This is a genomic window from Streptomyces sp. NBC_00019 (assembly GCF_045041015.1).
Classification (GTDB): domain Bacteria; phylum Actinomycetota; class Actinomycetes; order Streptomycetales; family Streptomycetaceae; genus Streptomyces.
This window is the reverse complement of the sequence record NZ_CP108302.1, coordinates 7,554,504-7,612,174: the sequence shown is the minus strand read 5'-3', so window position 1 is coordinate 7,612,174 and position 57,671 is coordinate 7,554,504. Positions and strand designations below refer to the sequence as shown.

At 68.9% G+C, this 57,671-nt stretch carries 47 protein-coding genes, 1 tRNA gene and 3 rRNA genes (2 of these 51 cut by a window edge); 19 read left to right on the top strand and 32 right to left on the bottom strand.

From position 1 onward, the window contains the following. Window positions 1–642 carry the 5' portion of a tRNA (adenosine(37)-N6)-dimethylallyltransferase MiaA gene (gene miaA / locus OHU89_RS35940; RefSeq protein WP_405649126.1) on the bottom strand. Its footprint begins 297 nt before the window's first position, so only the first 642 of its 939 coding nucleotides appear in the window; its start codon is at window positions 640–642; its stop codon lies beyond the left edge, outside the window. Window positions 643–824: 182 nt separating this feature from the next. On the opposite strand from miaA, the gene OHU89_RS35935 reads away from it, so the two are divergent. Next, complete coding sequence (locus tag OHU89_RS35935; protein ID WP_405649125.1) at window positions 825–1,112, top strand: hypothetical protein; 288 nt, start codon at window positions 825–827, stop codon at window positions 1,110–1,112. A 24-nt stretch (window positions 1,113–1,136) separates the two neighbouring features. Beyond that, entirely contained in the window at window positions 1,137–1,403 is a 267-nt protein-coding gene (locus OHU89_RS35930; RefSeq protein WP_266887208.1) for an antitoxin, read from the top strand. 74 nt (window positions 1,404–1,477) lie between these two features. Here OHU89_RS35930 and OHU89_RS35925 read toward each other — a convergent pair whose 3' ends face one another. From OHU89_RS35925 to OHU89_RS35905, 5 genes are read right to left on the bottom strand one after another with little or no spacing between them, the layout of a single operon-like run. After that, window positions 1,478–2,203 carry a class III extradiol dioxygenase subunit B-like domain-containing protein gene (locus OHU89_RS35925; protein WP_405649124.1) on the bottom strand — a complete coding sequence of 242 codons (726 nt, stop codon included), beginning with the start codon at window positions 2,201–2,203 and terminating at the stop codon, window positions 1,478–1,480. A gap of 51 nt (window positions 2,204–2,254) precedes the next feature. Further along, window positions 2,255–2,515 (bottom strand): hypothetical protein, encoded by a 261-nt coding sequence (locus OHU89_RS35920; protein ID WP_405649123.1) that lies wholly within the window; start codon window positions 2,513–2,515, stop codon window positions 2,255–2,257. Between the two features lie 21 nt (window positions 2,516–2,536). Beyond that, window positions 2,537–4,060: a tRNA (N6-isopentenyl adenosine(37)-C2)-methylthiotransferase MiaB gene (miaB, locus tag OHU89_RS35915; protein WP_307025073.1), complete on the bottom strand. Its 1,524-nt coding sequence runs from the start codon at window positions 4,058–4,060 to the stop codon at window positions 2,537–2,539. A gap of 58 nt (window positions 4,061–4,118) precedes the next feature. After that, on the bottom strand, window positions 4,119–4,787 hold the full coding sequence (locus OHU89_RS35910) for a response regulator transcription factor (RefSeq protein WP_266821352.1): 669 nt from the start codon (window positions 4,785–4,787) through the stop codon (window positions 4,119–4,121). Further along, the gene (locus tag OHU89_RS35905) at window positions 4,784–5,818 is read right to left on the bottom strand and encodes a sensor histidine kinase (RefSeq protein ID WP_405649122.1); all 1,035 of its coding nucleotides are present in this window, start codon (window positions 5,816–5,818) and stop codon (window positions 4,784–4,786) included. Before OHU89_RS35905 ends, OHU89_RS35910 begins: the two co-directional genes overlap by 4 nt. Before the next feature lie 86 nt (window positions 5,819–5,904). On the opposite strand from OHU89_RS35905, the gene OHU89_RS35900 reads away from it, so the two are divergent. Together OHU89_RS35900 and OHU89_RS35895 are read left to right on the top strand one after the other, a co-directional pair. Continuing rightward, window positions 5,905–6,390: a cation:proton antiporter regulatory subunit gene (locus OHU89_RS35900; RefSeq protein ID WP_405649121.1), complete on the top strand. Its 486-nt coding sequence runs from the start codon at window positions 5,905–5,907 to the stop codon at window positions 6,388–6,390. Window positions 6,391–6,394: 4 nt separating this feature from the next. After that, window positions 6,395–7,612 carry a cation:proton antiporter gene (locus OHU89_RS35895; protein WP_405649120.1) on the top strand — a complete coding sequence of 406 codons (1,218 nt, stop codon included), beginning with the start codon at window positions 6,395–6,397 and terminating at the stop codon, window positions 7,610–7,612. Window positions 7,613–7,710: 98 nt separating this feature from the next. Here OHU89_RS35895 and OHU89_RS35890 read toward each other — a convergent pair whose 3' ends face one another. Continuing rightward, on the bottom strand, window positions 7,711–8,118 hold the full coding sequence (locus OHU89_RS35890) for a MazG nucleotide pyrophosphohydrolase domain-containing protein (RefSeq protein ID WP_266887224.1): 408 nt from the start codon (window positions 8,116–8,118) through the stop codon (window positions 7,711–7,713). 228 nt (window positions 8,119–8,346) lie between these two features. Here OHU89_RS35890 and OHU89_RS35885 point away from each other — a divergent pair, with 228 nt between their 5' ends. Further along, window positions 8,347–9,333: a TAXI family TRAP transporter solute-binding subunit gene (locus OHU89_RS35885; RefSeq protein ID WP_405649119.1), complete on the top strand. Its 987-nt coding sequence runs from the start codon at window positions 8,347–8,349 to the stop codon at window positions 9,331–9,333. Here the strand turns inward: OHU89_RS35885 and OHU89_RS35880 are convergent. Together OHU89_RS35880 and OHU89_RS35875 are read right to left on the bottom strand one after the other, a co-directional pair. Then, a complete protein-coding gene (locus OHU89_RS35880; protein WP_405649118.1) occupies window positions 9,323–10,705 on the bottom strand; it encodes an ATP-binding protein in 1,383 nt (460 codons plus the stop codon). The genes OHU89_RS35885 and OHU89_RS35880 overlap by 11 nt on opposite strands. 9 nt (window positions 10,706–10,714) lie before the next feature. Then, window positions 10,715–11,401, bottom strand: a complete 687-nt coding sequence (locus OHU89_RS35875; RefSeq protein WP_046257015.1) for a response regulator transcription factor — start codon at window positions 11,399–11,401, stop codon at window positions 10,715–10,717. Window positions 11,402–11,713: 312 nt separating this feature from the next. On the opposite strand from OHU89_RS35875, the gene OHU89_RS35870 reads away from it, so the two are divergent. The 8 genes from OHU89_RS35870 to OHU89_RS35835 all read left to right on the top strand — a co-directional run bounded on the left by OHU89_RS35870 (window position 11,714) and on the right by OHU89_RS35835 (window position 18,293). Continuing rightward, window positions 11,714–12,490, top strand: a complete 777-nt coding sequence (locus tag OHU89_RS35870; protein WP_365397837.1) for an amino acid ABC transporter ATP-binding protein — start codon at window positions 11,714–11,716, stop codon at window positions 12,488–12,490. A 67-nt stretch (window positions 12,491–12,557) separates the two neighbouring features. Next, window positions 12,558–13,406 carry a glutamate ABC transporter substrate-binding protein gene (locus OHU89_RS35865; RefSeq protein ID WP_405649117.1) on the top strand — a complete coding sequence of 283 codons (849 nt, stop codon included), beginning with the start codon at window positions 12,558–12,560 and terminating at the stop codon, window positions 13,404–13,406. A gap of 97 nt (window positions 13,407–13,503) precedes the next feature. Further along, window positions 13,504–14,169, top strand: a complete 666-nt coding sequence (locus tag OHU89_RS35860; RefSeq protein ID WP_405649116.1) for an amino acid ABC transporter permease — start codon at window positions 13,504–13,506, stop codon at window positions 14,167–14,169. Beyond that, the gene (locus OHU89_RS35855) at window positions 14,166–15,104 is read left to right on the top strand and encodes an amino acid ABC transporter permease (RefSeq protein WP_405649115.1); all 939 of its coding nucleotides are present in this window, start codon (window positions 14,166–14,168) and stop codon (window positions 15,102–15,104) included. Before OHU89_RS35860 ends, OHU89_RS35855 begins: the two co-directional genes overlap by 4 nt. 229 nt (window positions 15,105–15,333) lie before the next feature. Continuing rightward, a complete protein-coding gene (locus tag OHU89_RS35850) occupies window positions 15,334–16,935 on the top strand; it encodes an FAD-dependent monooxygenase (RefSeq protein ID WP_405649114.1) in 1,602 nt (533 codons plus the stop codon). Window positions 16,936–17,159: 224 nt separating this feature from the next. After that, the gene (locus OHU89_RS35845) at window positions 17,160–17,246 is read left to right on the top strand and encodes a putative leader peptide (protein ID WP_365397949.1); all 87 of its coding nucleotides are present in this window, start codon (window positions 17,160–17,162) and stop codon (window positions 17,244–17,246) included. Between the two features lie 79 nt (window positions 17,247–17,325). Further along, window positions 17,326–17,850, top strand: a complete 525-nt coding sequence (locus tag OHU89_RS35840) for a cysteine dioxygenase (protein ID WP_405649113.1) — start codon at window positions 17,326–17,328, stop codon at window positions 17,848–17,850. 29 nt (window positions 17,851–17,879) lie between these two features. Beyond that, complete coding sequence (locus tag OHU89_RS35835) at window positions 17,880–18,293, top strand: rhodanese-like domain-containing protein (protein ID WP_405649112.1); 414 nt, start codon at window positions 17,880–17,882, stop codon at window positions 18,291–18,293. Between the two features lie 425 nt (window positions 18,294–18,718). Here OHU89_RS35835 and recX read toward each other — a convergent pair whose 3' ends face one another. The 3 genes from recX to OHU89_RS35820 all read right to left on the bottom strand — a co-directional run bounded on the left by recX (window position 18,719) and on the right by OHU89_RS35820 (window position 21,528). After that, on the bottom strand, window positions 18,719–19,639 hold the full coding sequence (recX, locus tag OHU89_RS35830) for a recombination regulator RecX (RefSeq protein WP_405649111.1): 921 nt from the start codon (window positions 19,637–19,639) through the stop codon (window positions 18,719–18,721). A gap of 4 nt (window positions 19,640–19,643) precedes the next feature. Next, a complete protein-coding gene (gene recA / locus OHU89_RS35825; RefSeq protein ID WP_266887244.1) occupies window positions 19,644–20,768 on the bottom strand; it encodes a recombinase RecA in 1,125 nt (374 codons plus the stop codon). Between the two features lie 238 nt (window positions 20,769–21,006). Beyond that, entirely contained in the window at window positions 21,007–21,528 is a 522-nt protein-coding gene (locus OHU89_RS35820; RefSeq protein ID WP_405649110.1) for a hypothetical protein, read from the bottom strand. A gap of 199 nt (window positions 21,529–21,727) precedes the next feature. Here OHU89_RS35820 and OHU89_RS35815 point away from each other — a divergent pair, with 199 nt between their 5' ends. After that, window positions 21,728–22,138 carry a hypothetical protein gene (locus OHU89_RS35815; RefSeq protein ID WP_405649109.1) on the top strand — a complete coding sequence of 137 codons (411 nt, stop codon included), beginning with the start codon at window positions 21,728–21,730 and terminating at the stop codon, window positions 22,136–22,138. Window positions 22,139–22,150: 12 nt separating this feature from the next. On the opposite strand, the gene OHU89_RS35810 is transcribed toward OHU89_RS35815, so the two are convergent. Next, window positions 22,151–23,398: an AI-2E family transporter gene (locus OHU89_RS35810; protein WP_405649108.1), complete on the bottom strand. Its 1,248-nt coding sequence runs from the start codon at window positions 23,396–23,398 to the stop codon at window positions 22,151–22,153. 60 nt (window positions 23,399–23,458) lie between these two features. Next, the gene (locus tag OHU89_RS35805) at window positions 23,459–23,653 is read right to left on the bottom strand and encodes a DUF3046 domain-containing protein (protein WP_266887252.1); all 195 of its coding nucleotides are present in this window, start codon (window positions 23,651–23,653) and stop codon (window positions 23,459–23,461) included. 80 nt (window positions 23,654–23,733) lie between these two features. Between OHU89_RS35805 and OHU89_RS35800 the strand changes: the two genes are divergently transcribed. After that, window positions 23,734–24,678 carry a hypothetical protein gene (locus OHU89_RS35800; protein WP_405649107.1) on the top strand — a complete coding sequence of 315 codons (945 nt, stop codon included), beginning with the start codon at window positions 23,734–23,736 and terminating at the stop codon, window positions 24,676–24,678. Between the two features lie 33 nt (window positions 24,679–24,711). On the opposite strand, the gene OHU89_RS35795 is transcribed toward OHU89_RS35800, so the two are convergent. Genes OHU89_RS35795 through OHU89_RS35785 form a run of 3 tightly spaced genes read right to left on the bottom strand, consistent with a single transcriptional unit; the run spans window position 24,712 to window position 26,596 of the window. Beyond that, a complete protein-coding gene (locus tag OHU89_RS35795) occupies window positions 24,712–25,017 on the bottom strand; it encodes an AzlD domain-containing protein (RefSeq protein ID WP_266887257.1) in 306 nt (101 codons plus the stop codon). Next, window positions 25,014–25,733, bottom strand: a complete 720-nt coding sequence (locus tag OHU89_RS35790) for an AzlC family ABC transporter permease (RefSeq protein ID WP_266887259.1) — start codon at window positions 25,731–25,733, stop codon at window positions 25,014–25,016. The genes OHU89_RS35795 and OHU89_RS35790 overlap by 4 nt, the downstream gene beginning before the upstream one ends. Further along, window positions 25,634–26,596, bottom strand: a complete 963-nt coding sequence (locus OHU89_RS35785) for an AraC family transcriptional regulator (protein WP_405649106.1) — start codon at window positions 26,594–26,596, stop codon at window positions 25,634–25,636. The genes OHU89_RS35790 and OHU89_RS35785 overlap by 100 nt, the downstream gene beginning before the upstream one ends. 307 nt (window positions 26,597–26,903) lie before the next feature. Here OHU89_RS35785 and OHU89_RS35780 point away from each other — a divergent pair, with 307 nt between their 5' ends. The 3 genes from OHU89_RS35780 (at window position 26,904) to OHU89_RS35770 (ending at window position 33,584) form a co-directional block, all read left to right on the top strand. Continuing rightward, window positions 26,904–31,754: an ATP-dependent helicase gene (locus OHU89_RS35780; RefSeq protein WP_405649105.1), complete on the top strand. Its 4,851-nt coding sequence runs from the start codon at window positions 26,904–26,906 to the stop codon at window positions 31,752–31,754. 199 nt (window positions 31,755–31,953) lie between these two features. Further along, on the top strand, window positions 31,954–32,790 hold the full coding sequence (locus OHU89_RS35775) for a DNA-formamidopyrimidine glycosylase family protein (RefSeq protein WP_405649104.1): 837 nt from the start codon (window positions 31,954–31,956) through the stop codon (window positions 32,788–32,790). Between the two features lie 32 nt (window positions 32,791–32,822). Further along, on the top strand, window positions 32,823–33,584 hold the full coding sequence (locus tag OHU89_RS35770) for an SDR family NAD(P)-dependent oxidoreductase (RefSeq protein ID WP_405649103.1): 762 nt from the start codon (window positions 32,823–32,825) through the stop codon (window positions 33,582–33,584). Here OHU89_RS35770 and OHU89_RS35765 read toward each other — a convergent pair. From OHU89_RS35765 to OHU89_RS35725, 9 genes are all read right to left on the bottom strand, one after another. Beyond that, complete coding sequence (locus tag OHU89_RS35765; RefSeq protein WP_405649102.1) at window positions 33,532–33,801, bottom strand: hypothetical protein; 270 nt, start codon at window positions 33,799–33,801, stop codon at window positions 33,532–33,534. The two genes, OHU89_RS35770 and OHU89_RS35765, sit on opposite strands and share 53 nt — an antisense overlap. 301 nt (window positions 33,802–34,102) lie before the next feature. Further along, complete coding sequence (locus OHU89_RS35760) at window positions 34,103–34,483, bottom strand: helix-turn-helix domain-containing protein (RefSeq protein ID WP_046256999.1); 381 nt, start codon at window positions 34,481–34,483, stop codon at window positions 34,103–34,105. Window positions 34,484–34,592: 109 nt separating this feature from the next. Then, window positions 34,593–35,129 carry a CinA family protein gene (locus tag OHU89_RS35755; protein ID WP_361483214.1) on the bottom strand — a complete coding sequence of 179 codons (537 nt, stop codon included), beginning with the start codon at window positions 35,127–35,129 and terminating at the stop codon, window positions 34,593–34,595. After that, a complete protein-coding gene (gene pgsA / locus OHU89_RS35750; protein ID WP_266887278.1) occupies window positions 35,126–35,845 on the bottom strand; it encodes a CDP-diacylglycerol--glycerol-3-phosphate 3-phosphatidyltransferase in 720 nt (239 codons plus the stop codon). The genes OHU89_RS35755 and pgsA overlap by 4 nt, the downstream gene beginning before the upstream one ends. Then, window positions 35,842–37,338 (bottom strand): 30S ribosomal protein S12 methylthiotransferase RimO, encoded by a 1,497-nt coding sequence (gene rimO, locus OHU89_RS35745; RefSeq protein ID WP_405649101.1) that lies wholly within the window; start codon window positions 37,336–37,338, stop codon window positions 35,842–35,844. Before rimO ends, pgsA begins: the two co-directional genes overlap by 4 nt. A 99-nt stretch (window positions 37,339–37,437) precedes the next feature. Then, window positions 37,438–38,277 carry a helix-turn-helix domain-containing protein gene (locus OHU89_RS35740; RefSeq protein WP_405649100.1) on the bottom strand — a complete coding sequence of 280 codons (840 nt, stop codon included), beginning with the start codon at window positions 38,275–38,277 and terminating at the stop codon, window positions 37,438–37,440. A gap of 270 nt (window positions 38,278–38,547) precedes the next feature. Then, a complete protein-coding gene (locus tag OHU89_RS35735; RefSeq protein ID WP_405649099.1) occupies window positions 38,548–41,256 on the bottom strand; it encodes a DNA translocase FtsK in 2,709 nt (902 codons plus the stop codon). Between the two features lie 124 nt (window positions 41,257–41,380). Further along, the gene (locus OHU89_RS35730) at window positions 41,381–42,067 is read right to left on the bottom strand and encodes a two-component system response regulator (protein ID WP_266821383.1); all 687 of its coding nucleotides are present in this window, start codon (window positions 42,065–42,067) and stop codon (window positions 41,381–41,383) included. Window positions 42,068–42,398: 331 nt separating this feature from the next. Continuing rightward, complete coding sequence (locus OHU89_RS35725; RefSeq protein WP_405649098.1) at window positions 42,399–47,864, bottom strand: HAMP domain-containing protein; 5,466 nt, start codon at window positions 47,862–47,864, stop codon at window positions 42,399–42,401. A 378-nt stretch (window positions 47,865–48,242) separates the two neighbouring features. Between OHU89_RS35725 and OHU89_RS35720 the strand changes: the two genes are divergently transcribed. After that, entirely contained in the window at window positions 48,243–50,993 is a 2,751-nt protein-coding gene (locus OHU89_RS35720; RefSeq protein ID WP_266887289.1) for a SpoIIE family protein phosphatase, read from the top strand. A 46-nt stretch (window positions 50,994–51,039) separates the two neighbouring features. Here OHU89_RS35720 and OHU89_RS35715 read toward each other — a convergent pair. The 6 genes from OHU89_RS35715 to OHU89_RS35690 form a co-directional block, all read right to left on the bottom strand. After that, window positions 51,040–51,115, bottom strand: a tRNA-Thr gene (locus OHU89_RS35715). Window positions 51,116–51,208: 93 nt separating this feature from the next. Continuing rightward, a complete protein-coding gene (locus OHU89_RS35710; protein WP_405654795.1) occupies window positions 51,209–51,871 on the bottom strand; it encodes a DegT/DnrJ/EryC1/StrS family aminotransferase in 663 nt (220 codons plus the stop codon). A 114-nt stretch (window positions 51,872–51,985) separates the two neighbouring features. Next, a 5S ribosomal RNA gene (rrf, locus tag OHU89_RS35705) occupies window positions 51,986–52,102 on the bottom strand. Window positions 52,103–52,198: 96 nt separating this feature from the next. Continuing rightward, window positions 52,199–55,321, bottom strand: a 23S ribosomal RNA gene (locus OHU89_RS35700). A gap of 310 nt (window positions 55,322–55,631) precedes the next feature. Continuing rightward, window positions 55,632–57,157, bottom strand: a 16S ribosomal RNA gene (locus OHU89_RS35695). The 16S, 23S and 5S rRNA genes sit together here, the layout of an rRNA operon. Window positions 57,158–57,664: 507 nt before the next feature. Then, window positions 57,665–57,671, bottom strand: partial view of a ribonuclease J gene (locus tag OHU89_RS35690; RefSeq protein WP_365413991.1) — the final stretch only. It continues 1,679 nt past the right edge of the window; only the last 7 of its 1,686 coding nucleotides appear in the window; its start codon lies off the right edge, out of view; its stop codon occupies window positions 57,665–57,667.

Genomic DNA, 57,671 nt, shown 5'->3' with positions numbered 1-57,671 from the left:
CCGGTCGACCCGGCGCGCGATGCGCTCGTCGAGCTCGGGGCGCGCGACGTCGACGCCGATCTGGAGGGTGTCGTAGACCGAGTCGTGGCCGGGGAGGTTGGCGGTGAAGGGCTTGCCGGTGATCTCGATGACCTCCAGGGCCCGGACGATGCGGCGGCCGTTGCTGGGCAGGATCGCCTGGCCGGCCTCGGGGTCGGCGGCGGCCAGGCGGGCGTGCAGCGCGCCGGAGCCGCGGAGCGTGAGCTCCTCCTCGAGCCGGGCCCTGACCTCGGGGTCGGTGCCGGGGAACTCGAGGTTGTCGACGGCGCCACGGACGTACAGACCGGAGCCGCCGACCAGGATCGGCCAGCGCCCCTCGGCGAGCAGCGCGTCGATGCGCTCGCGCGCGAGTCGCTGGTACTCGGCGACGGAGGCCGTGACGGTCACGTCCCAGATGTCCAGAAGATGGTGCGGGACGTCGTCGCGCTCCTCGGGCGTCAGTTTCGCGGTGCCGATGTCCATCCCTCGGTAGAGCTGCATGGAGTCGGCGTTGACGACCTCGCCGCCGAGACGTCGGGCCAGGAAAACGCCCAGATCGGACTTTCCGGCCGCGGTCGGTCCGACGACGGCGATGACGCGGGGGGCGGGGGGTGCGCTGCTCACCGCCCCAGTCTCGCAAACGTCAGGGCATGGACTCGAACGAGTTACGTGACGGCACGCGTGCGGGGTCGTTGCCTGTTGCGAGGTTTTCGCCGCCGGTTTCGGGAGGCGGCGTCCCGGGCGACGCAAACGGACGCACCGGGCAACGCGGGATTCCCCCCGCACGAGTAGCGTATGGAGTGGATATGGGCGTTTTCGCACGACTTCTCCGGAGGTCAACGGCTGCGGAGGAGGCGTCAACCGCCGAGGCAGAGGCCGCCACGCTGACGGCCGAACCCGAGGCGGAGAAGGCGGCAGAGGCGAAGGAGCCGGTCGAGGCGGACGCCACGGCCGGGACCGACGCCGGGGACACGGCAGAGCCGACGGCGACGGAGGCCGTCGAGGCCGGTGCCGCCGAAGGCGTCGACATCCCCAAGCAGCAGTCCGCCGAGGAGGCGGCCGACAGTGAGGCCGGCGAGGGCGCCCGCACGTAACTGCCCCGCGCGGGAAGGTGAACGATGGGTCTCCTGGACAATTTGAAAGCCAAGCTCAGCCCGGCCAAGGACAAGGTCTCCGGCCTCGCACAGCAGCACGGGGACAAGGTCCAGCACGGTCTCGACAAGGCCGCGAAGGTCGTCGACGAAAAAACCAAGGGCAAGTACAGCGACAAGATCCAGACGGGCACGGGCAAGGCCAAGAACGCCATGGACCGACTCGCACACAAGGACGACGGAACGGGCGGCGGCGCGACCACGCCCCCGTCCACACCGCCGCCTGCTTCCTGAACGGCACACCGGCGGACGGCCGCAGGGCATGACGCCTGGCGGCCGTCCGCCGTTTCACACGCCCCGCACCGGCGTCACGACCAGGTCGCGACCACGTACCCCACGCCGTACGGCGCGTCGTCGTACAGCAGTCGGCCATCGAGGCCCGCCCCTTCGGCCGCGCCCGCGAGCACCTGCCAGGGGGCCCGCCCGGACACCTTGAGCTCGTACGCCAGGTCGGCGTCCAGCGCTTCGAGGGCCGCCACATCCGCCGCCCCCAGCGCACGCGCGACCTCCGCGTCGAAGGGCGCCGCGCGCTCGTCGAGGTAGCCGGGTGACTTGAGCGTGCGGCAGGCGCTGGCGTCTCCCATCACCAGCAGCGCCACGCGCTCGGCCCGCGCGGCGATTTCCCTTCCGACTTCAATACACCGCTCGGCGGCCAGAGGTTCCCCCACGCCGAGTCCCTCGATCGGGGCGTCCGCCCGACCGGTGCGTTCCAGCAGCCACGCGGCCACGGCGAGGGAGGGCGGAAGCTCACGCCCGGACACCGCGCCCTGGTCTGCGCTCTGATCCGCGCCCAGCCTGACGTCGAGCTCCACGCCGAAGCCGCGGAAAGACCCCGTCGTGCCCTCCGGATGCGTACCGCGCCCGCTCTGCTCGGCGGGTCCGAGGACCACCAGCAGATCGGGCCGGGCGGCGGCGAGCACCCCGAGCGCGTCCGTGCACGCGGTCCGGGCCGTGTCCAGCTCGGGCGCGGCGCCCGCGGCGACCTCGGGCACGAGGAGCGGCGGACACGGACAGACGGCGGCGGCGACAAGCATGATCGGCAGCCTACTGCGGTCCCTGGGAGAGCCGAGGGCGGCATCGCCGGATCACGGGGACTCCGTACTCCACACCCGCTCCGCGAGGTAGTACCGCAGACGGTATTTCCCCAGGCTGCCCTTGACCTCCACGTAGTACGTGTCGTCGTCCACCCGGAACACCTCGCGGCGGCGCTGTTGCAGTCGTTCGGCGAACTTGTGCGCACATGCCGTCTCGTACAGCCTGCTGCGGGCCTCCTCCCGGGTGCCCTCGAAACGCTCGATCCCCCGGAGCCTGTCCACGTGCTCCTCGACGATCACCCAATGCCCCATGCGTCCCCCCGTCCGATCCGGTCAGTCGACGGCGCAGCCTCCGGTGACCGCGGGCAGCGGTTCCGGAACGCCGATCTTCGGCAGCCCCAGCAGCACGCCCGCCGGCTTCGCCGCCTCGGCGGCGTTCCGCTTCTCCCAGGCGTCGCCCGCGCGCGTGCGGCGGACCTTCAGGACCTCGCCCTCGGCAAGGAGGTGGTGCGGGGCGGCGTAAGTGATCTCGACCGTGACGACGTCGCCGGGGCGGACCTCGTCGTCCGGCTTGGTGAAGTGGACGAGGCGGTTGTCGGGGGCACGGCCGGAGAGGCGGTGGGTGGTGCCGTCCTTGCGGCCCTCGCCCTCGGCGACCATGAGGTCGAGGGTGCGGCCGACCTGCTTCTTGTTCTCCTCCCAGGAGATCTCCTCCTGGAGGGCGACGAGACGCTCGTAGCGCGCCTGCACGACCTCCTTGGGGATCTGCCCGTCCATGGTCGCCGCGGGGGTTCCGGGGCGCTTGGAGTACTGGAAGGTGAAGGCGTTCGTGAAGCGGGCCTCGCGGACCGCGTGCATGGTCTGCTCGAAGTCCTCCTCGGTCTCGCCGGGGAAGCCCACGATGATGTCGGTCGAGATCGCGGCGTCCGGCATGGCGGCACGCACCTTCTCGATGATCCCGAGGAAACGCTCCTGCCGGTACGAGCGGCGCATCGCCTTCAGGATCGTGTCCGAGCCGGACTGCATCGGCATGTGGAGCTGCGGCATCACGTTCGGCGTCTCGGCCATGGCCGCGATCACGTCGTCGGTGAAGTCGCGCGGGTGCGGGGACGTGAAGCGGACGCGCTCCAGGCCCTCGATCTTCCCGCAGGCCCGCAGCAGCTTGCTGAACGCCTCGCGGTCGCCGATGTCGGAGCCGTACGCGTTGACGTTCTGCCCGAGCAGCGTGATCTCGGAGACGCCCTCGCCGACCAGAGCCTCGATCTCGGCGAGGATGTCGCCGGTACGGCGGTCCTTCTCCTTGCCGCGCAGCGCCGGGACGATGCAGAAGGTGCAGGTGTTGTTGCAGCCGACGGAGATCGACACCCACGCCGCGTACGCGCTCTCGCGCCGGGTGGGCAGCGTGGACGGGAACGCCTCGAGGGACTCGGCGATCTCGACCTGCGCCTCCTCCTGGACGCGCGCGCGTTCCAGCAGGACGGGCAGCTTACCGATGTTGTGCGTGCCGAAGACGACGTCCACCCAAGGCGCCTTCTTCACGATGGTGTCGCGGTCCTTCTGCGCCAGGCAGCCGCCGACCGCGATCTGCATGCCGGGGCGCTTGGTCTTCATGGGGGCGAGGCGGCCGAGGTTGCCGTACAGCCTGTTGTCGGCGTTCTCCCGCACCGCGCAGGTGTTGAAGACGACGACGTCCGCGTCGCCGTCGGAACCCTCCGGCGCCTTCACGTAACCGGCGTCTTCGAGCAGCCCGGACAATCGCTCGGAATCGTGGACGTTCATCTGGCACCCGTAGGTGCGCACTTCGTAGGTCTTGGAAGAGGAGACGTCCACTGCCTGGCTCCGGTCGATGCTGCTCATGTGACAAGGGTAGGCGGTGCCGGCAGCGGCTTCGGTCGCCCTGTGGACAACCGGGGTCTCAGGGCTCTATCAGCCCGGCCCGTATCGCGTACCGCGTGAGTTCCAGGCGATCCCTCATGCCCAGCTTCTGCAGCAGGTTCGCACGGTGGCGTTCGACCGTCTTCGCGCTGATGAACAGCATCTCGCCGATCTCCTTGGACGTGTGCCCCTCGGCGACGAGCTTGAGGATCTCCTCCTCGCGTTCGGTGACGGCCCGCTCGGGCAGGGAGTCGCCGCGGTGGAGACGGTCCAGGTAGGAGCGGACGAGGGCGCGTTCGGCGCCCGGGTAGACGAACGGCCGGTCGCGGACGGCCGCCCGGCACGCCTCGACCAGATCGCGGTCGGCGACGGACTTGAGGACGTAGCCGCTGGCCCCGGCTTTGAGGGCCTCGAAGAAGTACTGCTCGTTGTCGTACATGGTCAGGATGAGAATGCGCAGGTCGGGCAGGCGGCGGGAGAGCTCGCGGGCCGCCTGGAGGCCTGTCATCCGGGGCATGGCGATGTCCAGGACGGCCAGATCGACGTCACGCGCGCGTGCCAGCTCGACGGCCTCCGCCCCGTCACCGGCCTCGGCGACGACCGTGAGATCGTCCTCGCCGTCGAGGATGAGGCGGACTCCGCGTCGTACGAGGGTGTGGTCGTCGGCGAGCAGCACGCGGACCGGGGTGCGGGGGGTGTGGGGAGTCATCGGCGCCCTCCGACGCGCAGGCGCACGTCCGTGCCCCCGCCGGGCGCCCCGGCGAGCGTGAGCTCCGCTCCTATCAGCAGCGCCCGCTCGCGCATGCCCCGTATGCCCGCCCCTTCCGTGGCCTCGCCCAGGCCCCTGCCGTTGTCGCGGACGAGCAGCTCGACACCGCCGTCGATCTGCTGGAGGCGGACCTCGGCGTGGGCGGCGGCGGCGTGCCGGGCGGTGTTGGTGAGGCCCTCCTGGGCCACCCGGTAGAGCACGAGTTCCGATTCCTCGGTCAGGGGCGGCAGTCCGCCGGGGACGTGGTGGCGCACGGTCAGACCGTGGGCGCTGAACTCACCGGCGAGCGAGCGCAGCGCGCTGGCCAGGCCGAGTTCCTCCAGGACACCGGGGCGCAGCCGACGGGCGATGAAACGGATCTCGTCGAGCCCCGCGCGCGTGGCCTCCTGGGCCTGGGCCACCTCCTCGCGCAGCCCCTCGGGGGCCCGGTCGGCGACCCTCTTGAGCTGGAGGAGGACCGCGGTCAGTGTCTGGCCGACCTCGTCGTGCAGCTCACGCGCGATCCGGTGGCGCTCCCGCTCCTGCGCGGACAGCGCACGGCCCGCCCCGGCGGCGCGCTCGGCCTCCAGCCGGTCGAGCATCGTGTTGTACGTCGTGATGAGCTCGGCCGCTTCGGCGGGACCGGCGACGTCGGCACGGGCGCCGGGCCGCAGCAGGTCAGCGGTGGACATGGCCCGGCCGAGCCGCTTGAGCGGGGCGAGGCCCACCCTCAGGACCAGGGCGTTGGCGACCAGCAGCAGGGCGAGGCCGACGAGGACGACCAGTGCCTCGGCCTGTCTGATCGGGGTCGACACGGTGACCGGGCCCAGCAGCAGCGCGGCGGCCACGACCAGGCCGGCGGCGTTGAGCGAGAAGATGCGCCAGAACAGTGACACGTGCGTGTTCTCGCCTTCCTCGCCCCTGTCGCATGGCCCTTCCGTGACCAGCTTCGCCGCCCGGCGCCGGTCGCGCATATCCGTGGCAACACCCATGTCGCCACGGTACGGGCCGATGGCAGCATGCGGACTCGGCACCCACGATCACGCTTGGTACATAGGCTCAGCACAAGAGGAGAAACGTGTCTGCACCGCGCCTGAGGGCGACGCCGCTGCCGGGGATCGGGGTCCAGTACGACCTCGTGACGCGCGAACACCGCCATCTGTCCGTGGTGGCGCACCGCGACGGTGCCCGGACGGTGAGCCTGTACCGGACCGACGACCCCGACTCCTGTGCCCAGTCGCTGCGGCTGACCGGTGCGGAGGCGGGCTCGCTGATCGACGCGCTGATGCCGTCCCACCACAGCGCGAGCCTGCTCTACACCACGGATCTGGGGCTGGTCGCCGAGCGGATCGAGGTGGCCGCGACCTCACGCTGGAACGGGCGGGTGCTGGGCGAGACCCGGATGCGCACCGACACGGGCGCGTCCATCGTGGCGGTGCTGCGCCGGGCCGAGGCGATTCCCTCGCCGGCGCCGGACTTCCGGCTGGTGGGCGGGGACACGCTGATCGTCGTCGGTACGCGTGAGGGCGTCGACGCCGCCGCGGCGATACTCGGGCGGGAGTGAACGGGTGCACTCCGCGGTCCTGCTCATCGAGTTCGGTTCCATCATTCTCGGCCTCGGCCTGCTCGGCCGGTTCGCCGCCAGGTTCCGGCTCTCCCCCATCCCGCTCTACCTCCTCGCCGGTCTCGCCTTCGGGGAGGGCGGGCTGCTGCCGCTGGGCGCGAGCGAGGAGTTCGTCTCCATCGGCGCCGAGATCGGCGTCATCCTGCTGCTGTTGATGCTCGGCCTGGAGTACTCGGCGGGCGATCTCGTCACCAACCTCAAGGCGCACTACCCGTCCGGGCTGGTCGACTGTGCGCTGAACGCCGTACCGGGTGCGGCGACCGCGCTGCTGCTGGGCTGGGGCCTGGTGGCCGCCGTGGTCCTCGCGGGCGTCACCTGGATCTCGTCGTCCGGTGTCATAGCGAAGGTGCTCGGCGATCTGGGCCGGGTGGGCAACCGGGAGACGCCGGTGATCCTCAGCGTGCTGGTCCTGGAGGACCTGGCGATGGCGGTCTACCTGCCCATCGTCACCGCGCTGGTGGCCGGAGCCGGACTGCTGGCCGGGAGCGTGACGCTGGCGATCGCGCTGGGCGCGGCGGGGCTGGTGCTGTTCGTGGCGGTGCGCTACGGGCGGCTGATCTCGCGGTTCGTGTCGAGCGACGATCCGGAGAAGCTGCTCCTCGTGGTGCTGGGGCTGACGATCCTGGTCGCGGGCGTGGCCCAGCAGCTGCAGGTGTCGGCGGCGGTCGGCGCCTTCCTGGTCGGCATCGCGCTGTCCGGGGAGGTCGCGGAGGGGGCGCACACGCTGCTGAGCCCGCTGCGGGACCTGTTCGCCGCCGTGTTCTTCGTCTTCTTCGGGCTGCACACCGACCCGGCGAGCATCCCGCCCGTACTGCTGCCTGCCCTGGCGCTGGCCGTGCTCACCGCGGCGACGAAGATCGCCACGGGCTACTGGGCCGCCCGGCGGGCGGGGATCTCCGTCAAGGGCCGCTGGCGTACGGGCGGCGCACTGGTCGCTCGCGGCGAGTTCTCGATCGTCATCGCCGGCCTCGCGGTGAGCGCCGGCATCGAACCGTCGCTGGGCCCGCTGGCCACGGCGTACGTCCTGATCCTGGTCGTCCTGGGCCCACTGACCGCGCGCTACACCGAGCCGCTGGTGTCCTGGTGGACACGACGCTCCGAGGAGCGTCGGACGGTTCGGGAGGACGCGTCGACGGTGGCGGAGGCATCGGTGGCGGACTGAGGTACGGCGTTGGGCGCATGACATCAGCCCCCTGTCGGGTGCATGGCATCAGCCCCATCCGCCCGACAAGCCCCCGCCCCGCCCCTGCCCCCGGCCTCTCAGGCAACCCCCTCCGGCGCCCACCCTTGTCTCCGCAGCACGCCCGACACATCCGGTGCCTCGTAGTGCTCACCCTTGAGGACCTTGCCGTCGGCCCGGCGGGCGACATGGCCGTCGGGACCCAGCTTGGTCATGTTGGAACGGTGGATCTCGGCGATCACCGCGTCGAGGTCGATGCCATGGACGAGGGCCGTGCCATAGGCGATGTAGACCACGTCGGCGAGTTCGTGCGCCAGCCGGTCGAGCGGGCCCTCGACGGCCACCTCGGCCACCTCGGCGGCCTCTTCCGCGAGCAGCTCGCCGCGGTGGGCGGCCAGCTCGGGGGACACCGCGGTCGGCGTACTGCGGGCGTCCAGCCCGAAGGCAAGGTGGAACTGACGGACCAGGTCGGCGGGCGATGAGCTCATACGGCGACTCTATCGATCACCACTGACAGTCCGGCGGGCTCTGCCGACCCTGACGGCTTTCACCGGCCTCGCCCTACGTCACCGGCACTCCGCCCACCACCACCGATCACGGTCGACGGCCACCGCCGACCTCACGCCACCCGTCCGCCCCGCCCGGCGACCCCCACGGACGCCCCCTGTGACCCCTGCCCTGGTCAGCACCGCGTCCCTGCTGGCAGGATCGCGCGCATGTCCAAGGTGTTCCCCCGTATGAGCAGGAGCCGGGCGCTGCAGGGTGCGGCCGCCGGTTTCGTGGTCTTCGGGCTGCTGCTGTGGTGGCTGCTGCCGGGCGAGGAGCCGCCGGGCGGGACGATCTCCTTCGCCACCGGCTCGCGCGGCGGGGTGTACGAGGAGTACGGCAAGGACCTGAGCGACGAGTTCGCCAAGGACATGCCGGACCTCAAGGTGGACCTGGAGACCAGCGACGGGTCGCAGGACAACGTCGCGCGCGTGGCGTCCGGCGAGGCCGACTTCGCCATCGCGGCGGCCGACGCGGTGGAGTCGTTCGCGATCGACCATCCGGTCGAGGCCGCCCGACTGCGCGGTGTCGCCCGCCTGTACGACGACTACGTACAGCTCGTCGTCCCGCGGAACTCGGACATCGACTCCGTGGCCGACCTGAAGGGCAAGCGGGTCGCCATAGGGCTGCAGACGTCGGGCGTGCGGCTGATCGCCACCCGGGTGCTCAATGCGGAGGGCATCGACCCGGCCAAGGACATCAAGCCGTTCTCGTACGGCATCAAGGACGTCGACCAGCTCGGGCACACCATCGACGCGTTCTTCTGGTCGGGCGGACTGCCGACGAACGGACTGAAGGCGCTCGCCGAGACGTCCTCGTTCAAGTTCGTCCCGATCAAGGCCGACTTCGTCGCCAAACTCCACACCCAGAGCGCCGCCAACCGCTACTACCGGCCCACCAACATCCCGGAGGCGGCCTACGACGGCCAGGACGCGTACGCCGTGCCGACGATCGCCGTGTCCAACCTGCTGATCACCCGCGAGGACCTGGACCCGCGACTCACCGAGTGGCTGACCCGGACCGTGATCCGCAGCCGGGACTACATCGGCGGCAAGGTGCACTCCGCACAGCTGGTCGACCTGCGCACCGCCATCTACACCTCCCCGCTGCCGCTGCACGAGGGCGCACGGCGCTACTACCGCTCCGTCAAGCCGTAGCGGCGCTGCGGGGCACCGTCACCGTCACCTTCAGGCCGTGCGGTTCGTGATGGTCGTACGAGATCGTGCCGCCGCCCGCGTGCAGCAAGGTCCGCGAGATGGACAGACCGAGGCCTGAGCCCTTGATGTTCTGGTGGCGGTTGCTGCGCCAGAAGCGGTCGCCGATGCGGGCGAGTTCCTCGGCGGTCAGACCGGGACCGTTGTCGGTGACGACGACGGTCGCCGTCTCGCCGTTGGAGGAGACCGTCACCTCGACGCATTCGTCCTCGGGCGTGAACTTGACCGCGTTGTCGATGACCGCGTCCAGCGCGCTGGACAGGGTGACCGGGTCGGCCCAGCCAGTGGTGGGCGGGCAGTCACCCACCAGGCGTACGCCCTTGACCTCGGCGGTCGGCGCCCAGGCCGCCACGCGCTCGGCGGCCAGCGCGCCGATGTCGGTGATGCGCAGATGCGCGTCCGTGTGCTCGGCCAGGGCCAGGTCCAGCAGGTCGTCCAGGACCTGGGCGAGACGCTTGCCCTCCGTCTGGACCGAGGCGATCTCCTTGTTGCCCTCCGGGAGTTCGAAGGCGAGCAGTTCGATGCGCAGCAACAGCGCGGCGAGGGGGTTGCGCAGCTGGTGCGAGGCGTCGGCGACGAAGGCGCGCTGCTGCTCCAGGACGTCCTCGACGTTGTCCGCCATCTCGTTGAACGACAGGGCCAGGCGCTGGAGTTCCGGCGGTCCGCCGGCGGCCGCGACCCTGGACTTCAGGCGGCCGCTCGCGATGGCGTGCGTGGTGGCGTCGAGGACACGCACCGGCCTGAGGACCCATCCGGTCAGCCGCAGGGCGGCGCCGACGGCCACCAGCATCGCGGCCATCAGGCCCGCGCCGATGACCAGCCAGCCGTGCAGAATGCGCGAACGCATCTCCCCCGTGGGCGAGTCGGTGACGACGACCGCGATGACGTCACCGTCCCGGATGACCGGGGAGGCGACCACGAGCCGCCCCTGTTGCCAGGGAAAGACCTGCGGTGGATCCTCGCTGCGCCGGCTGAGCAGCGCCTCGTCGAACGCGGTCCGCACCTCGCCCGCCTCGGGGATGAACAAGGTCATGGGAGCGTTGGCCATGATGTTCTTGTTCTGGTAGAAGACGCCGACGCGGATGCGGTAGACCTCGTAGTAGCTGTCGAGTTCGCTCTGCAGCGTCTTCTGGCGCTCGCCGCCCTCGCCGGTGACGTACTGGGCGAGGGCCGCGAAGTGCGCGGTGTCGTCGATCCGGTCGACGACCACTTTCTGCTGCTGGGCCGCGGCCACGCTGAAGCCGAGCGGGATGCCCAGCGCCAGCAGCACGGCCGCCATCAGGACGATCAGCAGCGGGAGGAGTCGTGTGCGCACCCGGGCCCGCTACGAGGACGGGGCGACGAGCCGGTAGCCGACGCCGCGTACGGTCTCGATGAGGGCCGGCATGCGCAGCTTGGCGCGCAGGGAGGCGACGTGGACCTCCAGAGTGCGCCCGGTCCCCTCCCAACTGGTGCGCCACACCTCGCTGATGATCTGCTCCCGGCGGAAGACGACTCCGGGGCGCTGGGCCAGCAGGGCGAGCAAGTCGAACTCCTTGCGGGTCAGTTGGACGACCGAACCGTCCACACTGACCTGACGGGTCGGCAGCTCGATACGGACCGGGCCGAGGTGCAACGCGGCCTCGGCTTCGGCGGCGGGGTCCTCGTGGGCGGTGCGACGGCTGACGGCGTGGATCCGGGCGAGCAGCTCTCCGGTGTCGTACGGCTTCACCACGTAGTCGTCCGCGCCGAGGTTGAGGCCGTGGATGCGGGAACGGACGTCGGAGCGGGCGGTGACCATGATCACCGGGGTGCTGGTGCGCTTGCGGATCTTGCCGCAGACCTCGTATCCGTCCTGGTCCGGAAGGCCCAGGTCGAGGAGGACGACTCCGAAGCCGGCGCCTTCCGGGACGAGTGCCTGAAGGGCTTCCTCGCCACTGCGCGCGTGGGTGACGTCGAAACCGTGCCGCGCCAGAACCGCGGACAGAGCGGCGGCGACGTGATTGTCGTCCTCTACGAGGAGCAGTCTCATCCGGGCCTCCTTCGGTTCATCGGCCGTACGATCTAAATGAGGCAAAAGTACGATTCAGGTGTGTACAAAAACGCGTGCACACGCGCGCGTGCACCTTGTGAAGTCACGCCGATGGAAGAGGACGACGTCAAGTGGGTTCCGGTTGCGAGCCGCTTCCGTTACCCGGCCGATATGCGCCCTGCTCATAACTGCTACGACACGTGTCCGGTTGCTATCGGATCGTGATGCTCAGATTCCCCTCAAAGGTAATGACGCAGGTCGCATGGGGTCACTACTGTCCTCCGAAACCGAGGAGGACGGAGCCCGATAGCGATGACCGAAGTATCGGTGGCCAAGGAAGATGTGGCCGCGACCGGCGAACTGGTCGTCCTGAAGAGCGTCAACAAGCACTTTGGCGCGTTGCATGTTCTCCAGGACATCGATCTCACGATCGCCCGCGGCGAGGTCGTCGTGGTCATCGGACCCTCCGGGTCCGGGAAGTCCACGCTGTGCCGAACCATCAACCGCCTGGAGACGATCGACTCCGGCACGATCGCCATCGACGGCAAGCCCCTGCCCGCGGAGGGCAAGGAGCTGGCCCGGCTGCGCGCCGACGTCGGGATGGTCTTCCAGTCCTTCAACCTCTTCGCGCACAAGACCGTGCTCGAGAACGTGATGCTCGGCCAGATCAAGGTCCGCAAGGCGGACAAGAAGAAGGCCGAGGAGAAAGCCCGCGCCCTGCTCGACCGGGTAGGCGTGACGAGCCAGGCGGACAAGTACCCCGCACAGCTCTCCGGCGGCCAGCAGCAGCGTGTCGCCATCGCCCGTGCCCTGGCCATGGACCCCAAGGTCATGCTCTTCGACGAGCCCACCTCGGCGCTCGACCCCGAGATGATCAACGAGGTCCTCGAGGTCATGCAGCAGCTCGCCCGGGACGGCATGACCATGATCGTCGTCACCCACGAGATGGGATTCGCCCGTTCGGCCGCGAACCGGGTGGTGTTCATGGCGGACGGTCGCATCGTCGAGGAGGCTGTGCCGGACCAGTTCTTCAGCGCCCCGCGCAGCGACCGCGCCAAGGACTTCCTGTCCAAGATCCTGCACCACTGACAGCGCGTCACGACCGCGTCACCCGCCTCGACGGCTCGCATCTCTCATCACACAAAGGATGTTCACCATGAAGCTCCGCAAGGTCACCGCCGCGGCCGCCGCTGCGCTGGTCCTCTCCCTGACCGCGACCGCGTGCGGTGGGGACGACGGCGACAGCGACAGCACCGACTCGGGCTCCAGCGGCGGCGGCAAGATCAAGATCGGCATCAAGTACGACCAGCCCGGTCTGGGCCTCAAGGAGCCCGACGGTTCCTTCTCCGGCTTCGACGTGGACGTCGCGACGTACGTGGCCAAGGAACTTGGCTACAAGCCGGACCAGATCGAGTTCGTGGAGACGAAGAGCGCCGACCGTGAGAACGCGCTCGCCCGTGGTGACGTCAAGTTCATCGCCGCCACCTACTCGATCAACGACGAGCGCAAGCAGAAGGTCGACTTCGCCGGCCCGTACCTGCTGGCCCACCAGGACCTGCTGGTCAAGTCGGACTCGGACATCACCGAGGCCACCGACCTCAACGGCAAGAACCTGTGTTCGGTGACCGGCTCCACGTCGGCGCAGAACGTCAAGGACGACTTCGCCCCGAAGGCCAACCTGAAGACGGTCAGCGGCTACTCCGAGTGCATCTCAGGTCTGCAGAGCGGCACCGTGGACGCGCTCACCACGGACGACTCGATCCTCGCGGGCTTCGCCGCGCAGGAGCAGTACAAGGGCAAGTTCAAGCTCGCCGGCCTCAAGCTGAGCAACGAGAACTACGGCATCGGTGTGAAGAAGGGTGACACCGCGACCGTGGACAAGATCAACAAGGCCCTCGAGAAGATGGTCGCCGACAAGGCCTGGGACAAGGCGGTCCAGGACAACTTCGGCCCGGCCGACTACAAGAACGAGCCCGCCCCGAAGATCGGCGTGATCGTCAAGTAACACCGGGATCCACTGGCGCGCCGCCGCCCGCCGCGATCAGGGCGGCGGCGCGCCGCGCCCCTCCACGTACCCCAGACACCCGGAAGCGCGGGAGATCGTGTTCGACTTTCTTGATGGTTACGACGTCCTAGCGGCGTTCTGGATGACGGTGAAACTCACCGCCATCTCCGCCCTCGGCTCCCTGATCTGGGGCACCCTGCTGGCCGCGATGCGGGTCAGCCCGGTCCCGCTGATGCGCGGGTTCGGCACCGCCTACGTGAACATCGTCCGGAACACCCCCCTGACGGTCATCATCGTCTTCACGTCGCTCGGCCTCGCCGACACCTTCGGCGTGACCATGGGCTCCAAGGACTTCGCCGTCCAGGGCTTCCGGCTGGCGATCCTCGGCTTCATCGTCTACACGGCGGCCTTCGTCTGCGAGGCGATCCGCTCCGGTATCAACACCGTCCCCGTGGGGCAGGCCGAGGCGGCACGCGCCATCGGGCTGAACTTCAGCCAGGTCCTGCGGCTCATCGTGCTGCCGCAGGCCTTCCGTGCGGTCATCGGCCCGCTGGCCAACGTACTGATCGCCCTCACCAAGAACACGACCGTGGCGGCCGCGATCGGCGTGGCCGAGGCCGCCGCACTGATGAAGACGATGATCGAGAACGAAGCCCAGACGCTCGCCATCGGCGCCGTCTTCGCCCTCGGATTCGTCGTCCTGACCCTGCCGACCGGCCTCTTCCTCGGATGGCTGAGCAAGCGACTGGCGGTGAAGCGATGAGCTCCGTTCTGTACGACACCCCCGGACCCCGCGCCAAACGGCGCAACGTCCTCATCTCGGTGGTCTTCTTCCTCCTGCTCGCCCTCCTCCTGTGGTGGGTCTGGCAGGTCATGGACGACAAGAACCAGCTCGACTGGGACCTCTGGGAGCCATTCACCACCGAACAGGCCTGGACGACATATCTGTTGCCAGGACTCGCCAACACCCTGAAGGCCGCGGCCCTCGCCATGGTGATCGCCCTCCCGCTGGGCGCGGTCTTCGGCATCGCCCGCCTCTCCGACCACCGCTGGGTGCGTGGTGTGGCCGGAACCGTGGTGGAGTTCTTCCGGGCCATCCCGGTGCTGCTGCTGATGCTGTTCGCCAACGAGCTCTACGTCCGCTCCACGGACATCAGCAGCGAGCAGCGGCCGCTGTACGCGGTCGTCACCGGCCTGGTGCTCTACAACGCCTCCGTCCTCGCCGAGATCGTCCGGGCCGGCATCCTCTCCCTGCCCAAGGGCCAGACGGAAGCGGCCTACGCGGTCGGCCTGCGCAAGGGCCAGACGATGTCCAGCATCCTGCTGCCGCAGGCCGTCACCGCGATGCTGCCGGCCATCGTCAGCCAGCTCGTCGTCATCGTGAAGGACACCGCCCTGGGCGGCGTGATGCTCAACTTCACCGAGCTCCTCAACTCGCGCCAGACGCTGGCGGCCAACTACGCCAACGTCATCCCCAGCTTCATCGTCGTCGCGATCATCTTCATCGTCCTGAACTTCCTCCTCACCAGCTTCGCAAGCTGGCTGGAGAAGCGGCTGCGGCGCAGCAAGAAGAGCACGGGCGCGGTTCTCGGTGCCGAGGACATGGAGGAGATGAACCCCGCCGGGATCGGCGGCACCTTCGGGACCGGTGGTGAGGGCGGTGGCCCAGGTGGCTTCACCTTCACCAAGAAACCTTGATGATCCTTTCCATCGGACCTTGATGATCTGATGAACAGTCAAGTCACTTGAAGGACACGGGCACACCGCCGTGACCAGTGCGGAGGCAGTGGCATGATCGCCACTGCCTCCGTCACTTGACGCAAGCACCGGCAATGGGTTGCATACGTTCTGTGATCGCGCACCCTGCTCCAACCTCCTGTTCACATACGTCTCTCGGGACACCCTCGCGGGCAGGGGGCGCCGCGTCGTGGACCCGGTGATCATCGTCGGAGCGGGGCCTGTCGGGCTCACGCTCGCCCTTGCGCTGGCCCGTCAGGACGTGCCGTCCGTGGTCCTCGACGAGGGTCCCGGCAAGGACGAACCGCGTCCCGCCCGCACCGTCGTCCTGCGCGAGGACACCGCCGCCCTGATGGAGCGCCTGACCGGCGTCCCGCTCTCCGAGGCCGGCTGCCGCTGGGCCGGATGGCGGTCGTTGCGCCGCAAGCAGGTGATGCGCGAGGTCACTTTCGACGACGTCGAGCCGGCACCGCTGCACATCGCCCAGCATGTGCTGACCGGCGCCCTGCGCGAGGCCTGCGCCGAGGAGCGGCTGGTCAAGGTCTCCGTGGACAGCCGTCTCGACACCGTCGAGCAGGAGCCCTCCGGCGTCACCGCCCACACCCGCGGCCCCAAGGGCACGTGGTGGCGCGGCAGTTACCTGGTCGGCTGCGACGGCCCCCGCTCGACGGTCCGCAAACTCCTCGACATCCGTTTTCCCGGCCGTACGGCGGTGGAACGCCACGCCGTCGCCGCGCTGCGCACGGAACTTCCGTGGGAGGACGAGGCGTTGCTCCATCGGATGCCTCCGTGGCGGACGTCCGGACCCTCGGCCGGGGAGGTCACCGGACGGCCCCTCCCGGACGGCGCCTGGCGCCTCGACTGGCTGCTGCCGCCCGGCAAGGAGCTGGTCACACCCGAGCTCCTGGTGGCCCGCGTCCGGGAGACCCTCGCCGGCTGGACGGGCGGCCCGACACCGCCGTACGAACTCCTCGACACCGGCGTGCACACCGTGCACCACCGTCTCGCGCGCCGCTGGCGGGTCGGGCGGGTGTTCCTCGCCGGGGACGCGGCGCATCTGCTCGGCGCGCTCGGCACGCAGGGGCTCGACGAGGGGCTCAGGGACGCCGACAACCTCGCCTGGAAGCTGGCCCTGGCCTGGCATCACGGGCCGCACGAGGCGCTGCTCGACAGCTACCAGGCCGAGCGGCGCGCGGTCGTCGCCGCCCGACTGCGCGCCGCCGACCAGGCCCTGCCGCTGGTGCGCGGCGGCGGAGGGCTGCGGGCCGTCGTCCCGGGTTCCGCGCGGGGCCACGATGCGCTGCTCACTGACGGTCACCTGGGGCGCGGGGCGCTCGGTGCGCCGGGGGCGTACGCCACCTCGCCGCTCGCGCCGCGGCATCTGGAGGCGGAGGTCCTGGTGGACACCGCGCCGGGGGCGCCGGTCGCCGATGTCCGGGTCACCGCCGAGGACGGTTCCTTCGTAGGACTGCGGGACCGGCTCGGGCGTGGGGCGCTGCTCGTGGTGCTGATCGCGCCGGGCACCGGGGTGTGGGAGCGCAAGCACTGGGTGGGTGCCGGGCTCATGCCCCGCCTCGCGGCCGCGGTGACGGCGCTGCCGCATCCGGCCGAGCTGCTGGTCGCGGAGAGCTATCCGGGCGCGGCGGCCCACACGGTGCTGCTGGTACGGCCCGACGGTCACCTGGTGACCGCGCTGAACGGCGTGCGGCCGGCCGACCTGTACGCGGCCGCCGAGGCGACGCTGGGCGGGCCGGCGAAGACGGAGGCGGAGGCGGGAGCGGGGGCGCGCTGACGGCGCCGGGGAGCTCGTACGGGAGCGGAATCCGGCTCGCGCCGTCGGTACCGGACGGCTCGGGCCGCGGTCGTCGCGGGGTCGAGTCCGAATGGTGCGGAAGGCTCGGCCCGAGGTCACGGGCCGAGCCATACAGTCCGTGACTGCCGTACGCACCGTCACCGTGAGGTCCACATCGTGACAGTGAGTTGACCGGTCTGCACCGTCATGGTGTACTCCGGATCGTGACCGACACCTGTGTGCGCCTGTGGCGGAGGGTCCATATGGACCTCGTCCGCTATGCGGGCTGCGTGTGTCGCGTGTCCTGCTGAATTCGCCTCTCTCTTTTCCAGCGCGCGCCGCTTCGGTGCTGCCGCGCGCTTCCCGCGAACGCTCATCAGGACGGTGCCCGTGTCTGTCTCCCCTTCTGTGTCCGCCGTTTCCACGCCGACGCAGGCGGAACTCCTCGATTTCGTACGGCGGACCGCCGCCGACGCCGAGCTGATCTCCTCGCTCCCGCTCGACCCCGAGGGCCGCACCTGGGTGCGCCTGGAGGGGCCCGGCAGCAGCGAGGCCTGGCTGATCGGCTGGCCGCCCGGTACGGGCACCGGCTGGCACGACCACGCCGAGTCCGTCGGCGCCTTTGTCACGGCCTCCGGTGAGCTCAAGGAGAACTCGCTCACCGCCCGGCTCCCCGCGGACGGCTGGCAAACCCTGGAACTCACCGCGGACATCGACCGGGAGCGGCGGCTCGTGGCCGGCAAGGGGCGCTCCTTCGGACAGCACCACGTCCACGAGGTGCTCAACGAATCCACCGCCGAGCACGCGATCTCCGTCCACGCCTACTACCCGCCCCTGCCGCAGATCCGCCGCTACAGCCGCACCGGACAGGTGCTGCGCCTGGAGCACGTGGAGCGCCCGGAGGACTGGCAGTGAGCGGCTCGGGCACGCGGGAGGAGCAGCGGGTGGGCGGCCTTCGTGACGGCTCGGGCGAACTCCCGGTCGGCATCGACGAGTTGCTGGAGCGGGTCCGCGAGGGCTACGAGCGGATCGAGGCCCGGGAGGCGTACGACGCCGCCCGGCGCGGGGAGGCGCTGCTGGTCGACATCCGCTACGCCGCCCTGCGCGAACGGGACGGACTGGTTCCCGGCGCCCTCGTCGTCGAGCGCAACGAGCTGGAGTGGCGCCTCGACCCTCGGGGCAGCCATCGCGCCCCCGAGGCCACGAGTCACGATCTGCGCGTCGTGGTGATCTGCAACGAGGGTTACGCCTCCAGCCTGGCGGTCGAGTCACTGCATCGGCTGGGGCTGCGCCGGGCCACGGATCTGGTGGGCGGGTTCCAGGCGTGGAAGGCCTCGGGTCTGCCCGTGGCGTCGTAGGGGCGGGACCTCGGTCGATCTCGGGTTCGCAGTGGAGCGGGGCGGCGTCGGCGCTGCCTTTGGTGACGAGGCGGACCGGGATCGTGGCGACCGTGTCCCTGCCCTCGACGTCTTCGCCTCGCTGCAGGGCGAGGGCGTTGTCCACCGCCAACTCTCCGGTGCCCGTCGCCGAGTTGGCGACCATGGCCGCGAAGTGCCCGTCCTTCAGCGCGACCAGGCGACGAGGCCCTCCTCACTCACCCCTCGTGGCAGGCAATGTAAGGCGGCGCCGACTGAGCGGTGACGCCGAGGGACGGAAGCCGTGCGGGTCGGGCACCTGTGCCGACTCTCTGTCGGGGTTCCTTCGCGGCCCCGTGAAGTCTTCCGCGAGCCCAGCCCCGGCACGCTCCCTGGCCCCAGCTCCCCGCCAAGCTCAGCCTGCGGTTTCAGAACCCCTCGTCGAGGAACTCCGCGTCCTCGCCCTCCTCTTCGAGCGCCTGCCGGACCACCCTCAGGGCCATGCCCTCGGGGTACCCCTTGCGGGCGAGCATGCCCGCGAGGCGGCGCAGTCGCTTGTCGCGGTCGAGGCCACGTGTGGAGCGCAGCTTGCGGGCGACGAGGTCGCGCGCGGTCGCTTCCTCCTGCTCGGAGTCGAGCTGTGAGACGGCCGCGTCGATCAGTGTGGAGTCGACGCCCTTGGTGCGCAGCTCCTGGGCGAGGGCGCGCCGGGCCAGTCCCCGGCCGTGGTGCCGGGACTCCACCCAGGCTTCGGCGAACGCACTGTCGTTGATCAGCCCGACCTCCTCGAACCGCGACAGCACCTCCTGCGCCGCCTCGTCCGGGATCTCCTTCTTGCTCAGGGCGTCCGCGAGCTGTTTCCGCGTGCGCGGGGTCCCGGTGAGCAGGCGCAGACAGATAGCCCGTGCCCGCTCGACCGGGTCCCCTGAAGACTCCCCCTGCTCGGCCCTCGACGAGGAGGGAGCGCCTTCGTCCGCACCGGACGACTCCCCGCCGCGTCGCTGCCGACGCCCACGGGAACCGCCCTCGCCACGGGCCGCACGGCCCCCACGGGCGCCACCGCGCCCACGCCGGGAACCGCCGCCGGACGGCACCGCGCCGTCGCCCGGCTCCTCGTCGTACGGCGCGTCATGGCCGTACGGCTGCCCGGCACCGTAGACCCGGTCGTCGCCGTACGCTCCCCCGGTGCCGTACGACGCGGCGCGACCGTGTCCCCCGTTCGCACCGCGCCCCGCATCGTCCCCGTACGCATCGCCGCCCGGCCCGGAGAATCCCCCGTTGCCTGCCCCGCCCCGCTCGCGCGGAGCATCCTGGTGGGCGTACTCGGCCCAGTCGGTTCGTCGTGTCACGGGGTCAGCTCTTGGCAGTCGCGGCCTTGGGCTTGGCGGCCTTGGCCGCCGGAGCGGGCACCGTCTTCGCGGCGTCGTCCGACGAGGCGGTGACCGCGGCGTCAGCGCCCGGCTCGGCGGTCGGCTCCTGCGGCCGTACGCCGACGCCCAGCTTCTCCAGGATCTTCTTCTCGATCTCGTTGGCCAGGTCGGGGTTGTCCTTCAGGAAGTTGCGGGCGTTCTCCTTGCCCTGGCCGAGCTGGTCGCCCTCGTACGTGTACCAGGCGCCGGCCTTGCGGACGAAGCCGTGCTCCACACCCATGTCGATCAAGCCGCCCTCGCGGCTGATGCCGTGCCCGTAGAGGATGTCGAACTCGGCCTGCTTGAAGGGCGGCGCGACCTTGTTCTTGACGACCTTGACGCGGGTGCGGTTGCCGACCGCGTCCGTGCCGTCCTTCAGGGTCTCGATACGGCGGATGTCGAGTCGCACCGAGGCGTAGAACTTCAGCGCCCGGCCACCGGTCGTGGTCTCCGGGGAGCCGAACATCACGCCGATCTTCTCGCGGAGCTGGTTGATGAAGATCGCGGTGGTCTTGGACTGGTTGAGCGCACTGGTGATCTTCCGCAGGGCCTGGCTCATCAGACGGGCCTGCAGACCGACGTGGCTGTCACCCATCTCGCCCTCGATCTCCGCGCGCGGGACGAGTGCTGCGACGGAGTCGATGACGATGAGGTCGAGGGCGCCGGAGCGGACCAGCATGTCCACGATCTCCAGGGCCTGCTCGCCGTTGTCCGGCTGGGACAGGATCAGGTTGTCGATGTCGACGCCGAGCTTCTTCGCGTACTCGGGGTCGAGTGCGTGCTCCGCGTCCACGAAGGCGACCTGGCCGCCGGCCTTCTGTGCGTTCGCCACCGCGTGCAGCGTCAGCGTGGTCTTGCCGGAGGACTCCGGTCCGTACACCTCCACCACGCGGCCGCGCGGCAGGCCGCCGACGCCGAGGGCGACGTCGAGCGCGGTCGACCCGGTCGGGATGACCTCGATGGGCTCCATCGACCGCTCGCCCATGCGCATGACCGCGCCCTTGCCGAATTGCCGTTCAATCTGTGCGAGAGCGGCTTCCAGGGCCTTCTCGCGGTCGGTTCCTGCCATGGGTTCCACCCGATTTGCTTGAGTCGATCGCTTCACGTCAAAGACGCTAACGCCTGCCACTGACAATGGGCCCCGACGCCCGTCCGGCCTGTGGATAACTCGGTCACTTCTCCACCGAAACCGTGCTGAAACACCCGCCGCGCGCCTCACCGGAACTTCCATAAGAATGGATGTTCGATTTTCGTGTCAAGCGCACCACGCGGCACTTCCGGGCGGTATGTGTGGCGGCGTTGTGAAGCTAGCTCAGCAGGGCCGACCGCATGTCGTGGCAGCGGTCGATGAAGCGGCGGCGCGCCCAGAGGGCCCACCAGCAGAACCCCACCACCCCGATCGCGAGGACCAGCGGAAGGATCCACGCGCCGGCGCTCACTCCGAGAGTGAGTGTGCCGATCGCGATCAGACCCATGAAGCCCAGCCAGTACGGCAGCCACCGGCCTCCCCGCTCGACCCGGCCCAGTTCCTCCTCGATCAGCCGTCGCATGGTGGCCCGCTCCTCGGGCGCCTTCGGCACCTCACGGTGCCGGATCTTGCGGTTGAGCTCGGCGATTCCACGCGCGTCGGTGCCGGTGGCACGGCTGGCCCTGCGACGCTGTGCTGCCAGGAACCCAATGGCGATGGTGGTGCAGAGCGCGCCTTGAACCACCCACCAGACCGGGTTCTCATGCCGCCGGAACAGGGCGGTGAGCCCCACGAGCAGCGGGAAGATCAGGACCGCCTGCGCGGTGAGACTGTGGTCGAGCCAGCGCTTGAAGGCGCGCACGGCACATACCTCCTCGGAGTCCACGAAATACCCCTGTCGCTTCCGAATACCCCGCCGGGACGGGCCTATTGAGGGTTCTCCGGCGCCGCGCGGCCCGGTATGCCGCCCGAGGTTCCGGGCCGACGTGCTTCCCCCGTCGTACGACCGGTGCCTCCGGCCGTACGACGACGGGACGGGCTCGCTTCGCGAGCCTTGGGTCATGGAGACCACGAAGAGCGCCTACGAGCCCGTGAAGCCCGCCGAGGAAGGCACCATGCCGACACGCACTCCCGCCGTCACCGCCACCCTGGCCGCCCTGCTCCTGCTGGCCGCATCCATCGCAGGCCAGATCGCCGCCGGTGCGGACTACCCGGCCGTCCCGCCGGGCCTCGTCATCCCGCTGGTGGCGGCGGGACTGCTGTTCTGGCGCACCAGCCGCCGGACGGCCGGGCTCGCTCTCACGGTCGGCCTGTTCATCGGCGCGGGCGCATTCCTGACCCCGAACACCGGCGACCACCTCGCGTCGGGGGACACCGCGCTCATCATCTCGACCGGCGCCGAAATCATCGCTCTCGCCGGGCTGGTCGTCGCCGGGGCCGTCGCCACGCTGCGAAAGGCCACGAGGGTCTGACAGGCACGCCTCTCAGGAGGCGTCGTCCGTCGAGTCCCGCTCCCCGGGCCGCCTCGTCCACAGCGCACGCGCGCGCGTGAAGAGGTTGGAATCCGACAGGCGGTGACCGTGGACCCGGGGGTCGTCCGTGACGTCGTACCGCTTCACATACGCCCCCAGGAACGCCTGCAGCGTGGCGACCGCCGGAATGGCGATCAGCGCACCCACCGCACCGAGCAGGGCGGTACCGGCGATGACCGAGCCGAAGGCGACGGCAGGGTGGACGTCGACGGTCTTCGAGGTCAGCTTGGGCTGCAGCACGTAGTTCTCGAACTGCTGGTAGATCACGACAAAGATCAGCACCCACAGCGCGTACCAGGGATCGACCGTGAACGCGATCAGCATCGGCAGGGCGCCCGCGAGATACGTACCGATCGTCGGGATGAACTGCGAGACCAGCCCCACCCAGACGGCGAGCACGGGCGCGTTGGGCACCGCCAGGGCCTGGAGCAGGATGTAGTGCGCGACACCGGAGATCAGCGCCATCAGACCGCGTGAGTACAGATAGCCGCCGGTCTTGTTGACGGCGATCTCCCAGGCCCGCAGCACCTCCGCCTGCTTGGCGGGCGGCAGGACCGAGCAGAGCGCACGGCGCAGTCGCGGGCCGTCCGCGGCGAAGTAGAACGAGAACAGCGCGACCGTCAGCAGCTGGAAGAGCCCGCCGAGAACCTGGGCGGACACGTCCAGGACGCCGGTGGCGCTGTTCTGCACGTAGTTGCGCAGCCAGTCGGAGCGCAGCAGCCCCTCCTGCACGTCCACCCGCTTCAGGTCGGTGTGGAAGTGCGTGTTGATCCAGTTGATGACGGAGTCGATGTAGGCGGGGAAATCCTCGACGATCTTGATGATCTGGTTCGCCAGCATGGTGCCGAGCAGGGTCACGAAGCCCGCGGACACGATCAGCACGGCGAGGAAGACGAGGAAGGCGCCCAGCCCCCGGCGCACCCCGCGCGAGGCCATCCAGCTCACCGCCGGTTCGATGGCCAGAGCCAGGAAGAACGCGATGAGGACGTTGATCAGCAGCCCGGTGAGCTGGTGGAAGGCCCATGTGCCCAACTGGAAGGCGGCATAGAGGGCGAGCGTGAGCACCACGGCACGCGGGATCCAGCGTGGCATGCGCGAGTTCGCCCCGGTGGGTCCGTCGGCCAGGGGCCGGGTGGGCGGCGTCGTGCCGAACGGCGACGCGTGCTGGGGGACCTCGTCGGTCTCGTCGGTGGGTGCCACGGAGCAAGTTTCGCCCACGTGGCCGACAATGCGCTGCCCCCCTCCGATCTTAGTGACCGGTCAGCGCTGTTCTTGTGGCACGTTCATGACGCCGCACACCACACGCCACACGTCTTTGGCTTCCCAGCCACAGTCCAGCGCCTCGTACACCGTGCGCCCACCGAGCTCCGCCATGACGTGGTCACGCGCGAAGTTCTCGGCGGAGCCCGGACCGAAGTGCTCCGCCATCCGCTGCCAGAAGACCGTCAACCGCATGACACCAGTATCCCGCCCCTGAGAGTGGGCCTCGGCCGGGACCGCTTGCCGAGAACGCTTTCCGTCCTACGGTCTGACGCATGGCCGAAACAGGAGCTTCCCCACTCCCCCCGTCGCCCCCGGCGCACTCCCCGCTCTTCCGCGCCGAGCACTTCGTCTGGCTCACCGCGCGCGTGCTGGAACAGCGCCTCTTCGCGCACCACTTCCTGAACGGGAACGCCGACCCGGTGGAGACCGCGCTGGACGCCTACCGCAACGAGGACGGCGGATACGGCCACGCGCTGGAACCCGACCTGCGCGGCCCGGTCAGCCAGCCGCTGCACGCCGGTCACGCGCTGCGCGTCCTGGACGCCATCGGCCGCTGCGGCGGGCAGCGTGTGGAACGGGTGTGCCGCTATCTGACATCGGTCTCCAGCCCGGACGGCGCCCTGCCGGCGATCCGTCCCAGCCAGCGCGGCTATCCCGCGGCCCCGTTCATCCCGATCGTGGACGACCCGCCCAGCGAGCTCCTCGCCACCGGCCCGGTGGTGGGCCTGCTGCACCGCAACGAGGTGTGGCACGCCTGGCTGTTCCGGGCCACGGACTTCTGCTGGCACGCGGTCGAGTCCCTGCGGCAGTCGCACCCGTACGAGGTGCAGGCCGCCGTGGCCTTCCTGGACTCCGCTTCCGACCGTCCGCGCGCGGAGGCGGCCGCCGACCGGCTCGGGCGCCTGGTGCGCGAGCACCGTCTCGCGGCACTGGACCCGGAACACCTCGACTCCTACCCGGTGTCGCCCGGCTACGCCCCGGGCGAGCACCACTTCCCGCACGACTACGCGAGGACTCCGTACTCGCTCGCGCGCGCGTGGTTCACGGACGAGGAGATGGAGCACTCCCTGGACTTCCTCACGGGCGAACAGCAGGAGGACGGCGGCTGGCCGATCCGCTGGCGCCAGTGGGCCCCGAGTGCGGCCCTGGAGGCACGCCCCATAGTGACGATCGAGGCACTGCGCACCCTGAGGGCGTACGGCCGCTCGATCGGCTGATCTCCACGCGACGGCCGCCCGGTCGGCTGATCCTCACCCGATGGCCCGCACGCCCGCCGTCACCACCACGGCTGCCGCGACAACGAGCAGGAAGGGGGCGCGCAACACCAGCGCGAGCGCGGCCGCCGCAAGCCCCGCGACCCTGGCGTCCAGCACGAGGTCGCGCCCGTCGGCGAAGGTCTGCTGAGCCGTGAGCGCGGCAAGCAGGGCGACCGGCAGCAGAGCGGCGAGCCGCCTGACGAGAGGCCGCTCCAGGGCACCCGCGGGGACGAGCAGCCCGAGGAGCTTGACGGCGTAACAACCGAGCGCGGTGACACCGATCGCGATCCAGACGTTCACCGCTTCCCCCTACGACGTCCCTGAACCCACAGCACGAAGGGCGCCGCAAGAGCGGCCGCCAGGACAGGCACACCGGCGGGCAGCACAGGCAGCAGACCGAGCCCCAGCAGGACGGCGAGCCCGGCGACGGCACGCTCGGTGGCGGTCCTGAGCATCGGCGCGAGCAACGCCAGGAACACAGCGGGCCCGGCCGCATCGAGGCCCCACGCGTCCGTGTCGCCGATCGCCTCGGCACCCAGCGCACCGAGCAGAGTCGTGAGGTTCCACAGCACGTACAGGCTGAGCCCCGTGACGGCGAACCCGATGCGCACACTGCGCCGGGTGGGCTGGGCCAGCGCGACCGCCGCCGTCTCGTCGATGACCCACTGAGCGGCAAAGGGCCGTACCGCGCGCGGAAGGGCGAGCAACTGTGAAAGACGCAGCCCGTAGAACGCGTTGCGCACACCCAGGAAGAACGCCCCGGCGGCCGCGGTCAGCGGATTGCCACCGGCGGCGAGCGCGCCCACGAGCGCGAACTGGGACGCCCCGGTGAACACCAGGAGACTGAGCGCACAGGTCTGCAGCAGGGTGAGCCCGCTGCCCGCCGAGGTCACCCCGAAGGCGAACCCCGACAGTCCTACGGCGACCCCGACCCCGAGGGCGTCCCGTACGACGGCGGCGTCCGGCCTTCCTCCGTCGTCGGCGCGTGTGTCTGGGAGAGCTGTCTGTTCTGGCACGCATCGGACGGTAGGACCAATGCCCGCCCGCCGTCTTGTACGTTCTTGCGCTCGCGCTGATACGCCCCGGGAGGCACGCCGACGATCCGGGTGAAGTGCCGGTTCAGATGCGGCTGATCGGTGAACCCCACGGCAATGGCGGCCTCGGCCGGAGAGGTCCCCGCGTCCAGCAGCCGCCGGGCCCGCCGCACCCGCGCATCGGTCAGCCAGGCATGCGGCGGCATCCCGTACGCGTCCCGGAAGGCCCGCAGCAACGCGAACGGACCGGCACCGAGCTCCGCGGCCAGCCGCTCCAGGGTCGGCGGCGCGACCATCCGTTCCTCCAGCACACCACGCGCCCGTGCCGCGACCCGCGCCCCCGCCGTCCGCACCTCCCGCTCCGGCAACGCCCCACCGTTGAGCCGCAGCAACCGGGTCACGGCAACCCGCAGCAGCGTGTCGGCGGCCAGCGCGTTCCCCTCGTCCGCGGCCCGCAGCACCTGATGCACGAGCCCAGCGGCATAGGGATCGTCGAGGACCGGGCTGACAAACCCCGGCGTACCGCGGATCGCCGTGGTCTCACCGGCGATCTCCGCCACCACCTCGGGCGACGGATACACCGCCCCGTACCGCCACCCCTCGGGCACCCCCGCCCGCCCGGTATGCGCGGTGTCGGGATTGACCAGCGCGAGCGACCCGGCCCCCGCATACCGATCGGCACCCCGATAGTGAAAAACCTCCACGCCATCGGCGATGGCGGCGATCACGAAGTTCTCGTGCGTGTGCCGCACAAAGTTCTTCCGCACGTACCGGGCCCGCAGCAGATCGACCCCCGGCAGTTCGGCGTACTGCCAGTGCCTAGCCCGCTCGCCGGAACCCGCCATACGACCATTGTCGGTCACGGTGTGCACCCCCGCGGCGAGGCACCGGTGCAACGGCGAGCAGGGGACGTACCGGGGGGGTCCGCCCGCAGCGTCGGGCGACCAACCAACAGCACAGCCCAAAGAGACAGCCCCGCCCGACCGAGGACGGACACCCCCCGGTGCGGCACCGACCCACAACGAACCGCCATGCGCAACGCGAACCCCCACCGAACCGCACAGGCCGCCGCAGGCATCAAGGCGCACCCCCACCACCGGAGGTAATCCGCAGTTCAGAGCCGTTGTCAGTACCCGGGTGCAGGATGGACACATGGTCAGCGACGCACGCCGAGCCCTGGACGGCTTCTCCCCCGCCACCCGCGGCTGGTTCACGGGAGCCTTCGACGCGCCCACCGCAGCCCAGGCCGGCGCGTGGAACGCCATCAAAGAGGGCTCGGACGTCCTCGTGGTCGCTCCCACCGGCTCCGGCAAGACCCTGGCCGCCTTCCTCGCCGCCCTGGACCAGCTGACCTCCACACCCCCACCCGCGGACCCGCGCAAGCGCTGCCGGGTCCTCTACGTCTCCCCCCTCAAGGCCCTCGCGGTCGACGTGGAGCGCAACCTCCGCAGCCCCCTGACCGGCATCCGCCAGGAATCCGTCCGCCTCGGCCTCCCGGAGCCCGAGGTCAAGGTGGGCATCCGCTCCGGCGACACCCCCGCCGCCGAGCGCCGCGCCCTTTCCACCCGCCCCCCGGACATCCTGATCACCACCCCGGAGTCCCTGTTCCTGATGCTGACGTCGGCCACCCGCGACGCGCTGACCGGCATCGAAACGGTGATCCTCGACGAGGTGCACGCCGTCGCGGGCACCAAACGCGGCGCCCACCTCGCCCTCTCCCTCGAACGCCTCGACGAACTCCTCCCGAAGCCGGCCCGCCGCATCGGCCTCTCCGCGACCGTCCGCCCGGTCGACGAGGTCGCCCGTTACCTCTCCCCTCGCCGCAAGGTGGAGATCGTCCAACCGAAATCCGGCAAGGAATTCGACCTGTCCGTCGTGGTCCCCGTGGAGGACCTGGGCGAACTGGGCGGCTCCCCGGTGGCCGACGGCACCGAGGGCGCAGAACGCCCCTCGATCTGGCCCCACGTGGAGGAGCGCATCGCCGACCTCGTCCAGTCCCACCGCTCCACGATCGTGTTCGCCAACTCCCGCCGCCTGGCCGAACGCCTCTGCAACCGCCTCAACGAGATCGCCTACGAACGGGCAACAGGCGAAACCCTGGACGAACACCACGCCCCCGCAGAACTCATGGGCGGCTCAGGCGCGGCCCAGGGCGCACCCCCGCTCATCGCCCGCGCCCACCACGGCTCGGTCTCCAAGGAACAACGCGCCCTCGTCGAAGAAGACCTCAAGGCGGGCCGCCTCCCCGCGGTGGTCGCCACCTCCAGCCTCGAACTCGGCATCGACATGGGCGCGGTGGACCTGGTCGTCCAGGTCGAGTCACCCCCCTCCGTAGCCTCCGGCCTCCAACGCGTGGGCCGCGCGGGCCACCAGGTGGGCGCGGTCTCCACCGGCGTGGTCTTCCCGAAGTACCGAGGCGACCTGGTCCAGGCAGCGGTCGTCACCGAACGCATGCGCACCGGCTCCATCGAGTCCCTGAAGGTCCCCGCCAACCCCCTGGACGTACTGGCCCAGCAGTTGGTCGCGATGACGTCGATGGACACCTGGCAGCTGGACGACCTCCTCGCCATGGTCCGCCGGGCCGCTCCCTTCGCCTCCCTGCCCGACTCCGCCTTCACCGCGGTCCTCGACATGCTCGCGGGCCGCTACCCGTCCGACGCCTTCGCGGAACTGCGCCCCCGCGTGGTCTGGGACCGGGTCGCCGGCACGATCACCGGCCGCCCCGGCGCCCAGCGCCTCGCCGTCACCTCCGGCGGCACGATCCCCGACCGCGGCCTCTTCGGAGTGTTCCTCGCCGGAGCCGACCCGAAGAAGGGCGGCGGAAGGGTGGGCGAGCTCGACGAGGAGATGGTCTACGAGTCGCGAGTCGGCGACGTCTTCACGCTCGGCACCAGCTCCTGGCGCATCGAGGACATCACCCGCGACCGCGTCCTGGTCTCCCCCGCCCCCGGTGTCCCGGGCAGGCTCCCCTTCTGGAAGGGCGACCAGCTGGGCCGCCCGCTCGAACTCGGCCGCGCGGTGGGCGCGTTCCTCCGCGAGGTCGGCTCGCTCCCCAAGGACAAGTCCCGCCCGCGCCTCCTCGCGGCAGGCCTGGACACCTGGGCGGCCGACAATGTCCTGGCGTACCTCGCCGAACAACGCGAGGCCTGCGGCCACATCCCCGACGACCGCACGATCGTCGTGGAGCGCTTCCGCGACGAACTCGGCGACTGGCGCGTGGTCGTCCACTCCCCCTTCGGCGCCCAGGTGCACGCCCCATGGGCCCTCGCCCTGGGCGCCAAGCTCTCCGAGCGGTACGGCATGGACGCCCAGGTCATGCACGCCGACGACGGCATCGTCCTACGGCTTCCCGACGCCGACCTGATGGGCCTGGACCTGCTCGACCAGGAACCGACCAAGCTCGGCACGGAGTACGACGCGGACCAGGCCCCCGTGGGCGCCGCGGACGTCGTCTTCGACAAGGGCGAGGTCGACCAGGTCGTCACCGACCAGGTGGGCGGATCGGCCCTGTTCGCGTCGCGCTTCCGCGAGTGCGCCGCCCGCGCGCTCCTGCTGCCGCGCCGCAGCCCGGGCAAGCGCACCCCGTTGTGGCAGCAACGCCAGCGCGCCGCCCAACTGCTCCAGGTCGCCAGCGAGTTCGGCTCGTTCCCGATCGTCCTGGAGGCGGTCCGCGAGTGTCTCCAGGATGTCTTCGACGTCCCCGGCCTCGTCGAGCTGATGGGCGACCTGGAGTCCCGCAAGGTCCGCCTGGTCGAGGTCACCACCCCCGAGCCGTCCCCCTTCGCCCGCTCACTCCTCTTCGGATACGTCGCCCAGTTCCTGTACGAGGGGGACTCACCGCTCGCCGAGCGCCGCGCGGCGGCCCTGTCCCTCGACTCCCGTCTGCTGGCCGAACTGCTCGGCCAGGCGGAGCTGCGCGAGCTGCTCGACGCCGAGGTGCTGGCCGAACTGGAACAAGAACTCCAGTGGCTCACCGAGGACCGCCGGGCCAAGGACGCCGAGAGCGTCGCGGACCTCCTCCGCCTCCTGGGCCCCCTCACGGACACGGAGCTGGCCGAGCGGGGAGCGGAGCCGCAGTGGGCGCAGGAGCTCGCCCGAGCCCGGCGCGCGATCAAGGTCCGTATCGCCGGCACCGACCACTGGGCGGCGATCGAGGACGCCGGCCGCCTGCGCGACGCACTGGGCACAGCACTGCCGGTCGGCGTACCGGAAGCCTTCACGGAACCGGTCAAGGATCCGCTCGGCGACCTCCTCGCACGCCATGCCCGCACCCACGGCCCGTTCACCTCGGCGGCCGCGGCGGCCCGGTTCGGCCTCGGCGTGGCGGTCACGGAAGGCGCGTTGCAGCGCCTCTCCGCGAACGGACGTGTCGTACAAGGCGAGTTCCACCCCGCGGGCATCGGCCAGGAGTGGTGCGACGCCGCCGTACTGCGCCGACTGCGCCGCCGTTCCCTGGCCGCGCTGCGCCACGAGTTGGAGCCGGTCTCCCCACCCGCCCTCGCCCAGTTCCTCCCCCAGTGGCAGCACATCGGCAAGGGCCACGGGCTGCGTGGTGCCGACGGACTGGTGCGCGCGGTCGAGCAGTTGCAGGGCGCCTCCGTGCCCGCCTCCGCCCTGGAGAAGCTGGTCCTGCCGTCCCGCGTCGCGCACTACACCCCGGCGATGCTCGACGAACTCACCTCCGCGGGCGAGCTGGTGTGGGCCGGAGCGGGCTCCCTCCCCGGCAAGGACGGCTGGGTCTCCCTCTATCTCGCCGACGCGGCGCCCCTGCTCCTGCCGCCACCGCACCCCTTGGAGCTGACGGCACTTCACGAGTCCGTCCTGACCACCCTCTCCGGCGGCTACGGCCTGTTCTTCCGCCAGATCGCCGACCAGGTCCGAGCGACCACCCACCCCGACGCCACCGATCCCCAACTCGCCGACACCGTCTGGGACCTGGCCTGGTCCGGCCGCCTGACCAACGACACACTCGCACCGATGCGCTCCCTGCTGGGTTCGGGCCGCACAGCCGGCTCCACGGCCCACCGCGCCAAACGCACGGTCCCGCGCGGCCGCTACGGCTCCCTCACCGGCGCCGCCCGCCCCGCCTCCCGAACCGGCCCGCCCACGGTCGCCGGCCGCTGGTCCCTGCTGCCCGACCGGGAGCCCGACCCCACCCTGCGCGCGCACGCCCTGGCCCGAACCCTCCTCGACCGGCACGGCGTGGTGACCCGGGGCGCGGTCTCCGCGGAAGGCGTCGAGGGCGGCTTCTCGGCGACGTACCGCATCCTGTCCGCCTTCGAGGAGACCGGCCAGGCCCGCCGCGGCTACGTCGTGGAAGGCCTCGGCGCCGCCCAGTTCGCCATGGACGGCGCGGTAGACCGCCTCCGCGCGGTGGCCAACGCCCGGGAACGGGGAGACGGCCTGCCGGGCGCGAACACCGGCTTCGGCGCCCCCAGCACACAGGACACCTTCGAGGCGCCCGCCGGTACCGCCCCCGCCGAAGGCTTCGCCGACTTCGACTGGCTGGACGAGGCCCCACGCTCCCCCGGCGACTACGTCTCCCCCCGCGACCTGGCCTCACCGGCAGGCCGCCCCGTCACCCCCCACCGGACCCCGGCCCGCACCCCCGAATCCCGAGCCGTCGTCCTCGCCGCCGCCGACCCGGCGAACGCGTACGGCGCCGCCCTCCCCTGGCCGGAGCCCCCGACCGGCGCCGGCCACAAGGCAGGCCGTAAGGCGGGGTCCCTGGTGGTCCTGGTGGACGGCGAGCTGACGCTCTACATGGAGCGCGGCGGCAAGACCCTGCTGGCCTGGCCGGAGGACCCGGACGCCAAGGCCACCGACGACCCACGCCTCCAGTCGGCCGCCGAAGCCCTCGCCACGGCCGCCCGCGCGGGCTCCCTCGGCACGGTCACCGTGGAACGCGTCAACGGCGCCTCCGCCCTGACCTCCCCCATCGGCACCCTCCTGGAAGGAGCAGGCTTCATCGCCACCCCCCGAGGCCTGCGCCTGAGGGCCTGACACACCCAGCCGCCCTCTGGCCCTCGCCTATTGGCCGACGGCCACCGAGACCCGGTCGCGCCCCGCGGCGGAGCCGCATATCGATACAGCCCCGCGCCCCTGGTAGCCACATACAGCCCGCACCCGCCACACGACAGCAGGCCCCAACCCGTGAGGCGCCCAACCACCACACCACGCCACCCCGTGCCACCCTTGACCCATGCCCGAAGGAGACACCGTCTGGCAGGCAGCGAGCCGACTGCACACCGCCCTCGCCGGCAAGGTACTCACCCGCAGCGACCTCCGCGTCCCCAAGTACGCCACGGCCGACCTCACAGGCCGGACCGTCCTCGGCGTCACCCCACGCGGCAAGCACCTGCTCACCCGTATCGAGGGCGGCCTGACCCTCCACTCGCACCTCAAAATGGACGGCTCCTGGAAGGTGTACGCCACGGACCAGCGCTGGACCGGCGGCCCCACCCACCAGATCCGCGCGATCCTCGGCACCGCCGACCGCACGGCCGTCGGCTACCGCCTCCCCGTCCTGGAACTCCTGCGCACCACCGACGAACACCGTGCCGTGGGACATCTGGGCCCCGATCTCCTGGGCCCCGACTGGGACCCGGACCGCTCCCTCGCCAACCTCCTCCAGGACCCCGCCCGCCCCCTCGGCGAAGCGCTCCTCGACCAGCGCAACCTCGCCGGCATCGGCAATGTGTACAAGAGCGAGCTCTGCTTCCTGCTCGGCGTCACCCCGTGGCTCCCTGTCGGCGCCCTCCCCGAGGACCGCGCGGCCAAGCTGCCCCTGCTAGCCAAGAAGCTCCTGGAGGCCAACCGCGACCGCCCGGTCCGCACCACCACGGGCCGTCGCGGCCGGGACCTCTTCGTCTACGGCCGCGCCCGCCACCCGTGCCTGCGCTGCCACACCCCCGTCCGCAAGGCCGACCAGGGCGACGGCTCCCGCGAACGCCCCACCTACTGGTGCCCGGCATGCCAGACCGGACCGGCCCCCGGCACCGCCCGACGCCCCGGAACCCCACACCGTACGACTAATTGACGACCCGTCAGAAACCCTCGTACCGTCCCCCCATGACCGTCAGCGCGTACGACCTGACCGGACGCACCGCATTCGTCACCGGCGCCGCCGGCGGTATCGGCCGTGCCTCCGCGATCCTGCTCGCCGAAGCCGGCGCCACCGTGCATTGCGCGGACCGGGACGCGCAGGGCCTGCACGAGACGGCGACCCTGATCAAGGACGCGGGCGGTACCGCCCACACCCACCACCTCGACGTCACGGACCGCGACCAGCTCCACCAGGCCGTCGCCTCCTGCGAGCGCCTCGACGTGATGGCGGCGATCGCCGGAATCATGCACAGCAGCCCGGTCCTGGAGACCCGGGACGAGGACCTCGACCGGGTCCTGAACGTCAACTTCAAGGGAGTCCTGTACGCGTGCCAGGAGGCGGCCCGACTGATGTTGGAGCACCGGACCAGGGGCAGCATCGTCACGATGGCCTCCGGCGCCGTCGACACCGGCGGTCCCGGCCTGCTCTGCTACGGCGCCGCCAAAGCGGCCGTCGTCCAGCTGACGAAGACCCTGGCGACCGAGGTGGGCCGCCACGGCATCCGCGTCAACGCCGTCGCCCCGGGCTGGATCCGCACCCCCATGACCGACCGCCACGGCGAGGCCCAGGAGCGGACCGAGGCGCTGATGGCCCGGATGTCCCCGCTGGGCCGGGTCGGCGAGCCGGAGGACATCGCCCACGCCGTGCTGTATCTGGCGTCCGATGCCTCGTCCTTCACGACGGGTCAGATCCTGCGTCCGAACGGCGGAGTGGCGATGCCGTGGTGACCCCCCAGGCCGCCCGCCACCGCCCCACGGCAAGCGCCCCGGCCGCCCGTGCCCTGGGCACACAGTGGACCGGCAGCAGACTCAGCCCCCACCCTCCGGCGGCGACCGCACCCTCCAGCACCCCCGCGCCGGGAGCGAAGGCCAGCCGCAGCACGGCCCACCACCACACCACCCCGGCCCCGAGGGCCACCCCCCACCGCACTATCGGCCGCGCCATCAACCCACCTCCAGCCGGAGCAGGACGAACGGGGTGAACGAGACGAGCAGGCCGACCAACCCGAACAACCCGAAGCTAGGTCACCTGCGTCACCCACCGCGCGGGCGCACCGACAGCGCAGGGAGGCATCGTCCGCACAACCGGCACCGGTGACCGCGAACCATGTCACTCCACGATGCACGAAAGCCCCGGCCGACGCCTCTCCGGATGATCCGGAGAAACCTGGCCGGGGCTTCCCGCACTTCTCAGCGCGCCCTCAGTGCGTCTTCGAGCGCATCTCAAGCGCAAACGCCCGTGACGATCAAGCGGCGACGACGTCCACCGCTTCGGCGGGCGCCTTGATGGTGACCCGTTCCGGCGGCACACCGGCCACCGAGACGGAGCCCAGCATCGGACGTACCGACGTGGGCACGGGTTCGCTGGGGGTGGCCGCAGCGGACTGGGCCAGCTCGGCGAGGGCGAGCTCGTCGCTCACTTCCCGCATCAGTTCGGACATCCGTACGTCCAACGCGTCGCAGATGGCGGAGAGCAGCTCGGAAGATGCCTCCTTCTGCCCCCGCTCCACCTCGGAGAGATAGCCGAGTGAGACTCGGGCGGACGAGGAGACTTCGCGCAGAGTACGGCCCTGGCGCTGGCGCTGCCGACGCAGCACGTCACCCAGCAGGCGACGGAGCAGAATCATCGGTGGCTCCCTCCTCGGACCGCGTAGCCGCATCCTTCACGCCCCACCGTACCGCCTTGCGCCGCGGCCGTGCGGGGAGCGATGTCGTGTTCACTCAGGGCTGCAAACATCAAAACCCCCCGTTCCGTTCCGTATCCTGTGCCCGCTCATTCCCGGTCTGTTCGCCCGCAAGCTCCTGAAGGAGCAGTGCGAGTACGCTCCGTACACTCTCCATACGAATTTCCGCCCGGTCGCCGTTCAACCGCAGCGACGCCACTTTCCCGCCACCGGAGAGTTCCGAGGTGGGTCCGTCGACCGCCACATAGACCGTTCCGACGGGCTTTCCGTCCTGTTCCTCCGGGCCCGCGACACCCGTGGTCGCGATACCCCAGGCGGCACCGAGCGCCTTGCGCACTCCGGCCGCCATCTGGGCCGCGACCTGCGGATCCACCGCTCCACGCTCAGCCAGCAGGGTGGCGTCGACGCCGAGCAGTTCATGCTTCAGCTCGGTGGCGTAGGCAGTCACCGAACCCCGGAACGCCTTGGACGCCCCGGGGGCCGCTGTGATTTCCGCCGCAACCAATCCACCGGTGAGCGACTCGGCGACCGCGAGCGTCTCCGCCCTCACCGTGAGTAGTCGCACCACTTCGGTGGCCGGGGAATTCACGCTTCCGTCTCCTCCAACGCCGCCTCGCGCTCGGCGATTCCCTGCCGGCGCAGCACAATGGCCTGTCTCACATAGTCGAGGCCGGTCGCAACGGTCAGCGCGACCGCCACAGCCATCACCCAGAACCGCGCGGTGGCCAGCCACCCCGTCAGCGCCAGGATGTACATACCGACCGCGATGCCCTGCGTGAGCGTCTTCAGCTTGCCGCCGCGGCTCGCCGGGATGACGCCGTACCGGATGACCACAAAACGCAGCAGCGTGATCCCGAGTTCCCGCCCGAGGATGACGCCGGTCACCCACCACGGCAGATCGCCGAGGGAGGAGAGACAGATGAGCGCCGCCCCCATGATCGCCTTGTCGGCGATGGGGTCGGCGATCTTCCCGAAGTCGGTGACGAGGTTGTAGGTGCGCGCCAGATGACCGTCGAAGAGATCGGTGATCATCGCGACGGCGAAGGCCGCCCAGGCGAACGACCGCCAGGCCGGGTCGTACCCGCCGTCGGCCAACATCAGCGCGACGAAGCCCGGCACCAGCAGCAGCCGAAGCATGGTCAGAAGGTTGGCGATGTTCCAGAGACTGGCCTGGTTGACGGCCGCCGCCGCGATCTTCCCGCTCCGCGCGGACTTGGCACCGGTGTCGGTGCCGGACGCACCCGCCGTGCCGGACGCACCCGCCTGGGAGGGGCCACCCGCAGCGGATGCCGGTGCTCCGGTCATCTGCCCGCCTCCTCACTACACGCGAGCGAGCCGGCCAGCGGCTCGGCCACCAGATCGACACCCTCGGTACCGACCACCTTCGCCTCGACCATACGACCGACGCTCAGACCTTCGCCGCTCGTGAGCAGCACCTGGCCGTCCGTCTCGGGTGCCTGGTGCTCGCCGCGTCCGTGGACGCCCTCGTCGTCCACGGACTCCACCAGCACGTGCACGGTCTCGCCCACGCGCTCTTCTGCCCGCTGCGAGACGAGTTCCTCGGCCAGCCGGGAGACCCGCGCGAGGCGCTCGGCGACGACGTCCTCGTCGAGTTTGTTGTCGTACGTCGCCGCTTCCGTGCCCTCCTCGTCGGAGTAGCCGAAGACGCCGATGGCGTCCAGCCGCGCGCCGTTCAGGAAGCGCTCCAGCTCCGCCAGGTCGTCCTCGGTCTCGCCCGGGAAGCCCACGATGAAGTTGGAGCGCACACCGGCCTGCGGCGCCTTGCCGCGGATGGTGTCGAGCAGCTCCAGGAAGCGGTCGGTGTCGCCGAAGCGGCGCATCGCGCGCAGCACGCCGGGGGCGGAGTGCTGGAAGGAGAGGTCGAAGTAGGGCATGACCTTGGGCGTGGAGGTGAGCACGTCGATGAGCCCGGGCCGCATCTCGGCCGGCTGGAGGTAGCTGACGCGCACCCGCTCCAGGCCGTCGACCTCGGCGAGCTCGGGCAGCAGGGACTCCAGCAGACGGATGTCGCCCAGGTCCTTGCCGTACGAGGTGTTGTTCTCGGAGACCAGCATGATCTCCTTGACGCCCTGCTCGGCCAGCCACCGCGTCTCGTTCAGCACGTCGGAGGGGCGGCGCGAGATGAAGGAGCCGCGGAAGGACGGGATGGCGCAGAAGGTGCAGCGCCGGTCGCAGCCGGAGGCGAGCTTCACCGAGGCGACCGGGGCGCCGTCCAGTCGGCGGCGCATGGGTGCCCGAGGGCCGGAGGCCGGAGCGAGCCCTTCCGGAAGGTCCGCGGGCGCGGCCTCGGCGACCTCGACGGTCGCCCCGTGCCCGGGCAGCGCGACCGCTGCCGCCGATTCCTGCCGCTGCGAAGGGCTGATCGGCAGCAGCTTGCGCCGGTCGCGCGGGGTGTGGGCGGCGTGGATGCCGCCGCTCAGGATGGTCTGCAGGCGGTCCGAGATGTCGGCGTAGTCGTCGAAGCCGAGCACACCGTCCGCCTCGGGGAGGGCCTCGGCGAGGTCCTTTCCGTACCGCTCGGCCATGCAGCCCACCGCCACGACGGCCTGGGTTCTGCCGTGCCCCTTGAGATCGTTGGCCTCCAGGAGGGCGTCGACGGAGTCCTTCTTGGCGGCGTCGACGAAGCCACAGGTGTTGACGACGGCGACGTCCGCGTCCTCGGCGTCCTCGACGAGTTCCCAGCCGTCCGCCTCCAAGCGGCCTGCGAGCTCCTCCGAGTCCACCTCGTTACGGGCGCAGCCAAGAGTGACGAGTGCGACGGTACGGCGTTCAGGCATGGGCTCAAGACTACTTCGTTCCACTGACACCCCACGTCGAAGGGGTTGGCGATCTTGGCGCCAACCCCTTCCATGCCTGCCGGAACGCTCACCCGGGTCCTAACCGACCGTCGGGTCGCCCTTCGTGTACGTGAGCCGCTCCACGGCTCCCGGCTGCCAGTCGTCGTCGATCTTCTTGCCGTTCACATACAGCTGGATCGCCCCGGCGTCGCCGAGGACGAGGTTGATCTTCTCGTTGTCCTGGAAGGTCTTGCTCTCGCCCTGCTCGAGCACTCCGTCGAACAACAGCCGGCCGTTGTGGTCCTTGGCGGAGATCCAGCTCCTGCCGTCGGGGGCGCCGACCTGGACGGTCACCTTGTCCAGGGGCGCGGCCGCGATGGCACTGTCGGACGGGTCCGGCTTCGGCGACTCGGGCTTCTCGCTCTTGGGCGTGGGCGAGGAGGACTTGCCGGCCGAGGGCGCGGCGCCCTCGGCGACCTGCGCCTTCCCGCCCTCGTCGTCCCCCTTGAACGCGGTGAACCCGACGAAGCCGACCACGGCGACGATCGCGGCGACCATGGCCGCGGTCCAGTTGGGTCCACGCCGCTCGGGACGGATGCGTTCCGCCTCGAACAGCGGGGCAGCCGGGGTCGGCGCCGGACGCCCGCCGCCATGGTCGGCGGCGAACTGGTCCAGCAAGGGGGCCGGATCGAGATGGACGGCCTTGGCCAGGGTCCGGATGTGCCCACGGGCGTAGACGTCCCCGCCACAGGGGGCGAAGTCGTCCGCCTCGATGGCATGCACGATGGCGATGCGGACCCGGGTGGCGCTGCTGACGTCGTCGACGGTCAGCCCGGCCGCGATACGTGCCTGCTGGAGGGCACGGCCGATGGAGATACGGGCTTCCTCGCGGTCGTCTTCGAACGGACGCTCGTCTTCAGGGGAGTTGCCGATGGACACGGGGGCGCCTTTCGAGCGTTTAAGCCACCTGTGCTGAGGATTCAGTCTAGGGGGGGTGCGAAAGGGTGGGGCAACCGGGCGGTGGGACTTTGTACGCCATCGGTATGGCGGGACACACCGATGGTGGGGCAGCACCTTTTCGCTTCCCTCAACTTGACGTACGCCGAAGGGAAACGGTTGCTCAATGATCCCTTACGGGTGAGTCACGATCGAACACCCATCGGCGGCTCATCCGTGGGCCCGGCGACCACTGCGCCCCGTTTCCTGCCTTTAAGCCTCCCCGCGGATCACCGCGAGCACTCCGTCCAGCTCATCAGCCTTCACAAGAACGTCACGAGCCTTGGATCCCTCGCTCGGTCCGACGATCCCCCGGGACTCCATCAGGTCCATCAGGCGACCCGCCTTGGCGAACCCGACCCGCAGCTTGCGCTGGAGCATGGAGGTCGACCCGAACTGCGTGGAGACCACCAGCTCGGCCGCCTGGCACAGCAGGTCCAGGTCGTCGCCGATCTCCTCGTCGATCTCCTTCTTCTGCTTCGTCCCCACGACGACGTCGTCCCGGAAGACGGGCGCCATCTGGTCCTTGCAGTGCTGGACGACCGCCGCGACCTCGTCCTCGGTCACGAAGGCGCCCTGCATACGGGTGGGCTTGTTCTGGCCCATCGGCAGGTACAGCCCGTCACCCTTGCCGATCAGCTTCTCGGCGCCGGGCTGGTCGAGGATGACCCGCGAGTCCGCGAGCGAGGAGGTGGCGAAGGCGAGCCTGGAGGGCACGTTCGCCTTGATCAGGCCGGTGACGACGTCCACCGACGGCCGCTGCGTGGCGAGCACCAGGTGGATACCGGCCGCGCGCGCGAGCTGCGTGATGCGCACGATCGAGTCCTCGACGTCCCTTGGCGCGACCATCATCAGGTCGGCGAGCTCATCGACGATCACCAGCAGATACGGGTAGGTCTTCAGCTCCCGCTCGCTGCCTTCCGGCGTCTTGAGCTTGCCCGCGCGGATGGCCTCGTTGAAGTCGTCGATGTGCCGGTACCCGAACGCCGCCAGGTCGTCGTAGCGCAGATCCATTTCCCGTACGACCCACTGGAGCGCCTCGGCGGCCCGCTTGGGGTTGGTGATGATCGGCGTGATCAGGTGCGGAATGCCCTCGTACGCCGTCAGCTCGACGCGCTTGGGGTCGACGAGGACCATCCGCACGTCCTCGGGGGTCGCGCGGACCATGATGGAAGTGATCAAGCAGTTAATGCACGACGACTTACCGGAACCGGTCGCTCCGGCAACGAGCACATGCGGCATCTTCGCGAGGTTGGCCATCACATAGCCGCCCTCGACGTCCTTGCCGAGCGCCACCAGCATCGGATGCTCGTCCTCGGCCGCCGCTGCCAGCCTCAGCACGTCGCCGAGGTTGACCATCTCGCGGTCGGTGTTCGGGATCTCGATGCCGACCGCGGACTTGCCCGGGATCGGGCTGATGATCCGGACGTCCGGGCTGGCGACGGCGTACGCGATGTTCTTCGCCAGCGCGGTGATCCGCTCGACCTTCACGGCGGGGCCGAGCTCGACCTCGTACCGCGTGACCGTCGGCCCGCGCGTGAAGCCGGTGACGGCCGCGTCGACCTTGAACTCCATGAAGACGTTCGTCAGCGAGGCGACGACGGCGTCGTTGGCCGCGCTGCGCGCCTTGCCGGGGCCGCCGCGCTCCAGGAGGTCGAGCGAGGGCAGGGAGTAGGTGATGTCACCGGACAGCTGGAGCTGCTCGGCGCGCGGCGGCAGTTCACCCTGGGCCTCGGGCGCGGGCTTGGTGAGGTCCGCGACCTCGACCTTCAGCTTCTCCTGCCGGGGGCGCGCGGCCGGGGCCGGCACGGGGGTCGGCACCGGCGTCGACGTCGTGTCCTCGCGGTCCCCGACGCTCACACCCTGGGTGAGGTCGGCGACGATCGGCGACGGCGGCATGCCGTGCAGGACGGCACCGTCGAGCGCGGCGGCCGCCGCCGCGGCGACGTCCACGGCGTCCATCGGGCGGTCCATGTCGGGCTGCGGCACCGCGGAGCGCCGGGGGCGGCCGCGACGCCGCGAGAGGGCCTCCTGCTCGGCGCTGTCGGGGTCGTACGCCTCGGGGGCCGACCCTCGCCTGCGGGTGCGCGCGGGCAGCGCCTCGCGCCACTGGTCGTCGTACCGCTCGTCGTCCTCGCCGAACTCGTCCTCGGCCGGATCGTGCATGACGCCGAGCCGCACGCCGAGCTCCCGTAGTCGCCGCGGGACGGCGTTGACCGGGGTGGCCGTGACGACCAGCAGCCCGAAGACCGTGAGCAGCACGAGCAGCGGTACGGCGAGGACCGCGCCCATGGTGTAGGTCAGCGGGGTCGCCGCGCCCCAGCCGATGAGGCCGCCCGCATCCCTTATGGCCTGCATGCCGTCGCTGCGGGCGGGTGCGCCGCACGCGATGTGGACCTGGCCGAGCACACCGATGACGAGCGCGGACAGGCCGATCACGATGCGGCCGTTGGCCTCGGGCTGCTCGGGGTGCCGGATGAACCGGGCGGCGATGACCGCGAGCAGTATCGGCACGAGCAGGTCGAGGCGGCCGAAGGCGCCGGTGACGATGATCTCGACCAGGTCGCCGACGGGACCGCGCAGATTCGACCAGGTGCCGGCCGCGACGATCAGCGCGAGGCCGAGCAGCAGCAGCGCGACACCGTCCTTGCGGTGCGCCGGGTCGAGGTTCTTCGCGCCATTCCCTATGCCGCGGAACACGGCGCCCACGGCGTGCGCGAGGCCCAGCCAGACGGCGCGCACGAGCTTGTAGATGCCGCCGGTCGGATTCGGCGCCGGCTTCGGGGCCGGCGCGGCCTTCTTCGCGACGGCTTTCCTGGCGGGCGCCTTCTTCGCCGGAGCCTTCTTCGCAGCGGCCTTCTTCGCCGGAGCCGCCGCCTTCTTCGCGGGCTGCTTCTTGGCAGCGGGGGGACGTGAGGCCATAGGTGTGAGGTTACCGGGGGAGACGACAACGGACACGTGTGCCCGGTGCTTCACCCGTTCGTGTCGCCCTTGCGGGGGCGCGGAACTGACACGCGCTCACCCGCAACTGAGCCGCGCATGGGGGTCAGTTCTGCGAGGGCACCGACTGTGTGCTGCCCGTTCCCGGCTCCAGGGCGTCCAGCGCCCGCCGCAGGCCGGTGAGTTTGCGTTCCAGATGAGCCGCGGTGGCCACGGCCGCCGCGTCCGCCGACTCGTCGTCCAGCTGCTTGGACAGGGCCTCGGCCTGCTCCTCGACCGCGGCGAGCCGCGCCGAGAGCTCGGCCAGCAGTCCCGCCGGCTCCTTCGCCTCACCGGCCGGAGCCTTGCCGGCGGCACCGCCCTCCAACTGGAGCCGCAGCAGCGCCGCCTGCTCCCTCAGCTGGCAGTTCTTCATGTACAGCTCGACGAAGACGGAGACCTTCGCGCGCAGCACCCACGGGTCGAAGGGCTTGGAGATGTAGTCGACCGCGCCCGCCGCATACCCCCGGAAGGTGTGATGCGGACCGTGGTTGATCGCGGTGAGGAAGATGATCGGGATGTCCCGGGTGCGCTCGCGCCGCTTGATGTGCGCCGCCGTCTCGAAGCCGTCCATGCCCGGCATCTGCACGTCCAGCAGGATCACCGCGAAGTCGTCGGTGAGCAGCGCCTTGAGCGCTTCCTCCCCGGACGATGCCCGCACCAGCGTCTGATCGAGCGCGGAGAGGATGGCCTCCAGCGCCAGCAGATTCTCCGGCCGGTCATCGACCAGGAGGATCTTGGCCTTCTGCACCATGGCCCGCCCTCCTCGCCCCGGCTTGGGGCCTCCCCTGTCCTCAGGACTCGTGGTGACACCGGCAGGTGCCGCCCCGGGGGACGACTCCCTTGCGCCGCCCGTCCTTGTGCCGGTCATGGTAGCCGCACCCCGCCCGTCGCCACACCCTGTCACCGTGATGTCACTGTGCACGTAGCAGAAACGTAGCGGGAGACCAGAAGGTTCCCCGAATCCCGTACTTCTACACGGCTTCGAGCACACTGAGTCAGCAACTCCGCGTGAACACAGAAGGTTCTCGCAGCATCCACGCGAAGCCCGACCGATCCCGTCACGCGTCCTGCATCCGCTGCGGTCACGCGCCCCGCATCCACTGCTCCATCACCGACAGCAGATGATCGGGATCGACCGGCTTGGTGACGTAGTCGGAGGCGCCCGACTCGATCGCCTTCTCCCGGTCGCCCTTCATCGCCTTCGCGGTCAGCGCGATGATCGGCAGGCCCGCGAACTGCGGCATCCTGCGGATCGCCGTCGTCGTCGCGTACCCGTCCATCTCGGGCATCATGATGTCCATCAGCACGACCGTGACGTCGTCGTGCTGCTCCAGGACCTCGATGCCCTCGCGGCCGTTCTCGGCGTACAGCACCGACAGCCCGTGCTGTTCCAGGACGCTGGTGAGCGCGAAGACGTTGCGGATGTCGTCGTCGACGATCAGCACCTTCTCACCGCCGAACCGGATACCGCGCCGCACCTCCGGCGCCGGGCTCTGCGCCGTCGTCGCCGCCCACTGGTCCAGCTGGGGCCGCTGCTCGGCCTCCGGCAGGGTCCTGCGGCGGCGCCTGAAGAGCGCCGCGGCGCCGTTCTGGGTCTCCTGGTACGACTTCACCTCGGCCGGCGTCCCGATCTCGACCTCGGTGCGGCCGTTCTCGGAAGCGCCGAGGTCACCGACCTCCAGGACCGCCGCGGACTGCTGATAGCCCTGCGGGGGCAGTTCGCTCGGGTGCAGCGGCAAATACAGCGTGAACGTCGAGCCGCGTCCCGGCTCGCTCTGCGCGTGGATCTCGCCACCGAGCAGCTGGGCGATCTCCCGCGAGATGGAGAGCCCAAGACCCGTACCGCCGTACTTCCGGCTCGTCGTGCCGTCGGCCTGCTTGAACGCCTCGAAGATCACCCGCATCTTGCTCGCGGCGATCCCGATCCCGGTGTCGGTCACGGAGAACGCGATCAGATCGGCGTCCGGATCCCGCAGCGAACCGGTCTCCAGCAACTGCTCACGGATCTGCATCGGCACATCCGCGCCGGCGGGCCGGATGACCAGCTCCACCGCCCCGGAGTCGGTGAACTTCACCGCGTTGGACAGCAGATTGCGCAGCACCTGCAACAGCCGCTGTTCGTCGGTGTGCAGCGTGGCGGGCAGCTCCGGCGAGACCCGTACGGACAGGTCGAGGCCCTTCTCCGCGGTCAGCGGGCGGAAGGTGGCCTCCACGTAGTCCACGAGCTGGACGAGCGCGATGCGCGTCGGCGAGACGTCCATCTTGCCGGCCTCGACCTTCGACAGGTCGAGGATGTCGTTGATCAGCTGGAGCAGGTCGGAGCCGGCGCCATGGATCGTCTCGGCGAACTCGACCTGCTTCGGCGAGAGGTTGGCGTCCGCGTTGTCGGCGAGCAACTTGGCCAGGATCAGCAGCGAGTTGAGCGGCGTCCGAAGCTCGTGCGACATGTTGGCGAGGAACTCGCTCTTGTAGCGCATCGACACCGCGAGTTGCTCGGCGCGCTCCTCCAGGACCTGCCGCGCCTCCTCGATCTCGGTGTTCTTCACCTCGATGTCGCGGTTCTGCTGGGCCAGCAGCTCGGCCTTCTCCTCCAGTTCGGCGTTGGACGACTGGAGGGCCTTCTGCCGGTTCTCCAACTCCGCCGACCGCTCACGCAGTTGCTCGGTCAGCTCCTGCGACTGCCGCAGCAGCACCTCCGTCTTGGTGTTGACGGAGATGGTGTTGACGCTGGTCGCGATCATCTCGGCGATCTGGTTCAGGAAATCCTTCTGGATCTGCGTGAACGGCGTGAAGGACGCCAGTTCGATGACGCCGAGCACCTGGCTCTCGAAGAGCACCGGCAACACGATCACCTGCGCCGGCGGCGCCTCCCCGAGCCCCGAGGAGATCTTCAGATAGCCACTCGGCGCGTTCTCCACGAGGATCGTGCGCCGCTCCTGCGCGGCCGTCCCGATGAGTGCCTCACCCGGCCTGAAGGACGTCGGCATCGATCCCATGGAGTAGCCGTAGGACCCGAGCATGCGCAGTTCGTACGACTCCTCCTGGTCGGCGCTCGCGTCCTTGCCGTCGACGAGCGGCATCGCCAGGAAGAACGCGCCGTGCTGCGCGGACACCACCGGCGTCAGCTCGCTCATGATCAGCGAGGCCACGTCCGCGAGGTCGCGGCGGCCCTGCATCAGCGCGGAGATACGGGCCAGGTTGCCCTTGAGCCAGTCCTGCTCCTTGTTGGCGATCGTGGTGTCGCGCAGGTTGGCGATCATCTTGTTGATGTAGTCCTGGAGTTCCTGGATCTCCCCGGACGCGTCCACGTCGATCTTCAGGTTCAGGTCGCCACGGGTCACCGCGGTCGCCACGCGCGCGATGGCACGCACCTGCCGGGTCAGGTTCCCGGCCATCTCGTTCACGGACTCGGTGAGGTCGCGCCAGGTGCCGTCGACGTCACGCACGCGTGCCTGGCCGCCGAGCTGTCCTTCGGTGCCCACCTCCCGGGCGACCCGGGTGACCTCCTCGGCGAAGGAGGACAGCTGGTCGACCATGGTGTTGATGGTGGTCTTCAGCTCGAGGATCTCGCCCCGGGCGTCGATGTCGATCTTCTTCGTCAGGTCGCCCTTGGCGATGGCGGTCGTCACCATGGCGATGTTCCGCACCTGACCGGTCAGGTTGGACGCCATCTGGTTCACCGACTCGGTGAGGTCCTTCCACGTACCGGCCACACCCGGCACGCGCGCCTGCCCGCCGAGGATTCCGTCCGTGCCCACCTCACGGGCCACCTTGGTGACCTGGTCGGCGAACGAACTCAGCGTCTTCACCATGGTGTTGAAAGTGTCGGCGAGCTGCGCGACCTCGCCGCGCGCCTCGATCGTCACCGTCCGGGTCAGATCGCCGTTGGCGACGGCCGACGCGACCTGGGAGATGTTCCGCACCTGCATGGTCAGGTTGTTGGCCATCAGGTTCACGTTGTCGCTGAGGTCCTTCCAGATGCCCACGACACCGGGCACATGGGCCTGGCCGCCCAGGATGCCCTCGGTGCCCACCTCACGGGCCACTCGGGTCACCTGCTCGGCGAAGGACGACAGCTGGTCCACCATCGTGTTGACGGTGCTGACGAGTTCGAGGATCTCGCCCTTCGCGTCGACGGTGATCTTCTTCGACAGATCGCCCTTGGCGACCGCGGTCGTGACCTCGGCGATGTTGCGCACTTGGATCGTCAGGTTGTTCGCCATGAAGTTCACGGACTGCGTGAGGTCCTTCCAGGTGCCGGAGACCCCCTGCACCTCGGCCTGACCGCCGAGGATGCCCTCGGTGCCCACCTCGCGGGCCACACGCGTGACCTCCTCGGCGAAGGACGACAGTTGGTCGACCATCGTGTTCAGGGTGTTCTTCAGCTCGAGGATCTCGCCGCGCGCGTCCACGGTGATCTTCTGGGACAGGTCACCCCGGGCCACCGCGGTGGCGACCTGCGCGATGTTGCGCACCTGGCCGGTCAGGTTGGACGCCATGCCGTTCACGGAGTCGGTCAGGTCCCGCCACACACCGGCGACGCCGGGCACCTGCGCCTGCCCGCCCAGCCGTCCCTCGGTACCCACCTCACGGGCGACCCGGGTCACCTGGTCGGCGAAGGCGGAGAGCTGGTCGACCATCGTGTTGATGGTGTTCTTCAGCTCGAGGATCTCGCCGCGCGCGTCCACGTCGATCTTCTGGGACAGGTCGCCCCGCGCCACCGCCGTCGTCACCTGGGCGATCTGCCGCACCTGCGAGGTGAGGTTGCCACCCATGAAGTTGACGGAGTCCGTGAGCTCCTTCCACGTCCCCGAGACCCCCGGCACCACGGCCTGACCGCCGAGGCGGCCCTCGGTGCCCACGTCCCGGGCCATCCGCGTCACCTGATCGGCGAAGGCGGACAGCTGGTCCACCATCGTGTTCACGGTGTTCTTCAGCTGGAGCATCTCGCCGGAGACGTCCACGGTGACCTTCTGCGACAGGTCGCCGTTGGCCACGGCCGTCGTCACCTGGGCGATGTTCCTCACCTGTCCGGTGAGATTCCGGAACGCCGTGTTGACGGAGTCGGTGAGGTCCTTCCACGTACCGGCGGCCCCGGGCACCTGCGCCTGACCGCCCAGCTCACCCTCGACACCGACCTCGCGCGCCACGCGCGTGACCTCGGCACCGAACGCGGACAGCTGGTCCACCATCCCGTTGACGGTGTTCTTCAGCTCCAGCATCTCGCCGGCCACGTCGACGGTGACCTTCTGCGACAGATCACCGTTGGCCACGGCCGTCGTCACGGCGGCGATGTCCCGCACCTGGATGGTCAGGTTTCGGAAGACCGTGTTCACCGAATCGGTGAGGTCCTTCCACGTTCCCGCCGCACCCGGCACGTTCGCCTGCCCGCCGAGCTGGCCCTCGGCACCGACCTCGTTGGCCACGCGTGTGACCTCGTCCGCGAAGATCCGCAGCGTCTCGGTCATCTGGTTGATCGTGTCGGCGAGCTGCGCGACCTCACCGCGTGCCGAGACGGTGACCTTCTGCGACAGGTCACCGCTGGCGACCGCGGTCGTCACCTGCGCGATCCCGCGCACCTGGGCCGTCAGATTGCCGGCCATCAGGTTCACCGAATCGGTGAGGTCCTTCCACACACCCGCCACACCGGGCACCTGCGCCTGCCCGCCCAGCTCACCCTCGACGCCCACCTCGCGCGCGACGCGGGTCACCTCGGAGGAGAAGGACGACAACTGATCCACCATCGTGTTGACGGTGTTCTTCAGTTCGAGCATCTCGCCGGCCACGTGAACCGTGACTTTCCGGGACAAGTCACCCTTCGCGACGGCCGTGGTGACGAGCGCGATGTCCCGCACCTGCGCCGTCAGCCGGTACGCCATCGTGTTGACGGAATCCGTCAGGTCCTTCCACGATCCGGACATACCGCGCACCTTGGCCTGTCCGCCCAGCTTGCCCTCGGTGCCCACCTCGCTGGCCACGCGCGTGACCTCGTCGGTGAACGTCGACAGCTGGTCGACCAGGTTGTTGACGGTCCGCCCGACCTTGAGGAACTCACCCCGCAGCGGATGCCCGGACCCGTCCGCCGCCTGCGTCCGCAGCTCCATACGCGGCGACAGATCACCCTCCGCGACCGCGGAAAGCACCCGGCCGACTTCCGAGACAGGCCGTACGAGATCGTCGACCAGGGCGTTGGAAGCGTCGATGGCCGTCAGCCACGACCCCTCACAGGCGCCGATTTCCAGCCGTTCCGTGAGTTTGCCCTCACGGCCCACCATCCGCCGCACCCGCGACAACTCACCCGTCAGATGAAGATTCCGGTCGGCCACCTCGTTGTAAACAGCGGCGATCTCGGACAACACGCCGTCGCCGGACACCGTGAGCCGCTTCCGGAAGTTCCCGTCACGCATCGACACGAGAGCCGCCAGCAGTCGATTCAGGGCAGCCGTGTCCACCGCGGTGGTCCCACCGCGCGGTTTGCGCTGGTTGTTCAGGGACTGTCCGCCTTTCGCGCGCGTCTTAGTGCCCCGCGTCGCTGCGCCAGACTCCACTGTGTCCCTCCCGCAGGGGTCGACCGTTACTGCTGTGCTCCGGTACTACTGTTCGACGTACCAGTTAATGCTGCGCTTTTCTGCCGGATAGACCAGGCCGCACCCCGGGCTGCTGCCCACACTGCGCGGACCACACTCAGCCTGCCCGGACCTTCACAAGAAGCTTGCCCAGTGTTTCACCCTGGCTGAACCAGGCCATAACAGTTCGGCAGCTTCGCACATCGTCCGCACACCCTCCGGACGGAAACACTGGTGACCGGCATCCGCATGGACGGGGAAGGTAAGTAACCTTGCATGCGGCTGTCCAGCCGCGCCGGTCCGTCCGGCCTTGGGCGGTGGCACGAGAACGAGCGGGCATCGGAGGGGCGGCCGCACAACATGACCACCGGACTGATCCCTGGGGGACATCCCCCGGACCGCCGGCCGACGGACGGCCTGCCGCACCAGCGGCACGAGCCGGTCGTCAGCGCAGCCCTGCACGTCGACAACCGGTCGAGGAGTTCTGTGATCACCGCGCGCGCGGCCGCCAGCTTCGAGCCCGTCGGACGCTCGGTCGCGAGCGCCCGCTCCTTCGTCCGCGACACACTCCAGGGCTGGGGCTTCTCGGACATCGTCGATGACGCGGTGGTCCTCACCAGCGAACTGGTGACCAATGCCGTGGTGCACGCGGGCACCACGGCCGACGTGCTGTGTCTGCGCAGCGACGACGGCGTACGCATCGAGGTCGGCGACCGCTACCCCGAGCGCGAGGTCCCCCTCCAGGGCTCCCTCGCCACCATGGGCAGCCCCGACCGCGAGGGCGGCCGCGGCCTCCAGCTGTGCGCGGCCCTGGCCGGCCGGTGGGGCGTCGAGTACACGCCCACACACAAACAGGTCTGGTTCCAGATCGCCCTCCCCGAACGGGCGGTGGGCACCCGCGCCGCCGGCCCCTCGCTCCCCGCGGACCTCCTCCCCCTCGCCGACGGCCGCGTCCGCGTCGCCGTCGTCCAGATCGACCGTACGGCGGCCATCTCCGCCTGGAACGAGGACGCCGAGGAACTCTTCGGCTACCCGGCCGAGCAGGTCATCGGCAAACCCCTGACCGACCTCGCGGCCTGGCCCCACACCCCGGGCACCAGTACGGGCATCGCGGAGGCGCTCCAACTCTCCCGCTGGGAAGGCAGTTACGGCATAAGGGGCGCCAACGGCCGCGTCACCCCCGTGTACGCCTCCCACCTCCGCGTCCGCGACACGGACGGCGAGCCCTCCACGGTCTGCCTCCTGGTCCGCGACAACGAACGCGCGGTCCTCCAGACCCCGTTGCGCATCCCGGCCTCCGACACCTCAACCTCCTCCGACGGCCAGAGCACCGACCCCTTCGAGGTGTTCATCGGCTCCCCGGCCCCGGACGACCTCGACGGCCTCCTCCAGCGCACGGTGGAACGCGCCCGCGACATGCTCGACGCCGACTCCGCCTTCCTGCTCCTGGCCACCGACGACGAAACGGAGTTGGAGGTCCGCGCCTCCACCGGCCTGCCCTCCGCCCGCCAGCGCTTCGCCCGCGTCCCCGTCGAGGCGGGCCCCGGCCGCTACGGCTCGGCCCGCATGCCGGCCGTCCACGAGGACCTCACGGCGGTCCCTGGCGCCGTCCCGCTCCTGAGCGGCACCGGCATGCGCTCGGTCGTCACGGTCCCCCTGAAGGTCGAGGGCCGCCTCACGGGCTCCCTCGGCGTCGCGGCCGAAGGCCCCGGCAGATACTCGAACGAAGAAGCACTGCGCCTCCAATTCGCCGCGGACCGCATCGCGTTGGCCGTCGAGTCGGCCCGCCTCGGCGAACTGGAACGCCTGCGCCGAGGGTCGCTCAGCTTCCTCGTCGAGGCCTCCGACCTCCTGGCCGGCACCCTGGACCGCGATCAGACCCTGGCCCTGATGGCCCAGATGACCGTCCCGACCCTGGCGACCTGGTGCGCGGTCTATACGATCGCCGACCAGGCCTCGGAGCCCTACCTGTCGTACGTCCTGCACGAGGACGAGGAACTCATCGACGGCATCAAGTCGTTGCTGTCGAAGATCTCCCCACCCGACCCGGTACCCACCCCGGGCGCCCGCGTCTGGTCCGCCCCCGCCGAGGCGGCCCACCAGGCGGCCCTGCGCACCTCCATGCGCAGCCTGGGCCTGGGCGAACCCATCGGCCGCCTCAGCGCGGGCATCGGCCCGACCCTCGCCACCGCATCGGCGGTGGGCGGCGAGACGGTCGTCCTCCCCCTGGTGGCCCGCAACCGCGTCATCGGCATGCTCACCCTGGGCAAGCCGACCGACGAGCACTTCCGCCAGGAAATCCTGGAACTGGCCGAGGACTTGAGCCGAAGGGCCGCGCTGGCGTTGGACAACGCCCGCCTGTACTCCGAGCGCACGGCCATCAGCCAGTCCCTCCAGCGCAGCCTCCTGCCGCCCGAGCTGCCCGAGATCGACGGCGTCGAGGTCGAGGTCATCTACCGCGCGGCCGGCGAGGGCAACGAGGTCGGCGGCGACTTCTACGACGTCTTCCCCATCAGCGACGGCGCCTACGGCTTCGCCATCGGCGACGTCTGCGGTACGGGCCCGAACGCGGCAGCGGTGACGGGCCTGGCCCGCCACGCCTTGCGGTTGCTGGCCAGGGAGGGCCTCAGCGGCCCGGCCGTCCTGGAGCGCCTCAACTCCGCGATCCTCGACGAGGGAGCCCGCAGCCGCTTCCTGACGCTCCTCTACGGCGAGATGCGCCCCCAGGAGGACGGCAGCGCCGAACTGAAGGTGGTCTGCGCCGGCCACCCCCTCCCGCTCCGCCTCCGCCAGGACGGCACCGTCGAACCGGCCGCCGAGCCGCAGCCGCTCCTGGGCGTGATCGAGGACCTGGAGCTGTACGAGCAGACGGTCACCCTGGACCCGGGCGACGTCCTGCTGTGCGTCACCGACGGCGTCACCGAACGCCGCGAGGGCGCCCGCATGTTGGGCGACGACGGCCTCACCGACGTCCTCACGACCTGCACGGGGCTGACCGCCGGCGCGGTCGCCGCCCGCATCATGCGCGCCGTGGAACGCTTCGCGTCGGACGCCCCGTCCGACGACATGGCAATCCTGGCCATGCGGGTCCCGGGCCTCCACAAGGACTGAGAAGGGTACGAAGAAGGCCCCGCCCAATTGGGCGGGGCCTTTCAGTTGGAGCCCCCTAACGGAATCGAACCGTTGACCTTCTCCTTACCATGGAGACGCTCTGCCGACTGAGCTAAGGGGGCCTGTCGCTTCGAGGTTTCCCTCGCGGCAACGGGATAGATCATACCCCGAACAGACCGGTGATCCCAACCACGCCCACGAGGTACGAAGCCCGCTCAGAAGGCGGCCTGAAGCAGCCCTCCGAGCGCGTTGCACGCACCCACGACCCGCTGCATGTCCCGCTTGGTCAGGGACGCGTCCACCGGCAGCGCCAATGTCTCGTCCGCCGCCAACTCGGTCTCCCGCAGCGACACACAACGCCGGAACTCGGGCAACCGGTGCACAGGCGTCTTCACCGGCACCCGGCACTCAACACCCTTGCCCCGCAAGGCACGGGCGAAGGCATCGCGATCGGGCCGCCCGTTCCCGGGCACCCGCACGACGTACTGCTGATAGGTGTGCCCGTCACCACCGTCGGGCTTACCCACACCCTTCAACTTCCCATCGAGGTAAGCCGCCCGCTCCCTGCGCTGAGCGACTTCGTCGTACGGCGCCTCGGACTCGCCCTGCTCCAGCACGAGCAGCCCATGACGCCGTCCCAGAGCGTGCAGGGCCGCGATGCCGGCCCGCCGCCCAAATCGATGTACGACGACCACGGCCGCGGTCCGCGCGGTCACGGCCGCCTCGACAGCGGACGCATTGAGGCAGTAGCTCACCGGATCTATGTCGGCGAACACCGGAAGCGCACCGGCCAGAACGACAGCCTCGGCGACCTCCACATTCCCAAAGGCCGGCACCACGACCTCGTCACCGACTCCGACGCCGGCGGCCCTGAGCATTGCAGCAGTACCCATGCTTCGGATGGTGGTTGTGGAACGTGAACTTCAAGTGACGCAGAACAAAAAAGGGTTGGACCCCGAACCGAAGTTCAGGATCCAACCCTTTGAATGATTGTTCGGCGGTGTCCTACTCTCCCACAGGGTCCCCCCTGCAGTACCATCGGCGCTGTAAGGCTTAGCTTCCGGGTTCGGAATGTAACCGGGCGTTTCCCTCACGCTATGACCACCGAAACACTATGAAACTGTCGAACTATGCCGCACCACACCCGGTTTACGGGTATGGGGCTGTTCGTGGTTTCAGAACCAACACAGTGGACGCGAGCAACTGAGGACAAGCCCTCGGCCTATTAGTACCGGTCACCTCCGCACGTTACCGTGCTTCCAGATCCGGCCTATCAACCCAGTCGTCTACTGGGAGCCTTAACCCCTCAAGGGGGTGGGAATACTCATCTCGAAGCAGGCTTCCCGCTTAGATGCTTTCAGCGGTTATCCCTCCCGAACGTAGCCAACCAGCCATGCCCTTGGCAGAACAACTGGCACACCAGAGGTTCGTCCGTCCCGGTCCTCTCGTACTAGGGACAGCCCTTCTCAATATTCCTGCGCGCGCAGCGGATAGGGACCGAACTGTCTCACGACGTTCTAAACCCAGCTCGCGTACCGCTTTAATGGGCGAACAGCCCAACCCTTGGGACCGACTCCAGCCCCAGGATGCGACGAGCCGACATCGAGGTGCCAAACCATCCCGTCGATATGGACTCTTGGGGAAGATCAGCCTGTTATCCCCGGGGTACCTTTTATCCGTTGAGCGACGGCGCTTCCACAAGCCACCGCCGGATCACTAGTCCCGACTTTCGTCCCTGCTCGACCCGTCGGTCTCACAGTCAAGCTCCCTTGTGCACTTACACTCAACACCTGATTGCCAACCAGGCTGAGGGAACCTTTGGGCGCCTCCGTTACTCTTTAGGAGGCAACCGCCCCAGTTAAACTACCCATCAGACACTGTCCCTGATCCGGATCACGGACCCAGGTTAGACATCCAGCACGACCAGACTGGTATTTCAACGACGACTCCCCCTGAACTGGCGTCCAGAGTTCACAGTCTCCCAGCTATCCTACACAAGCCGAACCGAACACCAATATCAAACTGTAGTAAAGGTCCCGGGGTCTTTCCGTCCTGCTGCGCGAAACGAGCATCTTTACTCGTAGTGCAATTTCACCGGGCCTATGGTTGAGACAGTCGAGAAGTCGTTACGCCATTCGTGCAGGTCGGAACTTACCCGACAAGGAATTTCGCTACCTTAGGATGGTTATAGTTACCACCGCCGTTTACTGGCGCTTAAGTTCTCAGCTTCGCCCGACCGAAGTCGGACTAACCGGTCCCCTTAACGTTCCAGCACCGGGCAGGCGTCAGTCCGTATACATCGCCTTACGGCTTCGCACGGACCTGTGTTTTTAGTAAACAGTCGCTTCTCGCTGGTCTCTGCGGCCACCCCCAGCTCACCGAGTAAATCGGATCACCAGTGATGGCCCCCCTTCTCCCGAAGTTACGGGGGCATTTTGCCGAGTTCCTTAACCATAGTTCACCCGAACGCCTCGGTATTCTCTACCTGACCACCTGAGTCGGTTTAGGGTACGGGCCGCCATGAAACTCGCTAGAGGCTTTTCTCGACAGCATAGGATCATCCACTTCACCACAATCGGCTCGGCATCAGGTCTCAGCCCTGGTGAGTGGCGGATTTGCCTACCACTCGGCCTACACCCTTACCCCGGGACAACCACCGCCCGGGCTGGACTACCTTCCTGCGTCACCCCATCACTCACCTACTACCACCTTGGTTCGGCGGCTCCACCACTTTCCTTTCCCCGAAGGGTCCGGAACGGCTTCACGGCCTTAGCATTAATGGGTTCGATGTTTGACGCTTCACAGCGGGTACCGGAATATCAACCGGTTATCCATCGACTACGCCTGTCGGCCTCGCCTTAGGTCCCGACTTACCCTGGGCAGATCAGCTTGACCCAGGAACCCTTAGTCAATCGGCGCACACGTTTCTCACGTGTGTATCGCTACTCATGCCTGCATTCTCACTCGTGAACCGTCCACCACTGCCTTCCGGCGCGGCTTCACCCGGCACACGACGCTCCCCTACCCATCCCAGCGGGCGTTGGCCCTCATGCTGGAATGACACGACTTCGGCGGTACGCTTGAGCCCCGCTACATTGTCGGCGCGGAATCACTAGACCAGTGAGCTATTACGCACTCTTTCAAGGGTGGCTGCTTCTAAGCCAACCTCCTGGTTGTCTCTGCGACTCCACATCCTTTCCCACTTAGCGTACGCTTAGGGGCCTTAGTCGATGCTCTGGGCTGTTTCCCTCTCGACCATGGAGCTTATCCCCCACAGTCTCACTGCCGTGCTCTCACTTACCGGCATTCGGAGTTTGGCTAAGGTCAGTAACCCGGTAGGGCCCATCGCCTATCCAGTGCTCTACCTCCGGCAAGAAACACACGACGCTGCACCTAAATGCATTTCGGGGAGAACCAGCTATCACGGAGTTTGATTGGCCTTTCACCCCTAACCACAGGTCATCCCCCAGGTTTTCAACCCTGGTGGGTTCGGTCCTCCACGAAGTCTTACCTCCGCTTCAACCTGCCCATGGCTAGATCACTCCGCTTCGGGTCTTGAGCGCGCTACTATACCGCCCTATTCGGACTCGCTTTCGCTACGGCTTCCCCACACGGGTTAACCTCGCAACACACCGCAAACTCGCAGGCTCATTCTTCAAAAGGCACGCAGTCACGACGCATTGAGTAAACTCAATGCGCGACGCTCCCACGGCTTGTAGGCACACGGTTTCAGGTACTATTTCACTCCGCTCCCGCGGTACTTTTCACCATTCCCTCACGGTACTATCCGCTATCGGTCACCAGGGAATATTTAGGCTTAGCGGGTGGTCCCGCCAGATTCACACGGGATTTCTCGGGCCCCGTGCTACTTGGGTGTCTCTCAAACGAGCCGTACAGATTTCAGCTACGGGGGTCTTACCCTCTACGCCGGACCTTTCGCATGTCCTTCGCCTATCCATACGGTTTCTGACTCGTCTCACAGCCGGCAGACTGTGAAAGAGAGATCCCACAACCCCGAATGCGCAACCCCTGCCGGGTCTCACACGCATACGGTTTGGCCTCATCCGGTTTCGCTCGCCACTACTCCCGGAATCACGGTTGTTTTCTCTTCCTGCGGGTACTGAGATGTTTCACTTCCCCGCGTTCCCTCCACATACCCTATGTGTTCAGGTATGGGTGACAGCCCATGACGACTGCCGGGTTTCCCCATTCGGAAACCCCCGGATCAAAGCCTGGTTGACGGCTCCCCGGGGACTATCGTGGCCTCCCACGTCCTTCATCGGTTCCTGGTGCCAAGGCATCCACCGTGCGCCCTTAAAAACTTGGCCACAGATGCTCGCGTCCACTGTGCAGTTCTCAAACAACGACCAGCCACCCATCACCCCGAACCATCCGGTTCGAGTGCACTGGGGCCGGCACTGAAGGCAGCCGATACGGCCATACCCTCAGACACCCAACAGCGTGCCCGGCACCCTCGCCACTCGTGATCAGCTTTCCACGCTCCGAAGAGCAGTACTTGCAGCCCGAGATGACTGAGAGTGCCGAATAATCAACGTTCCACCCATGAGCAACCAGCATCAGACATTCGCCGATGTACTGGCCTCTGACCGAGCGAACCCGGTAAGAAGTGCTCCTTAGAAAGGAGGTGATCCAGCCGCACCTTCCGGTACGGCTACCTTGTTACGACTTCGTCCCAATCGCCAGTCCCACCTTCGACAGCTCCCTCCCACAAGGGGTTGGGCCACCGGCTTCGGGTGTTACCGACTTTCGTGACGTGACGGGCGGTGTGTACAAGGCCCGGGAACGTATTCACCGCAGCAATGCTGATCTGCGATTACTAGCAACTCCGACTTCATGGGGTCGAGTTGCAGACCCCAATCCGAACTGAGACAGGCTTTTTGAGATTCGCTCCACCTCACGGTATCGCAGCTCATTGTACCTGCCATTGTAGCACGTGTGCAGCCCAAGACATAAGGGGCATGATGACTTGACGTCGTCCCCACCTTCCTCCGAGTTGACCCCGGCGGTCTCCTGTGAGTCCCCATCACCCCGAAGGGCATGCTGGCAACACAGGACAAGGGTTGCGCTCGTTGCGGGACTTAACCCAACATCTCACGACACGAGCTGACGACAGCCATGCACCACCTGTACACCGACCACAAGGGGGGCACCATCTCTGATGCTTTCCGGCGTATGTCAAGCCTTGGTAAGGTTCTTCGCGTTGCGTCGAATTAAGCCACATGCTCCGCTGCTTGTGCGGGCCCCCGTCAATTCCTTTGAGTTTTAGCCTTGCGGCCGTACTCCCCAGGCGGGGAACTTAATGCGTTAGCTGCGGCACCGACGACGTGGAATGTCGCCAACACCTAGTTCCCACCGTTTACGGCGTGGACTACCAGGGTATCTAATCCTGTTCGCTCCCCACGCTTTCGCTCCTCAGCGTCAGTAATGGCCCAGAGATCCGCCTTCGCCACCGGTGTTCCTCCTGATATCTGCGCATTTCACCGCTACACCAGGAATTCCGATCTCCCCTACCACACTCTAGCTAGCCCGTATCGAATGCAGACCCGGGGTTAAGCCCCGGGCTTTCACACCCGACGTGACAAGCCGCCTACGAGCTCTTTACGCCCAATAATTCCGGACAACGCTTGCGCCCTACGTATTACCGCGGCTGCTGGCACGTAGTTAGCCGGCGCTTCTTCTGCAGGTACCGTCACTTTCGCTTCTTCCCTGCTGAAAGAGGTTTACAACCCGAAGGCCGTCATCCCTCACGCGGCGTCGCTGCATCAGGCTTTCGCCCATTGTGCAATATTCCCCACTGCTGCCTCCCGTAGGAGTCTGGGCCGTGTCTCAGTCCCAGTGTGGCCGGTCGCCCTCTCAGGCCGGCTACCCGTCGTCGCCTTGGTGAGCCATTACCTCACCAACAAGCTGATAGGCCGCGGGCTCATCCTTCACCGCCGGAGCTTTCAACCACCACAGATGCCTGCGGTAGTGGTATCCGGTATTAGACCCCGTTTCCAGGGCTTGTCCCAGAGTGAAGGGCAGATTGCCCACGTGTTACTCACCCGTTCGCCACTAATCCCCACCGAAGTGGTTCATCGTTCGACTTGCATGTGTTAAGCACGCCGCCAGCGTTCGTCCTGAGCCAGGATCAAACTCTCCGTGAATGTTTACCCGTAATCGGGTGCACACATCACGAGAGCGGAACCACCGGCGGAATAAGCCGATGGTTCACAGCGTCCTCGCTGTGTATTTCTTCAAAGGAACCTCATCTACGACCATGACGGCCGGAGACGGGGTATCAACTAATCTGGCGTTGATTTTTGGCACGCTGTTGAGTTCTCAAGGAACGGACGCTTCCTTTGTACTCACCCTCTCGGGCTTTCCTCCGGGCTTTTCCCTTCGGTCTTGCGTTTCCGACTCTATCAGACCGTTTCCGGTTCCGATTTCCTCGGTGCTTTCCAGGTTTCCGCTTTCGCGTTTCCCTTTCCGGCGGTTCCGACTTTATCAGAGATTCTGAGTCGGAATTCCCACCCGCTTCGGGGACTGGTTCCGGCGCACGAAGCGACCGGGTTCCCGTTCAGGCGGAGCCGTAAACGTACTGGAGCGGGGCGCCTCGATGCAAATCGAGGCGCCCCGCTCCAGGTTCACGCGTACGGATGTCCGACAGACCGTCAGACC

What these genes read in the sequence shown, in the direction of transcription:
- OHU89_RS35935 (WP_405649125.1), top strand. Translation starts at nt 825, where the DNA reads ATGGGCGTTTTCGCACGACTTCTCCGGAGGTCAACGGCTGCGGAGGAG.
- OHU89_RS35930 (WP_266887208.1), top strand. Translation starts at nt 1,137, where the DNA reads ATGGGTCTCCTGGACAATTTGAAAGCCAAGCTCAGCCCGGCCAAGGAC.
- OHU89_RS35925 (WP_405649124.1), bottom strand. Translation starts at nt 2,203, where the DNA reads ATGCTTGTCGCCGCCGCCGTCTGTCCGTGTCCGCCGCTCCTCGTGCCC.
- OHU89_RS35920 (WP_405649123.1), bottom strand. Translation starts at nt 2,515, where the DNA reads ATGGGGCATTGGGTGATCGTCGAGGAGCACGTGGACAGGCTCCGGGGG.
- miaB (WP_307025073.1), bottom strand. Translation starts at nt 4,060, where the DNA reads ATGAGCAGCATCGACCGGAGCCAGGCAGTGGACGTCTCCTCTTCCAAG.
- OHU89_RS35910 (WP_266821352.1), bottom strand. Translation starts at nt 4,787, where the DNA reads ATGACTCCCCACACCCCCCGCACCCCGGTCCGCGTGCTGCTCGCCGAC.
- OHU89_RS35905 (WP_405649122.1), bottom strand. Translation starts at nt 5,818, where the DNA reads ATGGGTGTTGCCACGGATATGCGCGACCGGCGCCGGGCGGCGAAGCTG.
- OHU89_RS35890 (WP_266887224.1), bottom strand. Translation starts at nt 8,118, where the DNA reads ATGAGCTCATCGCCCGCCGACCTGGTCCGTCAGTTCCACCTTGCCTTC.
- OHU89_RS35885 (WP_405649119.1), top strand. Translation starts at nt 8,347, where the DNA reads ATGTCCAAGGTGTTCCCCCGTATGAGCAGGAGCCGGGCGCTGCAGGGT.
- OHU89_RS35875 (WP_046257015.1), bottom strand. Translation starts at nt 11,401, where the DNA reads ATGAGACTGCTCCTCGTAGAGGACGACAATCACGTCGCCGCCGCTCTG.
- OHU89_RS35870 (WP_365397837.1), top strand. Translation starts at nt 11,714, where the DNA reads ATGACCGAAGTATCGGTGGCCAAGGAAGATGTGGCCGCGACCGGCGAA.
- OHU89_RS35865 (WP_405649117.1), top strand. Translation starts at nt 12,558, where the DNA reads ATGAAGCTCCGCAAGGTCACCGCCGCGGCCGCCGCTGCGCTGGTCCTC.
- OHU89_RS35855 (WP_405649115.1), top strand. Translation starts at nt 14,166, where the DNA reads ATGAGCTCCGTTCTGTACGACACCCCCGGACCCCGCGCCAAACGGCGC.
- recA (WP_266887244.1), bottom strand. Translation starts at nt 20,768, where the DNA reads ATGGCAGGAACCGACCGCGAGAAGGCCCTGGAAGCCGCTCTCGCACAG.
- OHU89_RS35815 (WP_405649109.1), top strand. Translation starts at nt 21,728, where the DNA reads ATGGAGACCACGAAGAGCGCCTACGAGCCCGTGAAGCCCGCCGAGGAA.
- OHU89_RS35805 (WP_266887252.1), bottom strand. Translation starts at nt 23,653, where the DNA reads ATGCGGTTGACGGTCTTCTGGCAGCGGATGGCGGAGCACTTCGGTCCG.
- OHU89_RS35800 (WP_405649107.1), top strand. Translation starts at nt 23,734, where the DNA reads ATGGCCGAAACAGGAGCTTCCCCACTCCCCCCGTCGCCCCCGGCGCAC.
- OHU89_RS35785 (WP_405649106.1), bottom strand. Translation starts at nt 26,596, where the DNA reads ATGGCGGGTTCCGGCGAGCGGGCTAGGCACTGGCAGTACGCCGAACTG.
- OHU89_RS35780 (WP_405649105.1), top strand. Translation starts at nt 26,904, where the DNA reads ATGGTCAGCGACGCACGCCGAGCCCTGGACGGCTTCTCCCCCGCCACC.
- OHU89_RS35775 (WP_405649104.1), top strand. Translation starts at nt 31,954, where the DNA reads ATGCCCGAAGGAGACACCGTCTGGCAGGCAGCGAGCCGACTGCACACC.
- OHU89_RS35770 (WP_405649103.1), top strand. Translation starts at nt 32,823, where the DNA reads ATGACCGTCAGCGCGTACGACCTGACCGGACGCACCGCATTCGTCACC.
- OHU89_RS35765 (WP_405649102.1), bottom strand. Translation starts at nt 33,801, where the DNA reads ATGGCGCGGCCGATAGTGCGGTGGGGGGTGGCCCTCGGGGCCGGGGTG.
- OHU89_RS35760 (WP_046256999.1), bottom strand. Translation starts at nt 34,483, where the DNA reads ATGATTCTGCTCCGTCGCCTGCTGGGTGACGTGCTGCGTCGGCAGCGC.
- pgsA (WP_266887278.1), bottom strand. Translation starts at nt 35,845, where the DNA reads ATGACCGGAGCACCGGCATCCGCTGCGGGTGGCCCCTCCCAGGCGGGT.
- rimO (WP_405649101.1), bottom strand. Translation starts at nt 37,338, where the DNA reads ATGCCTGAACGCCGTACCGTCGCACTCGTCACTCTTGGCTGCGCCCGT.
- OHU89_RS35735 (WP_405649099.1), bottom strand. Translation starts at nt 41,256, where the DNA reads ATGGCCTCACGTCCCCCCGCTGCCAAGAAGCAGCCCGCGAAGAAGGCG.
- OHU89_RS35730 (WP_266821383.1), bottom strand. Translation starts at nt 42,067, where the DNA reads ATGGTGCAGAAGGCCAAGATCCTCCTGGTCGATGACCGGCCGGAGAAT.
- OHU89_RS35720 (WP_266887289.1), top strand. Translation starts at nt 48,243, where the DNA reads ATGACCACCGGACTGATCCCTGGGGGACATCCCCCGGACCGCCGGCCG.
- OHU89_RS35710 (WP_405654795.1), bottom strand. Translation starts at nt 51,871, where the DNA reads ATGCTCAGGGCCGCCGGCGTCGGAGTCGGTGACGAGGTCGTGGTGCCG.